This is a genomic window from Janthinobacterium sp. CG_23.3, from assembly GCF_046115965.1.
Classification (GTDB): domain Bacteria; phylum Pseudomonadota; class Gammaproteobacteria; order Burkholderiales; family Burkholderiaceae_D; genus Janthinobacterium.
Genome location: NZ_JBJXIB010000021.1, coordinates 1 through 51651, shown reverse-complemented (window position 1 = coordinate 51651; position 51651 = coordinate 1). Strand labels below are relative to the sequence as shown.

Annotated in this window: 51 protein-coding genes; 32 read left to right on the top strand and 19 right to left on the bottom strand. The window is 65.0% G+C overall.

Annotation, left to right across the window (positions count from 1 at the left end):
• The 18 genes from ACFDR9_RS07965 to ACFDR9_RS07880 form a co-directional block, all read left to right on the top strand.
• Positions 1 to 222: hypothetical protein (locus ACFDR9_RS07965; RefSeq protein WP_409030659.1), on the top strand; the 222-nt coding region annotated here is incomplete at its 5' end.
• A gap of 472 nt (positions 223 to 694) precedes the next feature.
• Positions 695 to 1105, top strand: a complete 411-nt coding sequence (locus ACFDR9_RS07960; protein WP_409030658.1) for a hypothetical protein — start codon at positions 695 to 697, stop codon at positions 1103 to 1105.
• The gene (locus ACFDR9_RS07955) at positions 1102 to 1560 is read left to right on the top strand and encodes a hypothetical protein (RefSeq protein WP_409030657.1); all 459 of its coding nucleotides are present in this window, start codon (positions 1102 to 1104) and stop codon (positions 1558 to 1560) included. The genes ACFDR9_RS07960 and ACFDR9_RS07955 overlap by 4 nt, the downstream gene beginning before the upstream one ends.
• Positions 1557 to 2048: a zinc-finger-containing protein gene (locus tag ACFDR9_RS07950; protein ID WP_409030656.1), complete on the top strand. Its 492-nt coding sequence runs from the start codon at positions 1557 to 1559 to the stop codon at positions 2046 to 2048. Before ACFDR9_RS07955 ends, ACFDR9_RS07950 begins: the two co-directional genes overlap by 4 nt.
• Complete coding sequence (locus tag ACFDR9_RS07945) at positions 2045 to 2218, top strand: hypothetical protein (RefSeq protein WP_409030655.1); 174 nt, start codon at positions 2045 to 2047, stop codon at positions 2216 to 2218. Before ACFDR9_RS07950 ends, ACFDR9_RS07945 begins: the two co-directional genes overlap by 4 nt.
• 121 nt (positions 2219 to 2339) lie before the next feature.
• Positions 2340 to 3311: a recombinase RecT gene (locus ACFDR9_RS07940; RefSeq protein WP_409030654.1), complete on the top strand. Its 972-nt coding sequence runs from the start codon at positions 2340 to 2342 to the stop codon at positions 3309 to 3311.
• Positions 3304 to 4983: a YqaJ viral recombinase family protein gene (locus ACFDR9_RS07935; RefSeq protein ID WP_409030653.1), complete on the top strand. Its 1680-nt coding sequence runs from the start codon at positions 3304 to 3306 to the stop codon at positions 4981 to 4983. Before ACFDR9_RS07940 ends, ACFDR9_RS07935 begins: the two co-directional genes overlap by 8 nt.
• On the top strand, positions 4983 to 5216 hold the full coding sequence (locus ACFDR9_RS07930) for a hypothetical protein (protein ID WP_409030652.1): 234 nt from the start codon (positions 4983 to 4985) through the stop codon (positions 5214 to 5216). Before ACFDR9_RS07935 ends, ACFDR9_RS07930 begins: the two co-directional genes overlap by 1 nt.
• The gene (locus tag ACFDR9_RS07925) at positions 5209 to 5460 is read left to right on the top strand and encodes a hypothetical protein (RefSeq protein ID WP_409030651.1); all 252 of its coding nucleotides are present in this window, start codon (positions 5209 to 5211) and stop codon (positions 5458 to 5460) included. The genes ACFDR9_RS07930 and ACFDR9_RS07925 overlap by 8 nt, the downstream gene beginning before the upstream one ends.
• Before the next feature lie 30 nt (positions 5461 to 5490).
• The gene (locus tag ACFDR9_RS07920) at positions 5491 to 5733 is read left to right on the top strand and encodes a hypothetical protein (protein ID WP_409030650.1); all 243 of its coding nucleotides are present in this window, start codon (positions 5491 to 5493) and stop codon (positions 5731 to 5733) included.
• Positions 5734 to 5736: 3 nt separating this feature from the next.
• On the top strand, positions 5737 to 5931 hold the full coding sequence (locus tag ACFDR9_RS07915) for a hypothetical protein (RefSeq protein ID WP_409030649.1): 195 nt from the start codon (positions 5737 to 5739) through the stop codon (positions 5929 to 5931).
• Positions 5928 to 6929, top strand: a complete 1002-nt coding sequence (locus tag ACFDR9_RS07910) for a hypothetical protein (protein ID WP_409030648.1) — start codon at positions 5928 to 5930, stop codon at positions 6927 to 6929. The genes ACFDR9_RS07915 and ACFDR9_RS07910 overlap by 4 nt, the downstream gene beginning before the upstream one ends.
• Positions 6926 to 7207 (top strand): hypothetical protein, encoded by a 282-nt coding sequence (locus tag ACFDR9_RS07905; protein ID WP_409030647.1) that lies wholly within the window; start codon positions 6926 to 6928, stop codon positions 7205 to 7207. Before ACFDR9_RS07910 ends, ACFDR9_RS07905 begins: the two co-directional genes overlap by 4 nt.
• A complete protein-coding gene (locus tag ACFDR9_RS07900) occupies positions 7204 to 7602 on the top strand; it encodes a hypothetical protein (RefSeq protein ID WP_409030646.1) in 399 nt (132 codons plus the stop codon). Before ACFDR9_RS07905 ends, ACFDR9_RS07900 begins: the two co-directional genes overlap by 4 nt.
• Positions 7603 to 7792: 190 nt before the next feature.
• The gene (locus ACFDR9_RS07895) at positions 7793 to 8458 is read left to right on the top strand and encodes a hypothetical protein (protein WP_409030645.1); all 666 of its coding nucleotides are present in this window, start codon (positions 7793 to 7795) and stop codon (positions 8456 to 8458) included.
• Positions 8459 to 8543: 85 nt separating this feature from the next.
• The gene (locus ACFDR9_RS07890) at positions 8544 to 8810 is read left to right on the top strand and encodes a hypothetical protein (protein ID WP_409030644.1); all 267 of its coding nucleotides are present in this window, start codon (positions 8544 to 8546) and stop codon (positions 8808 to 8810) included.
• A 388-nt stretch (positions 8811 to 9198) separates the two neighbouring features.
• Positions 9199 to 9498: a type II toxin-antitoxin system HigB family toxin gene (locus tag ACFDR9_RS07885; RefSeq protein WP_409030662.1), complete on the top strand. Its 300-nt coding sequence runs from the start codon at positions 9199 to 9201 to the stop codon at positions 9496 to 9498.
• A gap of 10 nt (positions 9499 to 9508) precedes the next feature.
• A complete protein-coding gene (locus ACFDR9_RS07880; protein WP_409030643.1) occupies positions 9509 to 9886 on the top strand; it encodes a type II toxin-antitoxin system HigA family antitoxin in 378 nt (125 codons plus the stop codon).
• A 233-nt stretch (positions 9887 to 10119) separates the two neighbouring features.
• Here ACFDR9_RS07880 and ACFDR9_RS07875 read toward each other — a convergent pair whose 3' ends face one another.
• From ACFDR9_RS07875 to ACFDR9_RS07865, 3 genes are all read right to left on the bottom strand, one after another.
• A complete protein-coding gene (locus ACFDR9_RS07875; RefSeq protein WP_409030661.1) occupies positions 10120 to 11613 on the bottom strand; it encodes a nucleobase:cation symporter-2 family protein in 1494 nt (497 codons plus the stop codon).
• A 320-nt stretch (positions 11614 to 11933) separates the two neighbouring features.
• Positions 11934 to 12269 carry a CzcE family metal-binding protein gene (locus ACFDR9_RS07870; RefSeq protein ID WP_409030642.1) on the bottom strand — a complete coding sequence of 112 codons (336 nt, stop codon included), beginning with the start codon at positions 12267 to 12269 and terminating at the stop codon, positions 11934 to 11936.
• A 125-nt stretch (positions 12270 to 12394) separates the two neighbouring features.
• A complete protein-coding gene (locus ACFDR9_RS07865; RefSeq protein WP_409030641.1) occupies positions 12395 to 13141 on the bottom strand; it encodes a TenA family transcriptional regulator in 747 nt (248 codons plus the stop codon).
• A 223-nt stretch (positions 13142 to 13364) separates the two neighbouring features.
• On the opposite strand from ACFDR9_RS07865, the gene ACFDR9_RS07860 reads away from it, so the two are divergent.
• Positions 13365 to 15758, top strand: coding sequence for an EAL domain-containing protein (locus ACFDR9_RS07860; RefSeq protein ID WP_409030640.1), 2394 nt, complete (start codon positions 13365 to 13367; stop codon positions 15756 to 15758).
• Between the two features lie 205 nt (positions 15759 to 15963).
• On the opposite strand, the gene ACFDR9_RS07855 is transcribed toward ACFDR9_RS07860, so the two are convergent.
• From ACFDR9_RS07855 to prpB, 7 genes are all read right to left on the bottom strand, one after another.
• Complete coding sequence (locus tag ACFDR9_RS07855; protein WP_409030639.1) at positions 15964 to 17628, bottom strand: cation acetate symporter; 1665 nt, start codon at positions 17626 to 17628, stop codon at positions 15964 to 15966.
• Entirely contained in the window at positions 17625 to 17933 is a 309-nt protein-coding gene (locus ACFDR9_RS07850; RefSeq protein ID WP_017875191.1) for a DUF485 domain-containing protein, read from the bottom strand. Before ACFDR9_RS07850 ends, ACFDR9_RS07855 begins: the two co-directional genes overlap by 4 nt.
• A 190-nt stretch (positions 17934 to 18123) precedes the next feature.
• On the bottom strand, positions 18124 to 20013 hold the full coding sequence (locus ACFDR9_RS07845; protein ID WP_409030638.1) for a propionate--CoA ligase: 1890 nt from the start codon (positions 20011 to 20013) through the stop codon (positions 18124 to 18126).
• Between the two features lie 175 nt (positions 20014 to 20188).
• Positions 20189 to 21379, bottom strand: coding sequence for a 2-methylaconitate cis-trans isomerase PrpF (prpF, locus tag ACFDR9_RS07840; RefSeq protein WP_409030637.1), 1191 nt, complete (start codon positions 21377 to 21379; stop codon positions 20189 to 20191).
• Position 21380: 1 nt separating this feature from the next.
• Positions 21381 to 23975: a Fe/S-dependent 2-methylisocitrate dehydratase AcnD gene (gene acnD / locus ACFDR9_RS07835; protein ID WP_409030660.1), complete on the bottom strand. Its 2595-nt coding sequence runs from the start codon at positions 23973 to 23975 to the stop codon at positions 21381 to 21383.
• A complete protein-coding gene (gene prpC, locus ACFDR9_RS07830) occupies positions 23975 to 25132 on the bottom strand; it encodes a 2-methylcitrate synthase (RefSeq protein WP_409030636.1) in 1158 nt (385 codons plus the stop codon). The genes acnD and prpC overlap by 1 nt, the downstream gene beginning before the upstream one ends.
• A 28-nt stretch (positions 25133 to 25160) precedes the next feature.
• On the bottom strand, positions 25161 to 26048 hold the full coding sequence (gene prpB / locus ACFDR9_RS07825) for a methylisocitrate lyase (protein WP_026132513.1): 888 nt from the start codon (positions 26046 to 26048) through the stop codon (positions 25161 to 25163).
• A 327-nt stretch (positions 26049 to 26375) separates the two neighbouring features.
• On the opposite strand from prpB, the gene ACFDR9_RS07820 reads away from it, so the two are divergent.
• The 3 genes from ACFDR9_RS07820 to ACFDR9_RS07810 all read left to right on the top strand — a co-directional run bounded on the left by ACFDR9_RS07820 (position 26376) and on the right by ACFDR9_RS07810 (position 30329).
• Positions 26376 to 27290, top strand: coding sequence for a DUF72 domain-containing protein (locus ACFDR9_RS07820; protein ID WP_409030635.1), 915 nt, complete (start codon positions 26376 to 26378; stop codon positions 27288 to 27290).
• A 152-nt stretch (positions 27291 to 27442) separates the two neighbouring features.
• On the top strand, positions 27443 to 29500 hold the full coding sequence (locus ACFDR9_RS07815; protein WP_409030634.1) for a C1 family peptidase: 2058 nt from the start codon (positions 27443 to 27445) through the stop codon (positions 29498 to 29500).
• Positions 29501 to 29600: 100 nt separating this feature from the next.
• On the top strand, positions 29601 to 30329 hold the full coding sequence (locus tag ACFDR9_RS07810; protein ID WP_409030633.1) for an SOS response-associated peptidase: 729 nt from the start codon (positions 29601 to 29603) through the stop codon (positions 30327 to 30329).
• 163 nt (positions 30330 to 30492) lie between these two features.
• Here the strand turns inward: ACFDR9_RS07810 and ACFDR9_RS07805 are convergent, their stop codons facing one another.
• Together ACFDR9_RS07805 and ACFDR9_RS07800 are read right to left on the bottom strand one after the other, a co-directional pair.
• Positions 30493 to 30741, bottom strand: a complete 249-nt coding sequence (locus tag ACFDR9_RS07805; RefSeq protein WP_017875182.1) for a hypothetical protein — start codon at positions 30739 to 30741, stop codon at positions 30493 to 30495.
• Between the two features lie 82 nt (positions 30742 to 30823).
• Complete coding sequence (locus ACFDR9_RS07800; RefSeq protein WP_409030632.1) at positions 30824 to 31129, bottom strand: hypothetical protein; 306 nt, start codon at positions 31127 to 31129, stop codon at positions 30824 to 30826.
• Positions 31130 to 31279: 150 nt separating this feature from the next.
• Here ACFDR9_RS07800 and ACFDR9_RS07795 point away from each other — a divergent pair, with 150 nt between their 5' ends.
• Entirely contained in the window at positions 31280 to 32137 is an 858-nt protein-coding gene (locus ACFDR9_RS07795) for an MBL fold metallo-hydrolase (RefSeq protein WP_409030631.1), read from the top strand.
• Between the two features lie 66 nt (positions 32138 to 32203).
• Here the strand turns inward: ACFDR9_RS07795 and ACFDR9_RS07790 are convergent, their stop codons facing one another.
• A complete protein-coding gene (locus ACFDR9_RS07790) occupies positions 32204 to 33661 on the bottom strand; it encodes a M20/M25/M40 family metallo-hydrolase (RefSeq protein WP_409030630.1) in 1458 nt (485 codons plus the stop codon).
• Positions 33662 to 33839: 178 nt separating this feature from the next.
• Here ACFDR9_RS07790 and ACFDR9_RS07785 point away from each other — a divergent pair, with 178 nt between their 5' ends.
• The 8 genes from ACFDR9_RS07785 (at position 33840) to ACFDR9_RS07750 (ending at position 43346) form a co-directional block, all read left to right on the top strand.
• The gene (locus tag ACFDR9_RS07785; protein WP_409030629.1) at positions 33840 to 34373 is read left to right on the top strand and encodes a GNAT family N-acetyltransferase; all 534 of its coding nucleotides are present in this window, start codon (positions 33840 to 33842) and stop codon (positions 34371 to 34373) included.
• A 112-nt stretch (positions 34374 to 34485) separates the two neighbouring features.
• Positions 34486 to 34998, top strand: coding sequence for a glycine zipper 2TM domain-containing protein (locus tag ACFDR9_RS07780; protein ID WP_409030628.1), 513 nt, complete (start codon positions 34486 to 34488; stop codon positions 34996 to 34998).
• 191 nt (positions 34999 to 35189) lie between these two features.
• Complete coding sequence (locus tag ACFDR9_RS07775) at positions 35190 to 36173, top strand: serine/threonine-protein kinase (protein ID WP_409030627.1); 984 nt, start codon at positions 35190 to 35192, stop codon at positions 36171 to 36173.
• Entirely contained in the window at positions 36170 to 38536 is a 2367-nt protein-coding gene (locus ACFDR9_RS07770; protein ID WP_409030626.1) for an FtsW/RodA/SpoVE family cell cycle protein, read from the top strand. Before ACFDR9_RS07775 ends, ACFDR9_RS07770 begins: the two co-directional genes overlap by 4 nt.
• Positions 38506 to 40062 carry a hypothetical protein gene (locus tag ACFDR9_RS07765; protein WP_409030625.1) on the top strand — a complete coding sequence of 519 codons (1557 nt, stop codon included), beginning with the start codon at positions 38506 to 38508 and terminating at the stop codon, positions 40060 to 40062. The genes ACFDR9_RS07770 and ACFDR9_RS07765 overlap by 31 nt, the downstream gene beginning before the upstream one ends.
• 20 nt (positions 40063 to 40082) lie before the next feature.
• Positions 40083 to 40538, top strand: coding sequence for an SH3 domain-containing protein (locus ACFDR9_RS07760; RefSeq protein WP_409030624.1), 456 nt, complete (start codon positions 40083 to 40085; stop codon positions 40536 to 40538).
• 122 nt (positions 40539 to 40660) lie between these two features.
• A complete protein-coding gene (locus ACFDR9_RS07755) occupies positions 40661 to 41650 on the top strand; it encodes a PP2C family serine/threonine-protein phosphatase (protein WP_026132511.1) in 990 nt (329 codons plus the stop codon).
• A gap of 199 nt (positions 41651 to 41849) precedes the next feature.
• Entirely contained in the window at positions 41850 to 43346 is a 1497-nt protein-coding gene (locus ACFDR9_RS07750) for an FHA domain-containing protein (protein WP_409030623.1), read from the top strand.
• Between the two features lie 209 nt (positions 43347 to 43555).
• On the opposite strand, the gene ACFDR9_RS07745 is transcribed toward ACFDR9_RS07750, so the two are convergent.
• The 5 genes from ACFDR9_RS07745 to ACFDR9_RS07725 form a co-directional block, all read right to left on the bottom strand.
• Positions 43556 to 44383 carry an ABC transporter permease subunit gene (locus ACFDR9_RS07745; protein WP_409030622.1) on the bottom strand — a complete coding sequence of 276 codons (828 nt, stop codon included), beginning with the start codon at positions 44381 to 44383 and terminating at the stop codon, positions 43556 to 43558.
• Entirely contained in the window at positions 44380 to 45174 is a 795-nt protein-coding gene (locus tag ACFDR9_RS07740; RefSeq protein ID WP_409030621.1) for a taurine ABC transporter ATP-binding protein, read from the bottom strand. The genes ACFDR9_RS07745 and ACFDR9_RS07740 overlap by 4 nt, the downstream gene beginning before the upstream one ends.
• A 10-nt stretch (positions 45175 to 45184) precedes the next feature.
• Positions 45185 to 46186: a taurine ABC transporter substrate-binding protein gene (tauA, locus tag ACFDR9_RS07735; protein WP_409030620.1), complete on the bottom strand. Its 1002-nt coding sequence runs from the start codon at positions 46184 to 46186 to the stop codon at positions 45185 to 45187.
• Between the two features lie 267 nt (positions 46187 to 46453).
• Complete coding sequence (locus ACFDR9_RS07730) at positions 46454 to 46981, bottom strand: GNAT family N-acetyltransferase (protein WP_409030619.1); 528 nt, start codon at positions 46979 to 46981, stop codon at positions 46454 to 46456.
• Positions 46982 to 47014: 33 nt separating this feature from the next.
• Positions 47015 to 47821 (bottom strand): lipid II flippase Amj family protein, encoded by an 807-nt coding sequence (locus ACFDR9_RS07725; RefSeq protein WP_409030618.1) that lies wholly within the window; start codon positions 47819 to 47821, stop codon positions 47015 to 47017.
• Between the two features lie 219 nt (positions 47822 to 48040).
• Between ACFDR9_RS07725 and ACFDR9_RS07720 the strand changes: the two genes are divergently transcribed.
• Entirely contained in the window at positions 48041 to 48790 is a 750-nt protein-coding gene (locus tag ACFDR9_RS07720) for a hypothetical protein (protein ID WP_409030617.1), read from the top strand.
• A 384-nt stretch (positions 48791 to 49174) separates the two neighbouring features.
• Here ACFDR9_RS07720 and ACFDR9_RS07715 read toward each other — a convergent pair whose 3' ends face one another.
• Positions 49175 to 51448, bottom strand: coding sequence for a hypothetical protein (locus tag ACFDR9_RS07715; RefSeq protein WP_409030616.1), 2274 nt, complete (start codon positions 51446 to 51448; stop codon positions 49175 to 49177).
• Positions 51449 to 51651: the final 203 nt, after the last annotated feature.

The following is a 51651-nucleotide window of genomic DNA, read 5'->3' as shown; positions in this document are numbered from 1 at the left end:
TCGCCCTTCCGCAGTTGCGCTTCACTTCGTTCGCTGTGGTCAGCTCACGGCGGGACTTTCACCCACAAGAGTGCGCCCATGCTGGGCGCACAAAATAATCCCGCCCGTGTTGGCGCGGGATCAAGAATCCGGCTGATAACCGGACTGTGGCCGATCAAAGCCGCAGAGGCTTGGAGGACTGAAGAGTGGCTGTTTCCTTCAGAAATCCAATCCGAGCCGTAAAGGTGCCCGGCAACGGATAACGCCAATACGGCCTGCCAAAACACGCTGCAGCGTGCAGAGGCTAGCGCCGGGCAAAGGCGCGATATAAATGCCAACCCTCAACCAGTTGGCAGGCCTGCCAGCGAAAATCAGGGTGTAAGCCATGATAAAGCTGACATACAAAGCAGTAAAGGTCGAGATAAATCTGTGGGCGATTGCAGCACTTTTGCAACTACTCATAGATAAACTCTAGCCCTAAGGAAGCAGGCCGGTTCACGCCGGCCTGCCAACTTGAAGCCCCTCCCTCGGCGTCGTCGCACGCCAGACAGTCAGCCCCGCCAGCCGGGGCTTTTTTTCGCTCGTAGATTCGGATCAAGGCAATTTTACATCGACTTAGTTTAGAACGCTTGACTTCAGTGCGTTTAGTATTCTATACTTCTTCCATGCCGAAACGCCGCGCACCCCGCGCCGGCCGGACACCTGGGAGAGCAAGATGACTGCACTGGACTACGAGGAACGCCGCGAAGAAATGATCGTCGAGCGCCTGAAAAAGCACGCGGACTACACCCGCGCCCAGTGCCAGGCCGGCGACGTCAAGATGTTGCGCGACATCGCCAACAACCTCGGCAGCCTGCTGGTTGAGCCGGGCGTCAGCGAAGAGATCGTCAAAAGCGTCGCCCTGGGCTACGCCGGCCTGGCCGGTAGCCTGATGGCCACGCTAGTCAACAAGGCCATCGACGACGACGCCGAGGTCGAGGCGATCAAGGAAGTCGAGAAGCTGGAAGCCGACGCGAAGCAAGAGGCCGGCCTGAACATCGCCGCGATGCGCCGCCGCGCCGCAGAGACCGGCGTCGAGCTGACCGCCGCCCTGGACGCAGTTCAAGCCGCGCAGGTGGCCAAATGAAAATCACCTTTACCACCAAGGCGTGGCTGAGCGAATTCAGCATTGACACGCCCGAGCAGTTGCGCACGCTGAAAGGCGCCGCCGGCTTGCACTACGCGCCTGAAATGTTTGGCGCCGGCTGGACGCTGGTCGGAACCGCCGAGGTCACGCTTGATCTGCTGGGTGAGCGCGCCTTGGTCGACGCCAAGATCGCCACGCTGCACGAGCAGGCCAAGAGCATCCGCGCCGAAGCCACCGCGAAGTGCACGCAGATCGAGGGCCGGATTCAGCAACTGCTGGCCATCGAGAACTCGGCGCCGGCCGCGAATGAAAACGACCTGGTCCAGATCCAGATGGAGATGGGCGACGACTGGACGAACATCGGCGGGGCAATGCGCCGCGCCGTGGCCGAGTTCAAGATGGCCGAGCTGGCCGAGTGCCATCCGGGCGCGCTGCGCATTGTGGCGGCGTCATGAGCTCCGATATCAGAACCGCATTCGATAAGGCCAGTGGTACCAAGACGCCGCGGAACCCGTCACGCAAGTCGATCGCCCGCGTCAAGAACCCACTGCCAGCACCGACCCGCTGCCGGTACTGCAATGCCGAGGTCGAGTTGGTCGGCAATGAGCAGATTTACCGCCGGGCATACGGCGAGTGGCCCTGGGCCTATCTGTGCACCGACTTGGAATGTGGTGCTTACGTCGGCCTGCACCCGTTCACAGCGATCCCGCTTGGCACGATGGCAGATGCCGAATTGCGCGAGTGGCGCAAGTCCGCAAAGGACGCGTTTAACCCGCTCTGGCAGGACGGCCTGGAGAAGCGATTCAGCCGCAGCGGGGCATACGCCTGGCTGTCCGGGCAACTGGGCATTGATGCCGGCGCCTGCCATGTTGGCTGGTTTGATATCGGGGAGTGCCAGCGCGTCATCTTTGCGTGCGGAAACATCGATCAGGTGTCGCTGTGATCCGCCGCCTCCGCCTCTGGCTGGCCACCCGCAAAATCGCCGCGTCCGATGCCGCGCTGATGCGCCTGCGCCAGTTGCGCGCCGACCTGATCGACCTGGAGCAAAGCGAGCAGCGCCAACAGGTGGCGCTGGCCGCGCGCCGCCGCGACATCGAGCGGGGCCACGCGTGATCCGCTTCCTCTTCACCCAGTACCGCCTTTCGTGCCGCGCCGGCTTCGGCCGCCGCAAGGCCATCAAGCGCGCCATCAGCGCGTACATCACCGGTTTCTAACCCCGAAGGACATTAAAAAAATGAGCAATCAAGTCGCCGTCAGCCCGGCCAAAACGCTGAATGATTTCATGGACAAGTACAAGGGGCAGATCGCGCTAGCCCTGCCGAAGCACATCACGGCCGACAGGATGGTGCGCCTGGCGATGACCGCGTTCAGTCAGAACCCGGGCCTGCAGAAGTGCGACATGCACAGCATCTTCGCCTCGGTCGTGATCGCCGCCCAGTTGGGCCTGGAGATCGGTGTAGGCGGACAGGGCTATCTGGTCCCCTACAAAGGCAAGGCCACCTTCGTGCCCGGCTGGCAAGGTCTGGTCGACCTGGTGTCGCGCGCCGGCCGCGCCACGGTCTGGACCGGCGCCGTGTATCGCGGCGACGAGTTCGAATGGGCGCTGGGCGACAAGCCGTTTGTGACGCACCGCCCCGGCGGCGACGGCGATAGCTGGAAGGACATCAGCCACGTCTACGCCATCGGCCGCGTAAATGGCAGTCAACACCCGGTGATCGAGGTCTGGACCATGGACCGCATCGTGCGCCACCTGAACAAGTTCAACAAAGTCGGCGCCATGCACTACGCAGTAAAGGACAACGGCCAGAACATGGAAATGTACGCCCGCAAAGTGGCACTTCTGCAGGTGCTCAAGTACATGCCGAAGTCAGTCGAGGTGCAGCGCGCCACCGATGTGGCCGCCGTGGCCGACACCGGCCGTAGCTTCACCTTCGACGGTGAGGTTGTCACGGTCAAGGACGTGGACGAGGACGGCGTGGTGATGGATCAGGGCTACGACGACGTCGGCGCCGGCGCAAGCCCGCGCGGCGGCCAGCTTCCGACCTGCAGCGCCGAAAGTTTTGCAGCGAAGTCGCCGAGCTGGCGCCAAGTGATCCTGTCGGAGAAAAAGAGTGTGGATGGGCTGATCGCCACCATCGAAACCAAAGAGCTGCTGACCGACGAGCAGAAAACCGTCATCGACTCCTGGAGCCACGAAAATGACTAAGCAAATCCACAACCTGGTGCAGGGCAGCGCCGACTGGCAGCAATATCGCCTGACCATGCGCGGCGCCAGTGAGGCCGCGCCGATGCTGGGCCTGTCGCCGAACGTCTCGCGCACCGAGCTGCTGCACATGAAGGCCACCGGCACAGCCAAGGAGTTTTCCGACTGGGTGCAGGAAAACATTTTGGACTACGGTCACGAGGTCGAAGCGCTGGCCCGGCCGTTGGCCGAGGACCTCATCGGCACGGAGCTGTATCCGGTCACATGCTCCATCGGCAATCTGTCGGCGTCCTGCGACGGCCTGACGATGCTCGAGGATATCGCCTTCGAGCACAAGCAATGGAACGAGGCGCTGGCCGCATCGGTGGCTGAGGACGTGCTGCCGGACGAGCACCAACCGCAATGCCAGCAGATCATGATGATCACCGGCGCGGAAAAGGTGCTGTTCGTCGTGTCCGACGGCACGTCGCAGCGCTTCGTGTCGATGGTGGTTGAGCCGTCGACGGAATGGCAGGAGCGAATCCGCGCCGGCTGGGCCCAGTTCGACAAGGACATGACCACCTACGAGCCGATGGAATACACGGCGGCGCCGGCCGCCGATCCGATCATGGCGCTGCCGGCCCTGTCGATCCAGATCCGCGGCGAAGTCACCGTCAGCAACATGCCGATGTTCAAGGCCAAGGCCGATCGCTTCATCGCCAGCATCAAGACCGAGCTGCTGACCGACGACGACTTCGCCAACGCAGAGGAGGCCATCAAGTTCTGCGACAAGACGGAAAAGAGCCTGGAGCTGGCGAAGGCCGCCGCGATCGCGCAGACCGCAAGCATCGATGAGCTGATGCGCACGGTCGACCACATCAGCGCCCAGTTGCGCGAGAAGCGCCTGCTGCTGACGCGCACGGTGAAGGACAAGAAGGAGTTGCTCAAGGCCGGCATCCTGAACAAGGTCAAGCTGGACTTCGCCGAGCACGTGGCCGCGCTCGAGCTTGAGATCGCGCCGATCCGCCTGGTGTTCCAAGCGCGCGACTTCGCCGGCGCCATGAAGAACAAGCGCACGCTCGCCACGCTGCAGGATGCCGTCGACACCGAGCTGGCGAACGGCAAGATCAGCGTCGACGCGCTGGCCAAGTCCGTGCGCGATCGCCTTACCTGGTACAAGGAGGCGGTGATCGACAGCGACTTCGCCGCGACCAACTTCTCGTTCCTGTTCGCCGATCTGCAAACGCTAATCCAGAAGCCTGACGACGACTTCAAGTTGGCCGTGACTGCGCGCATCGACGCACACAAGGCCAGCGAAGCCGCGAAGGCCAAGGCTGCGCTAGAAGCTGCTGAGGCGACGGCGCGTGCGAAGGCGGAGCTGAAAGCGGCGCAAGCAGCGCCAGGTGGCGCCGATCTTTCGCCCGCCGCCCAGGCTATCAATGAGCAGGAAGGCGCGAGCCTCTTCGCTGTTCACTATCCAAGCGTGCCAAGTTTCGGCACAGCACCGACCCTTCGCCTCGGCCAGATCGGCGCGCGCCTGGGCTTCAACCTGACCGCCGACTTCCTGCGCGAGCTGGGCTTCGAGCCGGCGGCGCGCGACAAGTCGGCGTTGCTGTTCCACGAAGGCTCGTTCGGCTATATCTGCCAGGCGCTGGTGCACCACATCCAGAAGGCGCAAGCCATGCAGGCCGCGTAATGACCAGCCAGCGCATCAGCACCTGGCTTGCGCTGCGCTGCAAGGAGCCGCTGTTCTGGCGGTTCCTGCAGGTGGCGAACGAGTCCGACGCAATCGTCGCGGTGCGCAAGCTGTGCGATGTGACCAGCCGTCGCGAGTTCGACCGCGACCAGGAGGCGGCCAAGCGCTTCCACGAAATTATCCGCCACCCGTTTATCGATTTTACCCACGACCCGAAAGCCGACCATGCTTAATATCAAAGCACAGCAAGTAAAAATCAACTCCGTCAACGCCCGTGCCGAAATGCACGGCGACCAGCCGAAGCCGGCGTTCGACCTCAAGTGCGAGGTGGCCGTGGGCAGCGAAGCGCTGATCCACTTCCACCCAGAGTTGCGCGCCTTTCTCTACAAGAAGAACGACGAGCCGGACTTGATCGACCAAGCCGACCCCGACGCCCTGACCGCGCTGAGCTTCCCGAAGATGGGCGCCTTGAAGTAGGGATGGGAAGGCGCCGGCTACTCGGCGCGCGTGGCTTACGGCATCGGCGGACCGAGCGATATCCGGCTCGGCGACGTAAAGGTCGACGGCCTGCGCCTGACGCCGCAGCCAGGCGGCACGGTGCTGATCCAATTCCGCGTGATCGCGCACCCGGCCACGGACGACGTCGGCCGCCTGTGCGAAATGATCCAGCAGACCGTCGAAATGGACGTCGTGGCGCCCGAGCCGGCGACGCTGGGCGAGTTGTTCGGCGACGAGCAGAAAGCGGCCTAAGCCATGTGCTGCTGCGCCCACCTCATCGACCCGGCCAGCAGCAGTCATTGCGCGCGCGGCGTCAACTACCGCTCGCTGGCCGGCGGCGGCGTCCACTACATGGTGTTCCGCCTGCCCTGCATCCCTATCACCAACCGCCGCGGCGAGGACGTGCGCATCTGCGCGCAGTTCGCGGCGGCTACTGAAAGCGAAAAATGAGCGATACCAAAGCAGTAAATTTGCACGACACGTTCGACGTCAGCGTCTGGGCTACCGAGTTCTGCCGGCTGAATTCGGCCAGCGATCACGGCACGATGCTGGGATGGTTTGCGAATGCGATCATGGCCGGGCATGACCATGCGGTACGCAAGGCACTGGGCCGTCCAGCATCGTTCGGCACAGAAGTATCCAACGGCCTGAAGCGCATCGCCGAGCTTGAGCAGCAACTCGCCGCCCGCCCTGCTGCGCTCGATTTGAGCGGGCTGACACGGTACGAAGAAGACAGAAGTGGCGGCGTCCGCTTGAACTATGCCGGCGAATTCGTCGTACTCGCAGACGTTCAGGCGCTGCAAGCATCGGCGCAGCCGGTCGAAGAACCGAAGGCTGACGCCGACGCCCAGCCAACAACCGCGCCGGAATTCCTTGCGCAGGCCGCCGCGATCATGGCCCAGCGCGCGGCGCAATACGACCAGCCCGGTGGCGAGCGCAGCATGGGCCGTACGGTGGAGGCGTTCAACGCGATCGCCAATCACACCCTGAGCGAGGCTGACGGCTGGCTGTTGCTCCAGGTGCTCAAGGACGTTCGCCAGTGGCAGGCGCCGGCGTTCCACCGCGACAGCGCGGAGGATGGCGTCGCTTACTCGGCCCTGAAGGCTGAAGCGCTTGCTCGTGCCGTGCAGCCGGTCGACGCGACGATGGCTGATCTGATTTGCTGGTCGAGCAAGAAAAACTTCACCTTAGCGCAGCGCTCAGATGCTGACGGAAATTGCCCACATTGCGGCGCGGAATACGAAATCGAAGACCCCGCAGCCACAATCGGCAGCGCGCCAGTGGACGAGCTGGCGGCTATTGAGATTGCCGCAGAGGCGATCTACCGAAAATTTGACGAACTCTTTGTCCGCTACCTTCCTTGGGTAAATGGTGGGAACAGCAAAATGCAGGACATAGCGCGGGACTACGCCCGCGCGGCGCTCGCAGCGAAAGGCGGCGCCAAGTGAGCGCCGACATCAAAACGTGGGAGAAACGCCTCCCCGACCGCGAAATGATCATGTCGTGCGAGATCGAAATGGCGATGCTAGGCGAAATTACGGACTTGCGCGCAGCGCTGGCGGCGAGGCCGGTAATCCTGCCCGGCTATGCGCTGGTGCCGCTGGAGCCGACCCCGAAAATGGTTGACGCGACCTTCACCGACGATCTGCGCAGCCACTCCCATAACAAGAGGAACAAGCATATTTACCGCGCCATGCTTGCCGCCGCCCCGAAAGTCGCGCCATGACCAAGCCCCGCAAGAAATACCGGCCGCGCACCCCACGCGTGCCGATGATGCCCGAGACGCGCGCCGATATCGCGCTGGCCCTGCACGCGGCCGTCGAGACGCTGATTGCCGCACCTGGCGTCGAAAGCTACAACGCGCTGAGCCTGCAATTCGTGACGCTCGGTCGCGTGCTGGGCAAGCAGGACTTCATGGAGCGGGCCAAGCGCGCGATGCTGGACGTGTTCGCCCGCTTCGAGCGCGTCGACAAGATCGGCGTCAGCCCGGACGAGGCGCAAGCCCTGCGCGCCACCTGCGTGGCAATGGATAGCGCCATCGGGCTGGTCAGCGTCGGCGCCATGCTGGCGGCCGAGATCAAAACCGTGAAGTGGTGCCGGGAAAATGGGGTGGCAAATTGACCGCAATGAATCCAGCCCTCACCGAGCGCCTGCACCGCGCCATCGGAAACGAAACAAACGTCGGCGGCTACTCGCCGATGCGTCACTGCCGCGGCGAGTGCAAGCGGCGCCGCAGTATTACCCAGTTCGTCGGCATCAGCGACGTTTGTATCCGGTGCGCACGTCGCGCGCCGAAATCAGGAGATCCAGCATGAAAGAACGTCCGATACTTTTCAACGGCGCCATGGTGCGCGCCATCCTCGACGACAGCAAGACGCAGACGCGGCGGATCGTGAAGCCACACCGGAGCGATGACGCGTTCTGCTTGGTCGATTACGGCGATGGCTGGTGGCCATATCGCAGCGAAGACGGTGAAAGTCCGAACGTTGACAACATGGAATACCCGCTCAATTGCCCCTACGGTCAACCCGGCGACCGCCTTTGGGTGCGCGAGACGTTCGGCGAAGTCTATGACTGGTGCGACCATCCAGAAATGCCGGGCGCCGGCACCGAGAGCTGGCATATCGAATGGAAATACCGCGCTGACGGTGAGCCGGATTGCGTGGATATGGATGGCGCATTCACTGGCTGGAAGCCGAGCATCCACATGCCGCGCGCGACCAGCCGCATCCTGCTGGAAATCGTCAGCGTGCGCGTGGAGCGGCTGAACGACATCAGCGAGGCGGACGCCATCGCCGAGGGAATCGAGCAACTGCCCGGCCATCCTGGTCGGTGGTGGCTTGGGTTCGACGTGTCAAGCCTGAATTACCCATCGGCTCGGAACGCCTATACAGATCTTTGGGAATCCATCAACGACGCCGGCTCGTGGGCCGCCAACCCCTGGGTGTGGGTTGGCGAGTTCCGGCGGTTGCCATGAGCTACACCCCCCCCACCTGCACCCGCTGCGGCGGCGCGCACGCGCTGAGCCGCTGCCCTTGGCCAACAATTGAAAGGAAGTACCCATGAACGAAGAAACCTTGATCGACCGCCTCGCCGTTGCGCTGGCCGCCCGCGTCGCGTCGGCGCTGCCGGTGGCCATCGACTTGTGGGACATTGCCACCATCGCGCTGTACCTAAAACGCGAGCCTGGGACCGTCCGGGAGCAAATGGCCTGCCTGCCGGGGTTCCCGAAAGCGATCCGCCTGCCGACCTCGAAAGGCCGCGCCCAGCCCCTGTATAATGCCAAAGAGGTCATCGCGTGGGCGCAATCGTACCGGGACAAAAATTAATCCAGGCTACGCCAAATTTACGCCAACCGCCCGGAAACCCGCATGTAATCAGGGGGCTAGCTTCCGGTCCCGGGCACCACGGACATTGCAAACTTTAGCTAAAGTTGCCCAGAAGCCCCCTAAGAAATCAAACGCTTAGGGGCTTTTTTACGCCCATACCGCCAAAGTTTGCCAATTGACAGCAAGCTTTGCTGGCCCGGCTCTACGAGGTCTCGCGCGCCAATATCCTCGGGCGTCGCGAAGCCAGCGCAGGGAGCGATTTGCGCACCACATGAAATATCTGGACCGGCTCGGTAATGCTGGAGAATCCCGTTATACTGAAACGATTCGGTCTTACAAAGTCACGGTGAAACTTGCGCTAGTCCCATATTGGGACTATAGTTGTGCCATGCGCCTGTTATCCCTCTCCACGCTTCGCGACTTCTATGAACAACCAGTCTATGGCGATTCGAAAGGTCCGATTCTCTCGTGGCATGGACATGTTCTGAAAGCAAATTGGACCATGCCGGCCGAGGTGAAGGCGGATTTCGGGACGGCAAGTATCTTGAAGGACGGTCGCACTGTTTTCAATATTCATGGCAACAAGTACCGAATTGTCACTTGGATCAACTACGACTTCGGTATTGTGTACGTCAAGTTCGTGGGAACGCATGCGCAATACGACGCTATCGATGCGCAAACCGTTTAAGGAATAAATTATGGACATCAAACCAATCCGGTCGGCGGAAGACCACCGCGCGACTTTGAAAGAAGTTGAAGTCCTCATGATGGCAAAAATGGGGACGCCTGAAGGTGATCGCCTGGATGTTCTGGCGACGCTGGTCGAGGCCTATGAGGCTAAACACTTCCCTAGGGAGATAGCGGACCCAATCGACGCCATTAAGTTCGCCATGGACCAGAAAGGTCTGACCGTGCGCGACCTGCAGCCCATGATCGGCGGATTGAACCGAGTTTACGAGATTCTAAACGGCACGCGTCCACTCACCTTGCCGATGATTCGGCGCTTGCATGCTCGGCTGGGTATCCCTGCCGAGGCGCTGATTAAGCCGCGCAACTTGATTGGCCAAACCGCATAGCTCCTAGCGTTCTGACATTGGGATGGAAAGTTTTTTAGGGGCAGATTTAGGGGCATGAAATAGATTTGGCACCCACCATACTAGTAAAAATACAGCATGCAATGTGACTTGTGATTCCGGTCCCGGCACCACGAACACGTAAATAGAAGTCCAAGTAAGTTCGAAAAACGCGCTGCCCTTCAGGGAATGCGCGTTTTTTTCGTCCGTGCGGTACGCCGCGGGCTCGCGGCGCCCTACTCGCTGCCATGGCTGTTGGCCGCCGCGGCGGCCTTGGCGTCGCCCGCCGAGCCGGCGCCGTTGAAGTACAGGTTGAGCAGGACGGCGGCGAGCGCGGCCAGCAGGATACCGCTGTGCAGCAGCGGCGACAGCACCTTTGGCATGTGCTGGGCATAGTTTTCGGCAACCAGCGGCACCATGCCGAAGCCGATCGACAGCGCGACGATGAACAGGTTGTTGCGCTTGCCCTGGTAGTCGACGCCGGCCAGGATGCGGATGCCGGTCGCGGCAACCATGCCGAACATCACCAGCCCGGCGCCGCCCAGCACGAACGAGGGGATCGCCTCAGCCGTTTGGGCAATTTTCGGCAGCACGCCCATCACCACCAGGATCGCCCCGGCGGCCACGCAGACCCAGCGGCTGCGCACGCCGGTGACGCCGACCAGGCCGACGTTTTGCGAGAACGAGGTATAGGGGAAGGTGTTGAAGACGCCGCCGAGCAGCGTGCCCAGGCCGTCGGCGCGCAGGCCGCGGCTAATGTCGTCGCGTCCCACCGGCTTGCCGGTCATCTCGCCGAGCGCGAGGAACATGCCGAGCGATTCGATCATGACCACCACCATCACCAGGCTCATGGTAAGAACCGCGACCAGATCAAAAGTCGGCCAGCCGAACTGGAACGGCGGGACGATGGCGAAGGTTTTGGCGCCCGCCACTTTGGCAAAGTCGACCTTGCCCAGCGCGAAGGCCAGCGCGGTGCCGGCGGCGATGCCCACCAGCACAGAGATGTTGGACAGGAAGCCGCGGCCATATTTGGCCACCAGCAGGATCACCGCCAGCACGAACAGCGCGATGCCCAGGTGGTCGAGCGCGCCGTAGGCCGGGTTCGCCACCATCGGCGCCGCGCCAGCCGGCACGGGCGTGCCGGCCGCGTTGGCCGCCGCCACCATGGCGAGGTGGGCCGGATCGACGATTTTGGCCATGGCCGGCGGGCCGCCCATCGCCCAGTTGACGCCAACGCGCATCAGCGACACGCCGATGACGGTGATGATGGTGCCCGTCACCACCGGCGGAAACAGGCCGAGGATACGGCCGATCAAGGGGGCGATCAGCATCGAAACGACGCCGGCGCCGATCACCGCGCCGAAGATGCCACTCAGGCCCAGTTCCGGGTTGCCGGCCATTGCCAGCATCGGGCTGACCGAGGCGAACGTCACCCCCATCATCACCGGCAGGCGGATGCCGAACAGCTTGCCCAGGCCGAGCGACTGGATCAGCGTGACCAGGCCGCAGCAGAACAGGTCGGCGCTGATCAGCGCGGCCACTTGCTCCGGCGCCAGTTTGAGCGCGCGCCCGACGATCAGCGGCACGGCGATGGCGCCGGCGTACATCACCAGCACGTGCTGCAGGCCGAGGGTCAGCAGTTTTCCCGGCGGCAGCATTTCATCGACCGGCGACGGGACGGGCGCGGCACCGTCCGGCGCGGCGGAGGGTGTGGCCAAGTGCAGTTTCATCACGGCAGGCTCCTTGAGTTAACGATCAACGTTGATACGTGGTTCACAAGCATGATTCGCGCCAGCACCCGCCCGCCCCCGGCGTCGCGGCAAATGCGCGTGGCGCGCGGCTGCGCGCACCATTGACGGACGGCAGGCGCCAGGCCTGCCCCGCGCCTGCCACTCTTTGGTGCTCGCCCTGCCGACATCGGCCAACCCCGGCGCTGGGCGGAAAGGCGTCACTGAGTCTTTCCTAGTGTAACGTCATCCGTCCGCCCCCACTGATGTGATTTATCCACACCGGCGGCCTGCCGCCGTACCCGGCGATGTTGCCGCCGCCGTCAATCCGCATACAGGGGGTTTGGCGCCACGTAGGCTTTCACCGAGTGCGTCAGCGCCCCGCGCGGCGCGATTTGGTTGAGGTCGATCGCGCCGGCCACGTCGATGCCGTTGAAATTCCAGGCGAACTCGCGATCGCCGGAGACGAATCGGACGACCTCGCCGCCGGTCACGTTGACCCAGCGGGTGTCCTGGCCGACCCGGACGGTGCGGGTGGCGGCCGACAGCGGCGCCGGCTCCCCGAGCAAATCGGTACGCACGGCCGCCTGGGCCGCGCCGGCGCCGGCGCTCGACAGCAGCAACGCCACGACGGATGAAAGTAGTAATCTAGGTTTCATACAACCCCCTTGGTAACACACTATGGATTGCCGGCGCGCTGGCGCGGGCCGGCGCCGAACTACAGCTTTTAGACGCGGCCGCGCTTTCGTTGGTTCCGGCGCCGGGCCACCCCTGCGCGCCCGGCTCAGCCGCTCGGCGCCATCGAGCGGTCCAGCGACAGCGCCATGTACTGGTAGCTGTTGGACAGGCCCTGTACCAGAATATCGACGTATTTCGGCTCGGCCCGCCTGCCGATCAGCAAGCAAATGATCTCCAGCGCCTCCCACGGGTGGGTGTCGTCGTACTGGGCGTGCAGCCGCAGCCAGCGCGTAGCCGGCCGCCGCAGTTCCGGCGCGAACGAATTTTCATAGGCGTCGGACGAGCAGATCAGGTTGGCCCACTCGCCGGTCGCGCCCTCGATGGCCAGGTTGGTGACCGCCATGCTGGTCGCCAGCGAAGCGCGCTCGCAGCTGTGCCAGCACCAGTGGTTCAGCGCCTGGCTTTCCACCGGCGCCTGGCTGTCGAACAGGTCGCGCATGCTGATGCCGCAGGCCTTGGCCCACTCGACCCAGTGGTCGGCGTGGTTTTGCTCGACCCGTATATTGCGCATCAGGTAGCGGCGTGCCATGTTTTCCCCGGCCGAGCGGCCATACTGGATCTTGCACAGGTTGACCGCCATGTATTGCGGGAACTGCTCGATGACCGGCCAGCCGCCGACCAGGAAATTGTAGGTGGCCTGGGCCGGCAGGCTGGCCTCGCGCATCCGCGCGAACAACTCGTGCGCCACCACCTTGCTCTTCGCCGGCGCCGTGGCCAGCACCATGTCCTGCGCCCATGCAGGATAACTGTTCAAGTCCATCAGCGGACCACTGCGTTGAAACTGTTCATACATAGCGACGCTCCTGTGATTCCACCCGGCAATTGCCCGGCGACGAATAAATATTGGACCAGCCCGCGCGCCGCAGGTTCCACCACGGTGGCGCGGCGTCCATGGATGATTTGGCTCAGCAATAGCGACACTGCCCGGCGCCAGGGGGAACGTCTGCGCCGCATCGGCGGTCTACCGTTGGCGCACCTACGTCGCGTCGACCGTCGTGCAGCCCCGTGAGGAACACATGATCAGCCCAAGAGATTTTCCATCCGTTGCCTTTTCGCTCAACGCGGCCGGCCGCATCACCAGCTGGAACAGCGCCTGCCAACGCCTGCTGGGCTATACCGACGCCGACATTTTGCTGCGGCCGCTGGCCAGTATCCTGCCCGACGTCGACCCGCGCGCCTGCGGCGGCTATCTGGCGGCGGCGCGCAGCCACAGCAAGAGCGTGGAAACGAGCATCGTCGTCGCCGACGGCCAGCGCTGCCCGTTCAACCTGACGCTGGCGCCGCAGTCCGGCAAGGGCGGCAAGTTCCACAGTTTCTGCGTCATCGTCACGCCGGCCGCGCCCTGCGGCGAGGAGTCGGAACACGACCTGATCGGCCGCACCCCGCTCAAGGAGATGGTCGATTTCCTGGCCGGCACCTTCCATGTGGTCAACCAGAGCGGCCGCCTCGTCATGTGGAACAAGCGCGTCGAGCAGGCCAGCCAGCGCAGCGCCGAGGAGCTGCTGACCTTCGACGTGCTCAAGCTGTTCAGCGACGCCGACCGCGGCGCCGTCGCCGAAAAGCTCCAGGCCGTCTTCGAGCACGACGGCGACGAGGCGGTCGAGGCCAGCCTGGTGGCCAGGGACGGCAGCAGCCGGCCGTATCTGTTCTCCGGCTCGCGCTTCAAGGTCGGCGAGCGCCACTACCTGTGCGGCATGGGCCTGGACATTTCCGAACTGCGCCGGCAGCAGGAACAGTTGCGACTGCGCGAGCGCGCGCTGCACGCCAGCGGCAACGGCATCGTCATCACGCGCTGCGCCGGGCGCGACAATCCGATCGAGTACGTCAACCTGGCGTTCGAGCGCATCACCGGCTACGCCGCCGCCGAGGTGATCGGGCGCGACCCGCGCTTCATGACCGCGCCCGGCCTGGACGAGGCCGAACGCAACACGCTGCGCCTGGCCGTCGCCGCGCGCGAGGAAAGCCATGTGATCTTCCGCAACCAGCGCAAGGACGGCGAGCTGTTCTGGAACGACCTGACCATCACGCCGGTGCTCGACGAGCAAGGCAGGGCCACCCATTTCATCGGCGTCGTCAACGACGTCACCGCCAATATACACCGCACCTCGCACCTGGAGCACGCGCTGAACCACGACCTGCTGACCGGCCTGGCCACCCGCAGCCTGCTGTGGGACCGGCTCGACAAGGCCCTGCACCTAGCGCAGCGCAACAAGACCCTGGTGGCGACGGTGCTGGTCGACCTGGACAACTTCAAGGACATCAACGACACCCTCGGCCACGACGCCGGCGACGAGGTGCTGCGGGTGGTGGCGCGGCGCCTGCAGTCGTCGGTGCGCGACACCGACACGGTGGCGCGCCTGGGCGGCGACGAGTTCGTGCTGGTGCTCGACAACCAGCCGTCGCTGCGCTTCACGCTGCGCATGATCGAACGGCTGCGCCACGACATGGCCAAGGCCGCGCTGGTGTGCGGCAAGCAAATCGAGATCGGCACCAGCATGGGCGTGAGCATCTTCCCGCACGACGGTTCCACCGTGCTGGAGCTGATCCAGGCAGCCGACGTGGCGATGTACCACGCCAAGGCGGCCGGGCGCAACGACGTGCATTTTTTTTCGGCCGACATGAAGCTCACCAGCGAGGCCAAGAACAAGCTGGAGGCGAGCATGCGCATCGCCATCGACAGGGACGAGATGTTCCTGGTGTTGCAGCCGCGCATCTGCCTAAAAACCGGCGCGATCCTCGGCGCGGAGGCGCTGCTGCGCTGGCGCCACCCGGAACAGGGCGTCCTGCTGCCGGAGGCCTTCCTGACCGAGGCGGAGGAAAACGGCCTCATCGTTCCGCTCGGCGAATGGGTGTTCGACTCCATTTGCACGATCCTGCAGCGCCTGAACGCGCTGGGCTACCAGCAACTGGTGCTGTCGATGAACGTGTCGTTCCGCGAGCTGAGCCAGAAAAACTTCGCCGCCCTGATCGGCAAGAAGCTGCACGACTCGCACCTGCCGCCGGGCATGTTCGAACTGGAAATCAAGGAAGCCTATTTGCTGCGCAATCCGCAACTGGCCAAGGAAGTGTTCGAGGAAATCAGAAAGATGGGCATCAAGCTGACCATCGACGACTTCGGCGCCGGCGTGTCGAGCCTGAGCAACCTGCAGAAGCTGACCATCAACCACCTGAAGATACCGAAATCGTTCATCGCCAGTATCACCGAGCACGGCCTCGACGGCGTGATGGCGAAAACCATGATCGGCATCGGCCACAACATGAGCATCGACGTCATTGCCGAAGGCGTTGAAACGAGCAGCCAGCTAAATTTCTTGAAAGCCAACAATTGCGACGAAATGCAGGGAAACTACTTTAGCGAGCCGGTCAGCCTGGCCTCGTTCGAGCAAATGCTGGGCAACGCCGCCAAGTGAAGGATCGCCGTAGGGTTCTGGCCCGCTCGCCCCGATCGGCAGCGCCTTCTATGCGATTCGTGCTCTTCGGCTCATGATTGACGACCCGCGTTTCCTTCACACGAGGAGTGCGCCCATGCTGGGCGCACCAAAAAAGCGCCCCGGGCTGGCGGCCCGGGGCTGTCCGATCGCGCCGTTTGCCGCGCTCTCCCAGCGCGGCGAAGGTTTAATGCGCGGCGGCGGTGGCCGCGCCGATCCCGGTTTCCGAGCGCATTTCCTGCGCCTCGTAGCCGGCCCGGTCCAGGCGCGCGCGCGGGCTCTTGTCGAGGATCGAGAACAGCCAGATGCCGACGAAGCCGGCGCTCATCGAAAACAGCGCCGGCGAGGCGTACGGGAACAAGGCCTCGGCGTTGCCGAACACGTCGACCCACACCGACTTCGACACCACCGTCAGAGCGACCGCCGTGCCCAGCCCCAGGAAGCCGCCGACGGTGGCGCCGCGGGTGGTGCAGTCCTTCCACAATACCGACATGAACAGTACCGGGAAGTTGGCCGAGGCGGCGATGGCGAAGGCCAGCGAGACCATGAAGGCGATGTTCTGCTTCTCGAACAGGATGCCCAAGGCGACGGCGATGACGCCCAGCGCGATGGTGGTCAGGCGCGAGACCCGCAATTCGTTGGCGCTGGTGGCCTTGCCCTTCTTGAAGACGGTCGCGTACAGGTCGTGCGACACGGCCGAGGCGCCGGACAGCGTCAAGCCCGCCACCACCGCCAGGATCGTCGCGAACGCCACCGCCGAAATGAAGCCGAGGAAGACGTCGCCGCCAACCGCCTTGGCCAGGTGGATCGCCGCCATGTTGTTACCGCCCAGCAGTTTGCCGGCGGCGTCCTTGAACTCGGGATTGGTGCTCACCAGGACGATGGCGCCGAAGCCGATGATGAAGGTCAGTATGTAGAAATAGGCGATCCAGGTGGTGGCCCAGAACACCGACTTACGCGCCTCTTTCGCGCTCGGGACGGTGAAGAAGCGCATCAGGATGTGCGGCAGGCCGGCGGTGCCGAACATCAGCGCCATGCCGAAGGAAATCGCCGAAACCGGGTCCTTGATGAAGGTCCCCGGCCCCATGATGGCCTCGCCCTTGGCGTGGATCTCGACCGACTTGGCGAACAGCGCCTCGGGACTGAAATTGAACTGCGACAGCACCACGAAGGCCATGAAAGAGGCGCCGGCCAACAGCATCACGGCTTTGATGATTTGCACCCAGGTGGTGGCGGTCATACCGCCGAACAGCACGTAGACCATCATCAGCGAACCCACCAACACCACCGCGATCCAGTATTCCAGGCCAAACAGCAGCTTGATCAACTGGCCGGCGCCGACCATCTGGGCGATCAGGTAAAACGCCACCACCACCAGCGTACCGGAGGCCGAGAAGATGCGGATCGGCGCCTGTTTGAAGCGGTAGGCGGCGACGTCGGCGAAGGTGAAGCGGCCCAGGTTGCGCAGGCGTTCGGCCATCAGGAAAGTGATCACCGGCCAGCCGACCAGGAAGCCGATCGCGTAGATCAGGCCGTCGTAGCCGTTTAGGAAAACGGCGGCGGAAATACCCAGGAAGGACGCCGCCGACATATAGTCGCCGGCGATCGCCAGGCCGTTCTGGAAACCGGTGATGCCACCGCCGGCGGTATAGAAGTCGGAGGCCGACTTGGTCTTGCCGGCGGCCCATTTGGTGACGAATAGGGTGAACACGACGAAGGCGCCGAACATCAGGATGGCGGTCCAGTTGGTGGCCTGCTTCTCGGCCTGGCCGAGGTCGGCGCCGGCCGCGACGGCGGCGCCGGCCGCGCAGGACAAGGCCAGCGCGACGAGTGGGGTGTTCAGATGCTTCATGCCGCGGCCCGCAGGCGGATGGCGGCGGTCAGCTCGTCGTAGGCGCCGTTGGCGCGACGCACGTAGACGCCGGTGACGACGACCGTGAAGACGATCACGAACAAGCCGATCGGCATGCCCCAGGTCATCACGCCGGCGCCTGTTTTTGCGCTCAACAATTCCTTGTTGAAGGCGATCAGCAGGATAAAACCGTAGTACACCGCCATCATCGCCCACGTCAGCGTCCAGCCGAAAGTGGACCGCGCCGACACCAGCTTGCGGTAATTCGGATCGGCCTTGATTTTTTGAACCATATCGTCCTGCATACTTGTCTCCTTGATTTTTTATGTGGCCCCGTGAGGTTGAAACCAGCGTAACGCCGCTGGCTTACCCGCCCCTTACGCGGCGCAAAAAAATCAAGGAGCCGCGCAATCGATGGCGCGTAAAAAAACCAACGGCATACAGTCCTTGCCGTTGGTTTTTTTGACGTTCGCGGCGCCCGGACGCCAACTGCCACTAGGCGCTCAGCGCCCCCTTAATCTGCTGCAGCGACAGCGGGTCGTCAATCACGCTCAGGTCGCCCGGATCGCGCCCTTCGCAGATCGCCTGGATCGAACGGCGCAGCAATTTACCCGAGCGCGTCTTCGGCAACTGGGCAACGAAGTACACCCGCGCCGGCCGCGCCAGCGCGCCCAATTGCCGGTCCACCACGGCCATGATGTCGCGCTCCAGCGCCAGCCGCCCCTGCGGCGTGGCGGCCTGCTCGGCGTGCTTCAAAATCGCGAAGGCGACCGCCACCTGGCCCTTGAGTTTGTCCTCGACGCCGACCACCGCCACCTCCGACACGTTGGCGTGGCTGGACAGCGACTCCTCGATTTCACGCGTGCCGAGGCGGTGCCCGGCGACGTTGATGACGTCGTCGGTGCGGCCCAGGATGAAGTAGTAACCGTCGGCGTCGCGCACGCCCCAGTCGAAGGTCGAATACACCTGCCGGCCCTCGAAGGTCGACCAGTAGGTATCGACGAAGCGCGCGTCGTCGCCGTACACGGTCTGCATGCAGCCGGGCGGCAGCGGCCCGTCGATCACCACCACGCCCTTCTCGTTGGCGCCGCACTCCGCGCCGGTGGACTCGTTGAGCAGTTTCACCTTGTAGCCGTACATCGCCACGCCCGGACTACCCAGGCGGGTCGGCTTGTCCTCCACGCCCTTGGCGATCGACAGGATCGGCCAGCCGGTTTCGGTCTGCCAGTAGTTGTCGATGATGGGCACGCCCAGCTCGTCCGAAATCCACTGCGAAGTGGTTTCGTCGAGCGGCTCGCCGGCCAGGTACAGCGCCTTCAGCGACGACAGGTCGTGCTTGCGCATGAACTCGACCGGCTGCTTGCGCAGCACCCGGATCGCGGTCGGCGCCGAGAACATGCGCGCCACCCGGTATTTCTCGACGATGCCCCACCAGACGCCGGCGTCCGGGCTCAGCGGCGTGCCCTCGTACATAATGGTGGCCATGCCGGCGATCAGCGGACCGTAGACGATGTAGGAGTGCCCCACCACCCAGCCGATGTCGGAGGTGGCGAAGAAGGTGTCGCCCGGCTTGCCGCAGAAGTTGTACTTCATCGACGACGCCAGCGCCACCGCGTAGCCGCCGACGTCGCGCTGCACGCCCTTCGGCTTGCCGGTGGTGCCGGAGGTATACAGAATGTAGGACGGCTCGTTCGACTCCAGCCAGGTCACCGGCACGCGCGCGTCGATGTGCCGCGCGCGCAGCGCGGCGTAGTCGACGTCGCGTCCCGCCACCAGCGCCATCGGCGCCAGGCCGCGGTCGACCAGCAGCACCTTGGCCGGCTTGGACGCGGACAGGCCGATGGCTTCATCCAGCAGGTGCTTGTACGGAATCGCCTTGCCGCCGCGCGAGCCGGCGTCGGCCGAGACGATCAGCACCGGCTTGGCGTCGTCGATGCGGCTGGCCAGGCTGTTGGCGGCGAAGCCGCCGAACACCACCGAGTGGACCGCGCCGATGCGGGCGCAGGCCAGCATGGCGAAGGCCGCCTCGGCGATCATCGGCAGATAGATCAGCACGCGGTCGCCGCGGCCCACGCCCAGCGCCAGCATGACGGCGGCGCAGCGCTCCACCTCGGCCTGCAGCTGGGTAAATGAATAGGTTTTTTCGCAGTTGGTTTCGCTCGAAATGGCGATCAGCGCGGCCTTGTCGCCCTGCGTGGCGGCCCAGCGGTCGACCGCGTTGTGGCACAGGTTGGTGTGGCCGCCGACGAACCATTTGGCGAATGGCGGGCGCGAATGGTCGAGCACTTGCGAAAACGGGGTGTTCCAGTCGACCAGCTTCGATTCTTCTTGCCAGAACAGCTCAGGCGCATTGATCGATTGCTGATAGAAGTCGGCGAAATTCATATCTCCTCCGTTGGTCATACGAATATGGGGGGGGCGCTGCACAAGTGCCGCGAACGCCCACTCAAACCAAGGGCATACCCCGGGGGGCAGACCTTCCCGCCTTGGCGCGAGGGGTCTGACCCCAGCTCGATGCCTTTGGTTTTTGAGGTTCGCGGCAGCTAGAAGCCGCAGCGCCTTAGAACGAATCGCCGGGCACGCGCACCCAGCCTTCCATCAGCACGCGGGCGCTGCGGCTCATGATGGCCTTGGTCACGCTCCATTGGCCGTCGACCTGGCTCGCCTCCGCCCCCACCCGCAAGGTGCCGGACGGGTGGCCGAAGCACACTTCGTTGCGCGCGCCGCCGCCGGCGGCCAGGTTGACCAGCGTGCCGGGAATGGCCGCGGCGGCGCCGATGGCGACGGCGGCCGTGCCCATCATGGCGTGGTGCAGCTTACCCATCGACAGCGCGCGCACCAGCAGGTCGGCGTCGCCGGCGCCGACCCGCTTGCCGCTGGAGGACACGTAATCGGCCGGCGCGGCGACGAAGGCGACCTTCGGCGTATGCTGGCGCGTGGCCGCGTCGTCGACGTGCTGGATCAGGCCCATGCGCACGGCGCCATGGGCGCGGATCGTCTCGAACAGGGCCAGCGCCTTGGCGTCGCCGTTGATGGCGTCCTGCAGTTCGGTGCCGGTGTAGCCGAGCGCCGCCGCGTTGACGAAAATGGTCGGGATGCCGGCGTTGATCATGGTGACCATGAACGCGCCCACGCCCGGCACCTCAAGGTGGTCGACCAGATTACCGGTCGGGAACATCGCGCCGCCCCCGCCCTCCTCCTCGGCCGCCGGGTCGAGGAATTCCAGCTTCACTTCGGCGGCCGGAAAGGTCACGCCGTCGAGTTCAAAGTCGCCGGTTTCCTGCACCTCGCCGCCGCTGACCGGCACGTGCGCGATGATGGTCTTGCCGATATTGGCCTGCCAGATCCGCACCGTCGCGATACCGTCGCGGGGAATCCGCGCGGCGTCGACCAGACCGCCGCTGATGGCGAAGGCGCCGACGGCGGCCGACAGGTTGCCGCAGTTGCCGCTCCAGTCGACGCAGGCCTTGTCGATGGCGACCTGGCCGAACAGGTAGTCGACGTCGTGCCCTTCCCTGGCGCTGCTCGACAGGATCACCGTCTTGCTGGTGCTCGACGTCGCCGCGCCCATGCCGTCGATCTGCTTGCCGTACGGGTCGGGGCTGCCGATCACCCGCAGCAGCAGCGCGTCGCGCGCCGCGCCCGCCACCTGCGCGGCCGCGGGCAGGTCCTGCAGGCGGAAGAAGACGCCCTTGCTGGTGCCGCCACGCATATAGGTGGCGGGGATTTTGATTTGCGCTTGGTAGCTCATCTTAGGCCGCCTTGGTGGAGTCGAGGAAGTCCTGGGCGAAGCGTTGCAGCACGCCGCCGGCCTCGTAGATCGACACCTCCTCGGCGGTGTCGAGGCGGCAGATCACCGGCACCTCCACCCGTTCGCCGCCCTTGCGGTTGATGACCAGCGTCAGCGTGGAACGCGGCGTGCGTTCGCCGACCACGTCGAAGGTCTCGCTGCCGTCGATGCGCAGGGTGTTGCGGTTGACGCCGGGCAGGAACTCCAGCGGCAGCACGCCCATGCCGACCAGGTTGGTGCGGTGGATGCGCTCGAAGCCTTCGGCCGCGATGGCTTCCACGCCGGCCAGGCGCACGCCCTTGGCGGCCCAGTCGCGCGAGGAACCCTGGCCGTAGTCGGCGCCGGCGATGACGATCAGCGGCTGCTTGCGCTCCATGTAGGTTTCAATGGCTTCCCACATGCGCGTGACGGTGCCTTCCGGCTCGATGCGCGCCAGCGAACCGGCTTTCACCTTGCCGCCCTCCAGCACCATTTCGTTCTTCAGCGTCGGATTGGCGAAGGTGGCGCGCTGGGCCGTCAGGTGGTCGCCGCGGTGCGTCGCGTAGGAATTGAAGTCCTCCTCCGGCAGGCCCATTTTCGCCAGGTACTCGCCGGCGGCGCTGTCGAGCATGATGGCGTTCGACGGCGACAGGTGGTCGGTGGTGATGTTGTCGCCCAACAACGCCAGCGGACGCATACCCTTGAGCGGACGGGCGCCGGCCAGCGCGCCCTCCCAGTACGGCGGACGGCGGATGTAGGTGGTCTGCGCGCGCCAGTCGTACAGCGGGCTAACCGCCTCGCCGTCGTCGGCCTGCTTGGCGAACATCGGAATGTAGACCTTGCGGAACTGCTCCGGCTTGACGCTGGCGGCGACGATGGCGTCGATTTCCTCGTCGCTCGGCCAGATGTCCTTCAAGGTCACCGCGTGGCCGTCGGCGTCGATGCCCAGCACGTCCTTCTCGATGTCGAAGCGGATCGTGCCGGCGATGGCGTAGGCCACCACCAGCGGCGGCGACGCCAGGAAGGCTTGCTTGGCGTAGGGATGGATGCGGCCGTCGAAGTTGCGGTTGCCGGACAGGACGGCGGTGGCGTACAGGTCGCGCTCCACCACCTCCTTCTGGATCAGCGGGTCGAGCGCGCCGGACATGCCGTTGCACGAGGTGCAGGCGAAGCCGACCACGCCGAAGCCGAGCCGCTCCAGCTCCGGCAGCAGGTTCGCTTCCCGCAGATACAATTCCACGGTTTTCGAGCCGGGCGCCAGCGAGCTTTTCACCCAAGGCTTGCGGCTCAGGCCGCGGCGGTTGGCGTTGCGGGCGATCAGGCCGGCGGCGATCATGTTGCGCGGGTTGTTGGTGTTGGTGCAACTGGTGATGGCGGCGATGATGACGGCGCCGTCGGGCATCTTGCCCGGCTCGTTCTCGACCACGCCGCTGATGCCGCGCGCGGCCAGCTCGGAGGTCGGCACGCGGCTGTGCGGGTTCGACGGGCCGGCGATATTGCGCACCACCGAGGACAGGTCGAACGCCAGCACGCGCTCGTACTCGGCGCCCTTCAGCGTGTCGGCCCACAAGCCCGTTTCGCGGGCGTACAGCTCGACCAGCTTAACCAGTTCGTCGTCGCGGCCGGTCAGCTTCAGGTACTTGATGGTCTGCTCGTCGATATAGAACATCGCCGCGGTCGAACCGAACTCCGGCGCCATGTTGGAAATGGTGGCGCGGTCGCCCAAAGTCAGGTGGGCGGCGCCCTCGCCGAAGAATTCAAGGTAGGACGAGACCACCTTTTGCTTGCGCAGGAACTCGGTCAGCGCCAGCACGGTGTCGGTGGCGGTAATGCCCGGCTGCGGTTTGCCGCTCAACTCCACGCCGATGATGTCGGGCAGGCGCATCCAGGAGGCGCGCCCCAGCATCACGCTTTCGGCCTCCAGGCCGCCGACGCCGATGGCCAGCACGCCCAGCGCGTCGACCATCGGCGTGTGCGAGTCGGTGCCAACGAGCGTGTCCGGGAAGGCCACGCCGTCTTGCACCTGCACCACCGGCGACATGCGCTCCAGGTTGATCTGGTGCAGGATGCCGTTACCCGGCGGGATCACGTCGACGTTCTTGAACGCCTTCTTGGTCCAGTTGATGAAGTCGAAGCGGTCCTCGTTGCGCCGGTCTTCGATGGCGCGGTTCTTGTCGAAGGCGGCCGGGTCGAAGCCGCCGCACTCCACCGCCAGCGAGTGGTCCACCACCAGCTGGGTCGGCACCACCGGGTTGACCAGCGCCGGGTCGCCGCCCTGCAGGGCGATGGCGTCGCGCAGGCCGGCCAGGTCGACCAGCGCGGTCTGGCCGAGGATGTCGTGGCAGACCACGCGGGCCGGGAACCACGGGAAGTCGAGGTCGCGGCGGCGTTCGATGAACTGCGACAGCGACGCGTTCAGCGTCTCCGGCGAGCAGCGCCGCACCAGGTTTTCGGCCAGCACGCGCGAGGTGTAGGGCAGCTTGTCGTAGGCGCCGGGCGCGATCGCGTCGACGGCGGCGCGCGTGTCGAAGTAATCGAGCTTGGTGCCGGGCAGGGCTTTGCGGTGCAGGGTGTTCATCATGGACGCTCCTGGATCGGTACGAACGCCAGCTCTTCCGGGCCGACGTAGTTGGCGCTCGGGCGGATGATCTTGTTGTCGATGCGCTGCTCGACGATGTGGGCGGCCCAGCCGGAGGTGCGCGAGATCACGAACAGCGGCGTGAACATCGCCGTCGGCACGCCCATCATGTGGTAGGACACGGCCGAGAACCAGTCCAGGTTCGGGAACATCTTCTTGACGTCCCACATGACGGTTTCGAGACGCTCGGCGATGTCGAACATCTTCGTCGAACCGGCTTCCCGCGACAGCTCGCGCGCCACTTCCTTGATAACCACGTTGCGCGGGTCGGAGATCGTGTAGACCGGGTGGCCGAAGCCGATCACCACTTCCTTGTTGGCGACGCGCTCGCGGATGTCGGCTTCGGCCTCGTCGGCGTTCTCGTAGCGCTTCTGGATTTCAAACGCCGCCTCGTTGGCGCCGCCGTGCTTCGGTCCGCGCAGCGCGCCGATGGCGCCGGTGATGGCCGAGTGGATGTCCGAACCCGTGCCGGCGATGACGCGGCCGGTGAAGGTGGAGGCGTTGAACTCGTGCTCGGCGTACAGGATCAGCGAGGTGTGCATCGCCTTTTCCCAGGATTTGGACGGTTTGACGCCGTGCAGCAGGTGCAGGAAATGGCCGCCGATCGACTCGTCGTCGGTCTCGACGTCGATGCGCTTGCCGTTGTGGCTGAAGTGGTACCAGTACAGCAGCATCGAGCCGAACGAAGCCATCAGACGGTCGGCGATGTCGCGCGCGCCCGGCGCGTTGTGGTCGTCCTTTTCCGGCAGCGCGCAGCCCAGAACCGACACGCCGGTGCGCATCACGTCCATCGGGTGCGAGGCGGCGGGCAGCGCCTCCAGCGCCGCCTTGACCGACAGCGGCAAGCCGCGCAGCGACTTCAGCTTGGCCTTGTAGCCGGCCAGTTCGGCGACGCCGGGCAGCTTGCCGTGCACCAGCAGGTAGGCGACTTCCTCGAACTCGCAGGTGGTGGCGACGTCCAGGATGTCGTAGCCGCGGTAGTGCAAATCGTTGCCGGTCTTGCCGACCGAGCACAGCGCGGTGTTACCGGCGGTCACGCCCGACAGCGCGACGGATTTTTTTGGCTTGAAGGGTGCTGCTGCTTGTTGTCCACTCATGATGCTCTCCAGATGTTTATCGTGTTGATTACTTCTTCTGCGCGGCGAACAGCGCGTCGAGCTTTTGCTCGAAGGTGTGATAGTCGATGCGTTCGTACAGTTCCATGCGCGTCTGCATGGTGTCGACCACGTTCTGCTGGGTGCCGTCGCGGCGGATCGCCGTATAGACGTTCTCGGCCGCCTTGTTCATCGCGCGGAAGGCCGACAGCGGGTACAACACCAAGCCGACGTCGGCCCCCTTCAGCTCATCGGTGGTAAACAGCGGGGTCGCGCCGAACTCGGTGATATTGGCCAGCACCGGCACCTTGACGGCTTTGGCGAACTGCGAATACATGGCCAGGTCGGTGATCGCCTCGGGGAAGATCATGTCGGCGCCGGCTTCGACGCAGGCGATGGCGCGCTCCAGCGCCGCTTCCAGGCCCTCGACGGCCAGCGCGTCGGTGCGCGCCATGATGACGAAGTTCTCGTCGGTGCGGGCGTCGACGGCGGCCTTGATGCGGTCGACCATTTCCTGCTTGCTGACGATCTCCTTGCCCGGACGGTGGCCGCAGCGCTTGGCGCCGACCTGGTCTTCGATGTGCATGGCGGCGGCGCCGAACTTGATCATCGACTTGACGGTGCGGGCGACGTTGAAGGCCGACGAGCCGAAGCCGGTGTCGGCGTCGACCAGCAGCGGCAGGTCGCACACGTCGGTAATGCGGCGCACGTCGGTGAGCACGTCGTCCAGGCTGGAAATGCCCAGGTCCGGCAGGCCGAGCGAGCCGGCGGCGACGCCGCCGCCCGACAAATAGATGGCCTTGAAGCCGGCGCGCTTGGCCAGCAAAGCGTGGTTGGCGTTGATTGCGCCGACCACCTGCAATGGGGATTCCTCTTGTACTGCCTTGCGAAAGGCGGCGCCTGCGGAGTATTGGCTCATGTGTTCATCCTTTGCTTGCATGGTTGCGTTGATAGGTATTGAGTATGGTATTGCAAGCACCGTGCCAAGGAGGCCGCGCGGCCCGTACCGCGCGCCGTTTCTGAACAAATCGGCCGCATAATCAACGGGTTAACATTGGAAGAGGAAAAATGGCCGAATTCTGACCGGGCATCCTATTTTACTGTAACGTTCCATATTTTGTTTCACCTTGAAACGACGCAACGCCGTATGCACCACGAATGGAACGCGGCCCACACAGTAAACAGCGGCGCCACCCCAGCTCTTGCCCTTGGTTATATGCTCTCCCACCCTCAAAACGGAGTCGACATGGCAAACATCTACATCGGCATCTCCGGCTGGCGCTACCCGCCGTGGCGCGGCGCGTTCTACCCTGCCGGGCTGGCCCAGGCGCGCGAACTGGAATACGCGTCGCGCGCGCTGCCCAGTATCGAACTGAACGGCTCGTTCTACGCGCTGCAGCGGCCGCAGAGCTACGCCGCCTGGTACGCGGCGACGCCGCCGGGTTTCGTCTTCAGCCACAAGGGCAACCGTTTTATCACGCACGTCAAGCGCCTGCGCGACATCGACAGCCCTCTGGCCAACGTGTTCGCCTCCGGCGTATTCAATCTGCGCGGCAAGCTGGGACCCTTCCTGTGGCAGTTCCCGCCCAGCTTTCGCTACGACGCGGCACTGGTCGAAGAGTTTTTCAGCCTGCTGCCGCACGACAGCGAACAGGCGCTGGAACTGGCGCGGCGTTGCGAGCCGCGCATGCGCGAACGCAGCGAGCTGAGCATCGACCAGAAACGCCCGCTGCGCCACGCCATGGAAATTCGCCACGCCAGCTTTGAAGACGCCTCCTTCATCGCTCTGCTGCGCAAATACCGCGTGGCGCTGGTGGTCGCCGACACGGCCGGCAAGTGGCCCTACTGCGAAGACGTTACGGCGGACTTCATGTATCTGCGCCTGCACGGCGACAAGGAACTGTACGCCAGCGGCTACACGGACGAGGCCTTGGAGCGCTGGGCCGCCCGTATCGCCGCCTGGAGCAAAGGCGCCGAGCCGGCGGACGCGCGCAAGATCGCCGACGCCAAGCCGCCCAAGCGCGCCAGCCGCGACATCTACTGTTACTTCGACAATGACGTCAAGGTCAAGGCACCGTTCGACGCCGCGCGCTTGATAGAGAAATTGATTCAACTTGATGTGATGCCAGCAACAGCGGCGCGATCACTGGACGATTTCTAGAAGCTGACTTGTGCAAGAAAAAAGATGTGGAACGCGCGATAAATTGCTTTCAAGTAGCGGCCAGCCAACACTCGGCCCGCGCCCCGGCGAAGTGTTGCTAAAATACCTTTTCAAATTACTATTTGCAGCACCCCACCGATTAAAGGATGCCAATGCCAACAGCCGCTCCGAAAAAAACCGCCGCCGAGGCCGACGCGCCGCGCATCCACGCCGCCGGCAAGCCGCGCAAGCTGGTCACGCGCGCCGACTCGATCGATTTCCGCGACATCATGTACGTCGCCACGCTGGTCGAGGTACCGTTGCGGCGCGAACTGGAGCAGTACCAGCGCGCGCTGGTACCCATCCTCGACCAAGGCAGCGAAGGCGCCTGCACCGGCTTCGGCCTGGCGACGGTGGCGCACTACCTGCTGTGCACGCGGCGCGACAGCGCCGACCTCGGCGCGGTCAGCCCGCAGATGTTCTACGACATGGCGCGCCGCTACGACGAGTGGGCCGGCGTCGACTACGAGGGTTCGAGCTGCCGCGGAGCGATCAAGGGCTGGTACAAGCACGGCGTCTGCGCCGAACCCTTGTGGAGCCGCGCCCCCGGCAAGCAAATCGGCGTGCTCAGCGACGCCGTCGTGCGCGACGCCGCCGCGCGCCCGCTCGGCGCCTACCGGCGCGTGAACCATAAAAACCTGGTCGACATGCACGCCGCCATCACCGAGGTGGGCGTGCTGTACGCCAGCGCCAGCGTGCACAAGGGCTGGCAGCAGGTCCAGGCCGACGGCCTCATCGAGCACGACCCGGTGATGATCGGCGGCCACGCCTTCGCCATCGTCGCCTACGACGAGCACGGCTTCTGGATCCAAAATTCCTGGGGGCCGGACTGGGGCCGGCAAGGCTTCGGGCGCATCTCCTACGCCGACTGGCTGCAAAACGGCAGCGACGTCTGGGTGGCCCGGCTGGGCGTGCCGGTGCTGCTGCCGAGCGGCCTGCCGCGGGACGGCCTGGCGGCGGTCGGCGCGGTGCGCGCCAAGTCCTTCCTGTACAGCGAAATCCGGCCGCACGTGGTCGCCATCAAGAACGACGGCCAGCTCAACGAGCACGGCGAGATCGCCACCTCGGCCGCGATGATGCGCCAGATTCTGCAGCAGGATTTCCCGCGCATCACCGCCGGCTGGAAAAAGAAACGCCTGGTGCTGTACGCCCACGGCGGCCTGACCGGCCAGGACGCGGCGCTGCAGCACCTCGCCGAATACCGCAAGGCCATGCTCGACGCCGAATGCTACCCGCTGGCCTTTATCTGGCGCACCGACTACTGGACCACGCTGGCCAATATGCTGAGCGACGCGCTGCGCCGGCGCCGCCCCGACGGCGCGCTCGACAGCGCCAAGGACTTCATGCTCGATCGCCTCGACGACCTGCTCGAACCGGTCGGGCGGGTCTTCACCGGCAAGGCCCAGTGGAGCGAAATCAAGGAAAACGCGCTGTTGGCGACCAGTTCGCCGACCGGCGGCGCGCGCATCGTCGCCGACGAGATCGCCCGCCTGGTCGGCGCCGACGCCGACGTTGAAATCCACCTGGTCGGCCACAGCGCCGGCGGCATCTTCCACGCGGCGCTGCTGCAATACCTGTGCACCAGGGGCGCCTTCAAGGGCGGGCCGCTGGCCAGGAGCCGCAGCGCCGGCCTGGGCTTGAGCGTGGCCAGTTGCACGCTGTGGGCGCCGGCCTGCACCATGGAGCTGTTCCACCAGACCTATCTGCCGGCGATCAAGGACAAGAGCGTGAAAAAATTCGCCCTGTTCACGCTGACCGACCGCGCCGAGCAGGACGACAACTGCGCCCGGATCTACAACAAGTCGCTGCTGTACCTGGTGTCGAACGCGTTTGAAACCATTTACCGCAAACCGCTGTCGCACCCGGACGGCGAACCGCTGCTGGGCATGGAAAAGTTCATCCGCCAGGACGCCGCGCTGGCCAAGCTGTTCGCCGCCGGCGCGGCCGACTGGGTGCGCTCGCCGAACACGCACACGCCCGGCCACGCCGACGCCGCCCAAGCCGCCCGCCACGGCGACTTCGACGACGACGTGGCGTCGCTGAAGGCGACCATCGCGCGCATCACCGGCAGCAGCCAGCGCGAGGCGCCGGCGGCGCTGGCCGAACCGACGGCCACCGCGCGGGCGCGCCTGCGCCACCAGATCGACCTGGCGACCAAGGCGCCAAGTTAAGGATTTTCGTCGGATTACGCGTACCGCCAATCCGACCCGTGGGTTTTCTGCGTTCGCGGCATAGGCACTAAGCGACATTAGACAAAAGAGGACAGAGCATATGTGCGGACGATTCGACCAGAACCAGACCGCCGCCAGCCACGTGAGCGCCTTCGGTTGGACCGACGCGCTGTTCGACAGCGCGGCCGCGCCCAGCTACAACGTCGCGCCCAGCTACAACGTCGCGCCCGGCAGCTACCGCCCGGTGCTGCACATCGCCGACGGCCGGCGCCGCGTCGACGACCTGCACTGGGGTTACCGCTCGCCGTGGGGCGGCGCCAAGGGGCTGGGCATCGCCTCGTGCGCGCGGCAGGAAAAAATCCGCAACGGCTACTGGGGCGCGCTGCTGAAAAACGGCCGCGGCATCGTCGCCGTCGACGGCTGGTACGAGTGGACCGGGCCGAAATCGCAGCGCCAGCCGTGGCATATCCACCGCCACGACGGCGGCCCGGTGTTCCTGGCGGTGCTGGCCAACTTCGGCCCCTACCACGAGCACAAGGCCGAAGCCGGTTTCGCGCTGGTGACGGCCGACGCCGAGGGCGGCATGGTCGACGTGCACGACCGCCGCCCGGTCGCGTTGGACCCGGCCGACGCGGCGCGCTGGCTCGACCCGGCGCTGGCGCCCGAGCAGGCCGAGCACCTGCTGCGCACGGCGGCGTTGGGACCGGACGCGTTCGCCTGGTTTCCGGTCGGCGCGGCCGTCAACCGGGCCGCCAGCGAGGGGCCGCAACTGGCCCGCGAGCAGCCCGCAGTGGCGCCGGAGCAGCCGGCGCAGGGCCAGTTGTGCTAACTAAACGAGGCCGCTGCGCAGGTCCGCAGACGCTACCGGTCAGGCGGCCAAGATCTGCAACAACATGCTGCTCGGCGCCCCGGGCGCAACTGGGCGCTGGAATTGTACAAGCCGTGGCCCGGCGTGCTGGATGCTTCGCCGGCACCTCTCGGTCCGCGCCGCGTCAGGCCAAGCGCACCAAGGGGTTGGCGATGATGTTGTCGATCTGGCGGATGGCCTCGTCGCAGGCGGCGGCGATGGCATCGTCCTCGCTCTCGCGCACGAATTGCATGGTCGCGCCCTCGAACACCTCGACGCCGTCGGCGCCGGCGCGCTCGATGTCGCAGCTAGCGCTCCACTGCCGCTCGCCGGCCGGCAGCGCCAGCGGCACGATTTCCCATCCCTTGTAATGAATCTTCGAACCGCCATCCATGGTCGCCTCCTTGTGAATAACGGAAATCCTAGCACGAAGCCCGCCGCGGCGTGCTTCGTTATCGCCGAAAGGGCTAAACGGTTTATTTTTGCTCAAGCGCGAGCAGGTTGTCGACCTCGATCTTGGCCACCTCCCAGCCCGCCAGGCGCGCCACCTCGGGCGCCGGATAGCCGCCCAGCGTCTGGCTGCGCGTGATGTCGCCGGCCGCCCGCGCCGCCGCGTCCAGGCCATCCCGTACAATGCGGTATTCGAAGTCCCACAGATCGTCGCGGTCTTTGACCGGCGTGACGGAAATCGTGAAGCCGCGGTATTCATTCTGTTCCACGGCCCGTTGTGCGGCGTTGTCCTGCCGGTTGTCCTGCGCGTTGTCCGGTTGTGCTGCGTTCATGGGCATCTCCTTGGTGAGCTCGCAGCCTAACACCGGGCGCCGCTAGCGGGCGCACAGCAGGGACGCCATATGCGCTTTCCGCATAACGGCGCGCGGCATGCGTGTATTTACAACTATAATGCTGACAACATTTCAGATCGACCATCCGCCATGAAGCCACAAATACAAGCGTTTTTCGACCCCGCCACCTCCACCGTCAGCTATGTCGTCTACGAGGCCGACGGCCTCGATTGCGCGGTCATCGATTCGGTGCTCGACTACGAGCCGAAGTCGGGCCGCACCGCCACCGTCTCGGCCGACAAGGTGGTCGCCTTCGTGCGCGAGCACGGCCTGGTTTGCCGCTGGCTGCTGGAAACCCACGCCCACGCCGACCATTTGTCGGCCGCGCCCTATCTGCGGCAACAGCTGGGCGGGCGCATCGGCATCGGCGCGGCGATCCGCACCGTGCAGCGGGCCTTCGCGGCGGTCTTCAACCAACGGCCGGCGCTGCTGGACGGCTCCCAGTTCGACCACCTGTTCGAGGCCGGCGAGGTGTTCCAGATCGGCCGCCTGGAGGCGCGCGCGCTGCACGTTCCCGGCCACACCCCGGCCGACATGGCCTACCAGATCGGCGACGCCGTCTTCATCGGCGACACCCTGTTCATGCCCGACGTCGGCACGGCGCGCTGCGACTTCCCCGGCGGCAGCGCCAGCGCGCTGTACCAGTCGGTGCAGACCCTGCTGGCGATGGCGCCGGAGACGCGCCTGTTCATGTGCCACGACTATCCGCCGGCCGGGCGCGCGCCGCGCTGGGAGGTGACGGTGGCCGAGCAGCGCGCCGGCAACATCCACATCCGCGACGGCGTCAGCGAACAACAGTTCGTCGACATGCGCAGCCGCCGCGACGCCACGCTGGAGATGCCGACGCTGATCCTGCCGGCGATCCAGGTCAACATCAACGCCGGCCAGTTGCCGGCGGCCGAAGAAAACGGCGTGCGCTACCTGAAGATCCCGCTGAACGCGATCTGACGCCGAGCCGCCGCCGACGCCAGTCGGGTTACGCCGCTCCGGCTAACCCGACCTACCAAACCTCCCCTACTCCACCTGCGCCGGCGCGCGCCCGATCGGCTGCTCCATATTCGCCAGGAACCAGGTCAGCGAACTTATCACCGCGACGTGGCGGCGCACATTCTCCGGCGCCACCTTGTCGAGCGTGTCGGCGGCCGTGTGGTGGTAATGGAAATAGTCGTGGGTATCGACCAGCGGCTCGAAACTCGGCACCCCGCCGCTCTCCAGCATGTGCAGGTCGCCCGTCTCGAGCGCGTCGCGGCGCGTGAAGGCGTGCGCGCCGATCGGCGTCAGCGCCGCGCGCAGCGGCGCGAACAGCTTCTCGGCCCGCGGCCCGACGCTGGCCAAAATCCCGAACGGGCGGCCGCCGCCGGAATCGCTCTCGATGGCGGCCACATGGCGCTCCAGCTGCGCCTTGTTGGCATCGAAATAGGCGCGTCCGCCGCGCCCGCCGTTCTCCTCGTTCATCCAGGCGATCATACGGATGGTGCGGCGCGGCTGCAGCTTGAGCCGGTGCAGCGTTTCCAGCACCGCCATCGCGCCGGCCACGCCGACGGCGTCGTCGTGGGCGCCGGTGGCCAGGTCCCAGGAGTCGAGATGGCCGGAGACGATCACCACCTCGTCGGCCTTGTCGCTGCCCGGCAGGTCGGCGATGACGTTGAAGCTGTCGGCGTCCGGCAGGATCTGCGGCGTCAGCGTCAGGTGCATGCTCAGCGGGCCGCGCGCGGCCAGGCGGCCCATCAGCAGCGCGTCCTCCACCGTGACGGCGGCGGCCGGAATGCGCAAGCCGTCGTCCAACATGGTCGCGCCGGCGTGGGCGATGCGATAGTCGGCGCCGCCGACCGAGCGCACCAGCGCCGCCACCGCGCCCAACTCCGCGGCCGCCTTCGGCCCGGCGAAGCGCACCCGCGCGCCCTGGCCGTAGGCCGGGCCGGCCAGGCCGCGGTCGGCCATCTGCTGGTCGAACGGCACGTCGAGCAGCACGATGCGCCCCTTCACCTCGGCCGCGCGCGCCTTTAGCTCGTCCATGCTACGCACGATCAGCAGCGGCGCGGTCAGGCCCGCGGCCGGCGTGGCACCCGAGCCGCCCAGCGCCGTCAGCACCACCCGCTGGCTGACGCCGGCCGGACGGCCCGCGTACTCGACCAGTTCGGCGCTCTCGGCGCCGCGCACCCAGTGCGGCACCTTGACCGGCTGCAGCGTCACCTTCGCGCCCAGCTTGCGCATGGCCGCGGCAACCTGCTCGACGGCCGCGGCGGCGCCGGCCGAACCGCTCAGGCGCGGCCCGATCAGGTCGGTCATGTCGGCCAAACGCTGGTAGGCCCAGTCGCTCTGCATCGCGCTGTCGCGGATCTGCGCCAGCGTGGCGGCGTCGTTGCCAGGCATGGGTGTGGGCGTGGCCGCGGCGGCGCCGGCGCTGAACAGACAGGCGACGAGGACGCTCAACAGGTGGCGGCGCGGGATGAAATGGAAAACGGCTGGCATGCGGGTCCTCGGGAAGTGGCATTGACGGAAATGACTGGCACCCTGGCGCTGGGCGAGGGATCGCAAACAATAGCGCATTTAGCAAGTTTGCGCAGCAGTTTTTGGCGCCGCGCCACGGCGTTTGCATTGCTATTTTTATTCGACTAACATGAGGGCCGAACCGCGTTTGAAAGCCCCCATGCTAAAAGGCCCCCGTTGCACCGTGCGCCACGTGTTGAGCGCCGACCTGAACGTCTTCATCGCCCTGACCAACGACCTTGCCTCGCGCGGCGAGTACTTTTCGTCGCAGTTCAAGTCGCCCGAGGCGATGCGCCGCGACTTCATGCTGAACGGCTTCGTCACTGAGGAAAGGGAGATGTTCGTCATCGAGGACAATCTGCACCACATCGTCGGCGCCATCCTGCATTTCGAGGGACGCACCCCGCAGTGCCGCGAAATCGGCTACCGCCTGTTCACGCCTAGCCTGGCTGGGCACGGTTACACCACCGAGGCCACCCGGCTGCTGGTCGACCACCTGTTCAAGGCCTACCAGTACCACCGCCTGGAGCTGATGATGGACCCGCTCAACCTGGCCTCGGAACGGGTCGCGCAAAAGTGCGGCTTCATCGAGGAGGGCACGCTGCGGCAGACGTTTTTCGTCAACGGCACGATGCGCGACGCCAAGCTGTACAGCCTGCTGCGTCCGGAGTGGCGCGGCGGCGCCGCCTTGTAAGCGCGGCATGCCACTTGTAAGGAGTTGTATAAGGCGTGGTTTTTTCGGGGCGGCACGTTATAGTGAACCCATACGGAGATCATTCAGGTCACACCGAAGTGAAGGAAACGCCATGTTGAACAAAATTATTCTGAGCGCGGTCGTGCTGGTCGCGGCCACCGTCTCTTCGGCGGCCGTCGCTGGCGACCGTCAATTTAACACCGTGGCGGGTGCTGCCGTTGGCGCGGCCATCGGCCATAACACCGGCGGACGCGACGGCGCCATCGTCGGCGGCGTGCTCGGCGCGGTCGTCGGCAACAGCATTGGCGGCGGCCACCGTTCGTCGAACTACAACGGCGGCTACTACGAGACCCGCGCCTACCAGCCGGCGCCGGTGTACTACGAGCGCCCTGCCCCGGTGTACTACGAGCCCCCCGCCGCGGTGTACTACGAGCGTCCGGCCCCGGTATATTACGAGCGTCCGGCAGCGGTCTACTACGAGCCGGCGCCACGTTATTACAGCCCGCCCGCCGTGGTCTACGTTGAACAGCGCGGCTACGACCGCGGCTACTACCGTGGTCATGGCCACGGCCACGGCCGCGACTGGGACGACCGCGGTGACCGCCACTACGGCCACAACCGCTGACCCCGCGAGAGCGCGCCCGCAATTCCGCTGCAACCTTGATATATTCAAAACCAACGGCGTAACCCTGGGGTCAGGCCTTAAAATCTGACCCCGGCTTTTTGTCTTTGCTTTTTTGACCACGCTGTCTCTTTCCCCCTCCCCCGACTAATTCCGCATGACGGCGACCGCCGTCGTCGCGACACGGGGGAAGCATGTTGGCAGCGGGCGCAATCATAACACTGGAACGCGGGCATTACCGCCTGCGCGAACAGATCGCCAGCTCCGCCTATGGCGTCGTCTGGCGCGCCAGCGGTCCGCATGGCCTGCGCGAGGTCGCCCTCAAACTGGTCAACCAGCCGCAGATGGCGCTGGCCCAGCCGCGCCAGCGCGTCCGCTGGGTCGCCAGCGCCGCCAATGAAATCGCCTTTCTGCAGTCGCTGCAAGCATGGGACCAGCGCCACATCGTACGCCTGCTCGACAGCGGCAGCCACCAGGGCTTGCCGGTGCTGGCGCTGGAACTGCTCGACGGCGACCTCGGCCAGCACGTCGCCGGCCTGAAAAGCGCCGGCCACGCCGTTCCCTTCGCGCGCCTGCTCGACTGGACCGGCCAGCTCAACCAGGCGCTGGCCAAGGTGCACCAGTACGGCTGGCGCTACCTCGACCTGAAACCGGCCAACGTGCTGCTCGACGCCCGTCAACACAGCGTCAAGCTGGCCGACTTCGGCACCAACCGCGCGGCAGCCGAGGCGGCGCCGCAGACCTACGCCGGCACCGCCAGCTGGCAGGCGCCGGAGCAGTTCTTCCCGCAGGCCGGCGGCGGCTACGCCAGCGACGCCCGCAGCGACTACTTCGCGCTGGGCGCGCTGTTCTACTTCCTCGCCACCGGCGGCACCCCTCTGCGCTTTTGCGACGCCTGCGGCCAGGCCTACCGCGACCACCAGGCCGGTGGCGCCGCGCTATTGCTGCGCCACGGCGGCGGCGCCATGCCGGCCACGCTGGAGCCGGTTGAGGAGGCGCTGTTCAGCCGCCGCGTGGCACTGGCGGCTGGCGCCGCCTGCGCCCGCGCCGCACTGGCCATGCTGCGGGCGCTGCTCGACGCGGCCCCCGCCGGGAGGCCGGACAACGCGCTGCAAATCAGCCGCATGCTGGCGGCCGTGCGCGCCGGCCTGCCCACGGCCACGTCGGGGCCGGCATGATCGCGTTGCGGCCAACGCCGCGCGCCGCCACCGCCTGCGCGCTAGCCTTGCTGTTGCTGCTGCAGGCCTGGAGCCTGTGGCGCGCGCCCGACGCCTGGTTCCCGGCGCGCATCACGGTCAGCCTGGACGCCGGCGGCAGCGTCGCGCTGGGCCGCCACGAGCTGGCGGCGGCGCAGGCCGACCATAACCATATCGCGCTGCGGCGCGACGGCGCCGGCGCCTGGTGGTTGCGCAACCTGAGCGCCGCCAAACAGGTGGTGCTGCACAGCGCGGCCGGCGAGCGGCGCATGGGCAGCGCCAGCCTGGCGGCGCGCCAGGCCTTCCAGATCGGCGCCGCCCGCTTCGAGGTTGAGGACGCCGACGCCGCCAGCGTCGGCTTCGCCCGCGACGGCCACCACTGGCGCTACGACGGCGCGGTGCTGTACCGCGACGGCCAGGCGCAGGCGCCCTGCGCCGACGCCCGCCTCGGCGCGCGCGCGCTGGCGCTGTGGAACCGCGCCCTGCCGGCGATACTGACGATAGGCCGGCCGCTGACCTTCGGCGGCAACGTCCACTGCGCCAACCGGCTCGGCCTGGCCGACGTCACGCCCGGCGCGGCCTGGCTGGCGCGCATCGACGGCCGCCTGCAACTGGCGGCCGGCAACCCGGACGGCGAACGCGCCGCGCTGACCCTGTCGGCGCACGGCCTCGACACCGACCTGCGCCGCCAGGAACTGCCGCTGGACGGCGTGCAGGCCATCGTCGTCGGCCACACCCGCTTCCAGCTCGGCGCCGCCGACGGGCAATTGCAGTTGCTGCCAAGCCGGCGCGTGACCCTGTTCAGCGCACCGGGCCTGCAGCTGCCGCCATCGCTGACCTGGCAATGGCAGCGGCGCGCGCTGTGGAGCGGCGCCGCCGCGACGCCGCTGTGGTGCGCCCTGGCGCTGGCGCTGGCGGCGCTGCTGGCGGCCACGTTGCGGCCGCAGCCGCCGGCGCGGTCATGGCGCGCCGACGCGCTGGCGTGCGCCGCGGTACTGCTCGGCGGCGTCGCCGCGCTGGCGCTACAGCGCGCCGGCCACGCCCCCGCCGCGGCCCAGTCGATGGCGCTGGCCGGCGCCGCGCTGTGGCTATGGCTGGCCCTGCCGGGACGCCTCACGCTGGCGGGCGCCGCCGCCGTGCTGCTGCTGGCGGCCGGCCTGCTGGCGCAACTCGAACTCGGCCTGGGCGGCATGGAAACCTCGTGGCTGCGCTATTACCAGAAAAGCGCCGCCCTGCTGGCCATCGGCGCCGGCCTGGGCGGCGCCTGGCGCTTGTGCGGCCCGCGCCGCACGGGCGTACCCAGCCAGCGCGGCGTCGAAGCGGTACTGGCCGCGCTGGCGGCGCTGGCCTTGCTCGCGCTGGCCATGCAGGTGCTGTGGGGCGACGAAACCGGCGTCTTCGACCTGCAACCGGTGGAACTGGCCAAGCTGGCCCTGACCGCCCTGAGCGCGCACTGCCTGGCGCTGCGCCTGGGCTGGCATGGCGACGACCACCACCGGGACAGCCGCGCCGCGCGCTGGCTGCGCCTGATCGCGCCGGCGCTGCTGTTCCTGGCCCTGCTGGGCGTGGCGCTGGTCCAGGTCGACGACTACTCGCCGCTGATCCTGCTGCTGGTCTGGGGCACCGCGATGGCGTTCGCCTACGCGCTGGCGGCGCGCAACCGCGCCCTGGCGGCGGCGTTGGCCCTGCTGGTGCTGCTGGCGGCCGGCGCCATCGCCGGCATGCACGGCGGCGCCGACCCGGGCGAGGCGGCGCCGGCCGGCGACTTCTACGCCGACCGCTTCCAGGCCTGGCTGGCGCCGGCGCTGCATCCCCACACCGGCCAGCAACTGCTGCTGGGCGCGCGCGCCATCGGCGACGGCGGCTGGTGGGGCGCCGACGCCAAGCTGGGCCTGGCCGGCCTGGGCCAGGGCGCCGGCGCCGCGCTGCTGATCCCGGCGGTGCAGGACGACTTCGCGCCGGCCTTTTTCCTGAACCGCCACGGCCTGGTCGGCGCCCTGCTGCTATGGGCGTTGCAAGCGGCCTTCATCGTCGGCCTGCTGCGCACGGCGCTGCGCGGCCACGCCGCCGGCGCCGCCGCGCGCGACCACCGCCACGCCTGGCTGGGCCGCTTCCGCTACTTCACCCTGTGCGGCGGCGCCGCCTTCGTGCTGGGCCACCTGCTGCTGTCCTGGGGCACCAACCTGGCGATCCTGCCGATCATGGGGCAGCCGATGAGCTTCCTGTCCGCCGGCGGCAGCCACCTGCTGTTTTTCCTGTGCCCCCTGCTAGCGTTCAGCGCGGCCAGCGCATTATCTTTAGAGGAGAATCCATCATGCCGATCTACGTCCAGCACGAAGTCATAGGCAAAGTCCCCGACGTGTTCAACGGCGAGGCGATCTGGCAGGCGCCCGGCCTGGCGTTGTTCGCCCGCCGTCCGCTGCTGCGCGACCTGCTCGAACGCAGCCCGCGCGAACACAAGGGCCGCGCCGCCACGCGCTGCTTCTCGCACGTGACGCTGATGCTGCCGCAGGAGGAGGTCGAGGACGACTACCACCTGACCCGCGGCGCCAAGACGCGCGAACTGGCGCAGACCCTGACGGCGCTGCACCAGAAGGATTTCGGCGACCTGCTCGGCGCCGACCAGGTACGCTACGACGTCGTCGGCGCCGAGGCCCTGCGCGCCGGCCAGGTCGAAGTGCGCTTCGGCCACGCCGTCTACCTGCCGGCGGCCGACGAAAAAATCCTGTACAACGTCAGCGTCTCGCGCGACAGCGCGGTGTGGCAGCCGGTTTGCCCGATCTACCCGAACCAGCGCCTGGCGCTGATCGGCGGCGACGGCGGCCACGCCAGCTTCGCCGCCGCCGGCTGGCCGTTCGGCGAGGACGGCGCCGTGCTGCTCATCAACGACGGCCCGGACGCGCCGCTGGAGGTGCAAATGCGCCCGAAGGACGCCTTCGAGTGCCGCTTCGACGCCGCCCGCGGCCACTACACCATCAGCTCGAAACGCGAGGCCGGCGCGCGCCTGCTGCTGAAAATCGCCCGGGTCGGCGCGCCGCGGGTGATGCCACACTCGGCGGTCGTCGCGCCCGTGCCGCTGGCGCCCAAGGCCGTCAAGCCCGCCGTGTGGCAGCCGCGCCCGTCGGCGCACCCGGCCGCGCCGGGGCTGGAACCGACCGCGCTGCCGCTGAGCCACCGCCCGCAGGCGCGCGCCGCCGAGAGCGACGCCACCTATGCGCCGCTGGCGCAGCAACGCGTCAGCGTGGTGGCGCTGGCGCTGCCGCGCCTGAGCCGCTACCGCGACAGCGGTGCCAGCGCGCTGGAAATCCCGTTTGACGGCGCGCTGGCGCTCACCGGCGGCGCCGAGCCGGCCATCTGCTTCAGCGTCAACGCAGCCGACGAACTGTACGCCAGCACCGCAGCCGGCCGTCAGCGCATCAGCGCGCCGGCCAGCTTCACCCCGGTCGACGCCCGCGCGATCAACCTGCTGGCGGTCGGCCCGGAACTGGCCGACCGCTACTGCGCCACGCTCAGCCTGGCCCAGCCGGTGGGCCTGGCGGTGGCCGGCGGCGCCCGCTTCGTGTTCGGCCGCAACGCGCCGGCGCTGGCGGCGCTGCGCCTGCTCGACGGGCCGCGCTTCCTGCAATGCGGCGACGGCGCCGACGGCGCCAGCGCCGACCGCATCGGCCTGTCGCGCAACGCCTTCAGCTTCGAGGCTACGCCGCAGGGCTTCCACATCGGCCGCATCGCGCCGGCGCAGGCGCTTTACCACCTCGACGAGGAGCTGCGCTTCGTCGCCAGGATAGGCGACGCCGGCGCCGACGCGCCCTACCTGCTGCCGCCCGGCCACCACCTGGTGGCCGGCCACTACGTGCTGCGCTTTGACGTTTAGACGGCGCGCCGGGAGCTTGCATGCAACCAGATACCCTGTATCGCCTCGCCGCCTATGCCGCGGGGCTGTGCCTGACACTGATCCTGGCGGCGTGGCTGACGCCGCGGCGCTGGTGGCGCCGCCCGACCGCGCGCGCGTTGCTGCTGCTGGCCGGCGGCACCTGGGGTCTGGGCAGCCTGATGTTGCCGCTGTTTCCGGTTACGGTTACGGCGCCGGGCGGATCGCCGTCGGTTAATCCGGCCGCGGCGCCGGTCGCCAGCCAGGCCTACCGCGCCCACCAGGACTTGAACCTGCGCGCCGGCGCCGGCGTGAACTCAGCGCGCATCGCCACCATTCCGGCTGGCGCCGCGCTGACGCCGACCGGCGTGCGCGACGGCGACTGGTGGCAGGTCAGCGTCAATGTCGACGGCCACGCCAGCGTCGGTTGGGCCAGCAGCCTGTGGCTGCGCCGCGCCGCCGAGGCGCCGGCTCCGTAATTCATTCAAACCAACGGCGCGCGTTGACCAGGGCGCTGCGACGACAATATTTCCGCGGCCGCAAGCCATTTTTCGGCTAAGCTATATCAGATGATTAACGCGACAATATTTCGCCCCCCAACATGCCTTTGACAGACACGCTCGACTTCGGACCCGGCCTGGACGTGGCGGCGCGCAGCTGCGCCGGCGCCGGCCCGCCGCCGCTGCCGGAAAACCAAGACAATTTGCTGCTGATCGACGGCAACGGCCGCGCCGCGTTCCTGCTCGACCAGCGCCAGCAGAACCGGCAAGTGTCCGGCTGGCCGGCCGGACAGGTGCGCATCGCCGTGCTCGACGGCATGGGCGGCCACGGCCACGGGCGCCAGGCCGCCGAAGCGGTGGTGCAAGGCCTGTTGCTGGTGCCGGCTTGCGCCACGCTGGAACAACTGGCCGAGCGGCTCGACGCGCTGCACCAGACGCTGCAGGCGCGCTTCGCCGCGATGGACGGCGCCCAGGCCAAGCGCCCCGGCACCACGCTGACGCTGCTGGAACTGCGGCCCGGCCAGGCGCCGCTGCTGTACCACGTGGGCGACTCGCGCCTGTATGAAATCACCGCGCGCCAGGCCACGCCGCTGACGATCGACCATGTGCCGGCCACCACCTTCGCGCTGCACGGCCTGCTCGGCGAGGCCGAATGGTGGCAGCAGGTGCATGGCGAGCACCGCCCGCAAATCTCGCAGGCTTTCATCCTCGGCAACGCCATCAGCGACCCGCAGGTGCTGGCCGGCCCGCTGTACGCGCTGGCGGACGCCAACCTGCCGCCGTTCCTGCGGCAACTGGGCGACCGCCGCGCCCTGACTGTGCGCGCGGACGCGCTCTACCTGCTCGCCAGCGACGGTTTTTGGGCCTGCGCCCGGCCCGACCGCTGGGTCGCGCGCTGGCCGGCGCTGCTGGCCGGACTGGACGCCGCCGGCGCGCTCGACGCGCTGTTCGACAGTTTCCTCGACAACCCGCCGGCCGGCCTGCACGTCGATAACCTGAGCGCGCTGGCGCTGCGCTTCCGCCCGCAGCGGCCCGCGCGCAATCTTGATGAAACGGCACTACCGGGAGAGGCCCGCCCGCGCGCCACCTAGCACGACAGTTGCGCAACTGTTGCGTTGCTGGCGCGGCCACGATCTGGCGCAAAAATATCCGTTTCTATTGTCGAGAAAGTTGCCACGGGCCACCAAAAGCGCGTAAGCTCTGGTTTACCTTGTCCAGCCAAGCGCCTCCGTCACCCCCGCCATGAAAAAATGTTGTAACCCGGATCACCCGCACTGTACGCTATGGGTAATGCCTGGGGAAAACACTTGCGCCAGCGGCCACGCGCAAACCGCGCCGCCGCCGTCGAGCTACGAGCTGCTGCGCACGCTGCGCGGCGCACGCGGCGGCGTTCCCGCGCCCGCGCCGAGCGGCCCGGCGGCAGCGACGCCCCCCGCCCTCGCCGCCGGCCGCGCGCCGGCGCCGTTCAAGGAACTCAACCACGCCCATCTGCACATCAGCGGCTTCGACCCGCGCGCCGCGGGCGGCCGCCAGACCCTGAAAATGGAATTGCGCGGCATGCCGGCGAACTGCCCGCCGCAGATCACCATGCAATTGCAGTCGGACCTGATCACCCACGGCGCGGCGCGCCAGCAGTTCGTGCGCACCACGCGCGGCGACTGGCGCCCGGTGTTCGTCGAATTCTCGTCGCGCAACAAGGAGCACGGCCAGTACCAGATCGAGGTCGAAGTGCTCAGTCCGCCCTCCGACGCCGCCGCGCAGGCGCAGAAATGGGTGTGCACCTTCGTCATCCTGGTGCCGCGGCGCGACGCCACGCTGACCGAAATCCACCAGATTTTCCTGAGTACGCATAAAAACGTGCGCGTGATGGCCGACGACGCCTCGATCGCCAGGGTCAGCGCGCCGGCCGGCGGCGGCTACGACCTCGACGTCACGGCGCGCAACGCCGGTATCGCCCACGTCGACCTGAGCGCGCCGCAGGGCAAGATCGACATGGGCTTCACCACCATCGCGTGGGACGAGGAACTGATTGAAATCGATATGCCGGGCGCCAGCCGGGCGCACCCGCACCCGAGCCGCGCCGCCTGCCTGGTCAACGCCGCGCCGGAAGCCGGCGCGCAGCGGCAGATCCGCCTGTTCGCGCTGGACGAATGCGTGCTGGGCCGCTTCGAACTGGTCGACCCGGAGTCCGACGTCTTGTTGAGCCATTTCGGCGACGACGGCCAGGACAACAGCGGCCTGACGCGGCGCCTGTCCGGTCGCCACGCGGCCATCCGGCGTTGCAACAACGGGTTTGAAATCGAGGACGTGTCGCGCTACGGCATCCTGCTCGACGGCGTATGGCCGGGCAAGCACAAGCCGACGCCGCTACGCCTGGGCATGCGCATCGAACTAAGCGCCAGCATCAAGGGCATCGTCGTGCTGTCGGTCAGCGCCATCATGCCGCACGGCGTCATCCTGCACCGCATCGACCAGGGCGCGCAGGCCGAATGCTTCTACCTGCTGGCGCCGGACCGCCATCCTGGCTATCCGCTGCCGGCCTTCGCCGCCGCGCCGAACGCGGCCGCGCTGCCGCTGCTGTTCCACCACGACGGCGGCTTCTGGCACCTCGACCAACTGACCGGCAAGGAAACCGCGCTCGGACCCAACACCACGCTCGACAAACTGAGCCGCGTCGCCAAGCACAACCGCTTCGCCAGCGAACCATATCCGGAATGCTGGATCATCCGCACCGGCGCCAGCGACCTGCACAGCACCATCACCGCGCAAGCGCTATCCACCGCCTGAGCCGGTATGGGTGGGGTTGTCGCGGCGCCCTACGAGATTACCTGCCTAACGCGGCACCAGCACGAAGAAAATCAATGACAAGCCCGCCAGCATGATGGCCTCCAGCGTAAACACGATTGCCGGAATCCTCAGATTCTTGGGAATTTTCATGGCCGCCTCCCGCGACGATTGCTCTATCTGTTAGTGCGCGCCGGGGCGGAAAAGTTCGCTCAGGCCAGCCCGGCCCACGGCACGCAGGCGCGTTGCAGGCGCCGCAACAACCAGTCGAAACTGAAAGCGATGACGGCGATGACCAGAATGCCCATCACCACCACGTCCGTGACCAGGAATTGCGCCGCCGACTGGATCATGAAGCCGAGGCCGCGGGTGGCGGCGATCAGCTCGGCCGCGACCAGGGTCGACCAGCCGACCCCGACGCCGATGCGCACGCCGGTCAGAATGTCCGGCGCGGCCGACGGCAGCACCACGAAACGCACCAGTTGCCAGCGCGTCGCGCCCAGCGCCATGGCGGCGCGCAGACGGCTCTGCTCGACGCGGCGCACACCCTCTACGGTGGCGATCGCCAGCGGCGCGAAAATCGCCAGGTAAATCAACAGCACCTTGGACAGCTCGCCAATGCCGCACCAGATGACGATCAGCGGCAGGTAGGCCAGCGGCGGAATTGGCCGGTAAAACTCGATCAAGGGGTCGAACACCGCGCCGACCCGCGCGCTGGAACCGATCAGCACGCCCAGCGGCACCGCCGTCGCCACCGCCAGCAGCAAAGCGGCGGTTACGCGCGCCAGGCTGGTCAGCGTGTGCTGCCACAACGTGGCGTCGACAAAACCGTCGCTGGCGACCGCGCGCAGCGCCGCCACCACGTCGGCCGGCCCCGGCAGGAACAAGGCCGGCACCGCGCCAAAGGCCGTCACGGCCCACCACAGCGCGAACAGGGCCAGCACGGTCAGCGCGGTGATGCCGCGCTCGGACAGGCGCCACGAACGCCGCGGCGGCGCGGCCTCGTCCGCGTGGCCAAAAATAGAATTTAACTCGCTCATGCCGCCAACTCCTCGTGGTAAGCGTCCTCGTTACCCAACAGCTCGTGCAAAATCGCCTCGCGCAGCTCGACGAAACGGCGGTCCGACTTGATGCTGCGCGCCGGTTCGCCCGCCACGAAGCGGGCGCCGAAATCGAGCCGACGAATACTCTCCACCCGCCCCGGCCTGGCCCGCAACAGCACCAGGTCGGTGGCCAGGAACAGCGCCTCCTCGACGCTGTGCGTAATCATGAACAGCCCCTTGCCGGAAGCCTGCCAGACCCGCAACAGGTGTTCCTGCATCCGCTCGCGGGTAAGCGCGTCGAGCGCGCCGAGCGGCTCGTCGAGCAGCAAAAAGCGCGGATCGACCGCCAAGGCGCGCGCCAGGCCGACGCGCTGGCGCATGCCGCCCGAGATCTTCCAGATCGGATAGTCGGCGTAGCGCTCCAAACCGGTCAGCAGCAGATACTCGCGCGCCTTCGCTTCGCGCTGCGGCTTCGGCACGCCCGCCAGGCGCAGGCCGAAGGCGACGTTCTCCAGCACGCTCTGCCAAGGCAGCAGGGCGTCGTCCTGGAACACTACGCCACGGTCGGCGCCCGGCCCGGCGATGGCGCGGCCGTCGATGGCGACGCTGCCGGCGGACGGCGCGACGAAGCCGGCGATCAGGTTCAGCAGCGTGGTCTTGCCGCAGCCGGAGGCGCCGATGACGACGTTGAAACTGCCGTCCTGCAAATCGAGTGAAATATCGCGCAGTACCTCGACGGCGCAACCGGCGGCCTCGAACGTGACGCCAACCTTGTGCAAGCGGATCATCGCGCCGCCCTTAGCGTGCCGAGGCCAGCTTGGCGAAACGCGGCGTGACGAAGGCCTGGTAGCTGGCCAGCATCTTGTCGGCCCTCTTCTGCTCCTTCAAGAACAGCGACGTGTCCGACAGCGTGCGCACCGTGCCGCCGCCCAGCAGCCTGGCCGAAGCCTGCTCGTCGAGCGTGGGGAACTGGCTGCCGGCCAGCAGCAGCGGAATGTCGGCCTTGCTGGCGCCGGTCAGGCGCGCGATCTTCTCGGCCTGGGCTGAATCGGCGCCCCAGCTCTTGCCGTTCTTGCGGTACTCGGCGTAAGCCTTGCCGGTGACGCGCACGAAGGCCGTGACGAAATCAGGATGCTCGGCGGCGAAGTCCTTGCGCACGATCCAGGCGTCGAAGGTCGGCGCGCCCCACTTCGCCACCTCGGCCGAGTCGGTCAGCACCTTACCGCTCTCCTTGGCCTTGCCCAGCGCCGGGTCCCAGACATAGGCGGCGTCGATATCGCCGCGCTGCCAGGCGGCGGCGATCTCGGTAGGCCGCAGGTTCAGAATCTGCACCGACTTCGGATCGATCTTCCAGTGCTTGAGCGCCGCCAGCAGGCTGGAATGGGTGGTCGAGACGAACGGCACCGCGATCTTCTTGCCGACCAGGTCCTGGGCCTTGGTGATGCCGCTGCCGTCGCGCACCACCAGCGCCTCGGCGTCGCCGATTTCGGCGGCGATGAAAATGGTCTCGATCGGCAAACCCTTGGTGGCCGCGGCCGCCAGCGGGCTGCTACCGACATAGCCGATGTGGATATCGCCGGAGGCCACGGCGGTGATCACATCGCCGCCGCTGGCGAACTTCTTCCAGTTGATCTTCCAGCCGCTGGCCTTCTCATACTCGCCGTCGGCCTGCGCCACCTTGGCCGGCTCGACCACCGTTTGAAACGCGATGTTAACCTCGCGGTCGGCGGCGAACACCGGTCCGGCCAGCGCGGCGGCGGCCGCCAGCGCCAATACGCTCTTCAAAAAAATTCTCTTCATGGTGCGCCCTCACAGTGCGTTACAGTCTTTGGCGGCGCGTCCGACTGGACCGCGCAACCCCGAACTCAAACTGTAATCACCGCGCGGCACAAACCAAACGACTCATTTCGACCAACGATATCTGATTTGCGCATTCAGACGGTAATGCCGCCAAATCAAGGATTTCGTAGGTCGAGTTAGCCGGAACGGCGTAACCCGACTGGCGTCGCCAGCGGCCAGGCGTCGGCTTACGCTAAGCGAATCCAACCTCCGGCAGCGGCACTACGTTCAACCGCCCATGCTCTTTTCTAGCACCTCGATCGTCAAACCGTCGCGCAAAGGCACGCCGACGCCGGCGGCCAGCGGAAAGGCCGACACGTCGCCGGTTTTCCGGTAGCCGCGGCGCAGATAAAACGCCAACAGCTCCTCCCTGGCCGAGACCACCACCATGCGCGTCGAGACGGCGCCGAACGCGCTGCGGGCGAACTCCTCCGCGCGCGCCAGCATGCACTTGCCGGCACCGGCCGTCTGCAACGCCGGGTCCACCGCCAGCATGCCGATGTAACTGCTGTCGCCCTCCTTTTCCACATGGACGCAAGCCACCAGGCGCCCGTCGGCAAACCCCAGCAGCAGCGCCGACTGCTGCTGGTCGAGCATCGCGGCGACCCTGGCCGCGTCGATGCGCTCCCCCGCCACCAGATCGGACTCGTGGGTCCAGCCTGCCGCGCCGGCGGGCGGACGGTAGGCCAGGTTGACCAGGCGGGCAACGTCGGCCACATCGGCGGCGGCGGCGTGGCGGAAAGTATCAATTTTCATCTGTGTCCTATCGTTTGTATTGAGTGGCGGCGCTCACAGCGCCCGTGCGACATAGACGATCAAAAACGCGGACGGAACCAGCAAGACCTGCGCCAGAAGCGTGCCTGCGAGGCGGCTGCCGACCAGCCAAACCACCGCCTTGCGGAACTGCGACTCGCTGACCCTGCCCTCCACCACATCGTCGGTCATGCCGGACATGTGCGGATCGATGAAGATGGCCATCGCGATGGTGGCGCCGCCGTTGATGATCGACGACAGCGTGCTCGAAGTCACGCGCACGTCCGGGTCGAGCACGCCGGCATACAGCGCGGCAAACAAGCCAACCGTCCACAGCGCGACGGCGCCGATGTTGAGCAGGCTAATACGCAGCGACACGCCGTAACCCTTGTGCAGCGTGGTGACGTTGGCGGCGGCCGGCAGGCTGGCCGAGTCCTTCACATACGACAGCCCGCCCTTGAAGAAACCATGCAGTATCAACTTGGGCACCGAGCGGTGCACTTGGAAGTGCAGCACGGCGCGGCAAAACACGCGTTGGAACGTCGGAATCAGCAGCGCGCCAACCACGGTGGCGACACTGGCCGACAGCAGCAGCCAGCGGAAGTCCGACAACAGCGCGCCGGCGGCGTCGAGGCCCGGCAGGTTCGACTCCACCCGCTTCGCCAGCAAAGGGCTGAGAAAGGAATTCGAGGTGCGCGACACCAGCACCAAGATGCTGAACAGCGCGAACGACACCGCGATGCGCCGGGTGCGTACGCCGGCAATACGCACCGAATAGGCAAGCGTGCCGATGATATGGATGACAAAGGTGAGGAAGCAAACAAAAAGCAACTGCTTATCCATCGGTAGACGCTTTCAAGACAGGTACGGATGGCGAATGCGCCACATGATACAACAAATCAATTGCAATATAGTTAGCATCAGTTCTCCCGTGCGAAAACACGATTACAATTGACCCTGCCCCATCTTGTTCTAGAACAATAAAACAGAAAGTTAATTTTAATACATTCACTTTAATTTCCCGTAAAATTAATTCTTTAAGTTAATTTACGGACAATAAAAATGAAATATGCAAATGCAACATTGGCCACTTCCTTGCTATCGATCTTACTGGCCGGTTGCGGCGGCGACGGCGGCGACTCTGTGGCAAGCGCAGAAGGCGTGTATGAAGGAACCATCGACAACGCCGCCGTTCACTATACGGTCGTGTTGGAAAACCAGGAATTTTACACGCTGTTCGGCGCACCACTCGTTGGTGGCGGCCTGGCGGTCGGCGGCTTCATTCAAGGCAGCGGCAAGGTCGACAACGGCAACCTGACCTCGACCAATCTAAAAGAGTTCGTTGCGGACGGCACCGTCCTCTCAGGCATCCTCAACACCAAATATGTGTCGAAGACCAGTTTGAACGGCACCGTAACGGAAGGCCCGATCGAATACAAATTTGTCGGCAGCACCACTTTATCGAATTCGAGCTATTCGTACGATACCGAGGCCAAGCTCGCCAATATCGCCGGGGCTTGGAGTCTGACCGACCTGCTGGGCAAGCCGGTTACGTTGACTGTCGCTGCGAACGGCGCCTTCACCGGCTCGTCCAACGGCTGCGCGTTTAGCGGCGCCATGAAGCCGCGCGCATCGGGAAAGAATATATTTGATTTCTCGCTGGCGTTTGGTGCCGCGCCCTGCAGCACGGCTGGACAGAGCGTTAGCGGCATTGCGGTGGAATATCCGCTTGCCAATGGCCGGCGCCAGTTGCTGGTCGCCGGCACGGACGCGTCGCGCAGCCACGGAACCGCTTTCCTCGGCATTCGCTAAGTAGAGTTTAAAAGGTAACTCTGTGGCAATTTAATTAATTGCGTTGCTGGTAGCAACAGGGTAAACGTTATCGTCCGAGAAATCGACGTTGTTACCTAAACGCTGCTTGCAACGATTGTGAGGCAATGCTGACTGTCTGCAAACGCCCCGTTGCAGACTTTTTACGGCAACACGTCGTCTCACGAACAATTTTTCAAAAGAGAAACGCGAAAACTACTCCCCTTGTGTGCGTTCAGTGCGATTGCAACTGCGTCCGCCTCGTCGCTCAAGAAAGCTTCCATAGCGCATCAAGGGCGCGTATCTTACTTTTTCAATCGCATCCGTTATAAAAATCTCACGACGCGAAAATGAGGGCAGGAGCTGTTTCTTGCAGTCAGTCAATGATTAGGGTATCGAACACGACTTTATGAAAGTGTCGAACGATCCGCGCGAAGTGGCCATTGCTGAATTTAGTTTCTCCAACGAAAGAGAAAGTCTGAATCGTCGTTGCGTGCCGCCCCCTCTATTTTCAATTTCAGATAATGCGCCGGCTTCAATTAAAAATGGCAATGTCCTATCAATGAAAGCTTGCCCTCGGTCGCCAAGTTTCATTTTTATTACCGATTCACTTATGTGTGTGCTCCTCATAAAATATCTGAGTAATTTGTCAACACTACCCAACTGATCGTCGAGCTCAGTTTCAACAATTTTTGTATCGAATAGATCATTTCCATTATTAAAAACAACTCCTAATGTCCGTAATTTTGAGATGATTGCAACAGGCTCCCAAATTTCAATCCCAGAATCGTCAAGCCGGAGAGAATCAATCTGACATTCATCAAATGTGACTTCAAAAAAAGAAGTAGATGGAAATACACGAAGCTGCCCGAAAATACAATGATTGAATGTGCAATTAGTAAATGAAGAATTTTCCAAATTATTTTGAGATATATAACAGTTAGCGAACACGATACCATTCAGCTTAAGATCGCGAAATACATCGATTGGCAACGCAATATTTTCTATATTTACACCACTGGCATCTGTGTCACTGAGAAGCCGCAAGATAAGAGCTCCACAATTCTCTTGGGTATATGATGCTTGGTTATCCAATCCGCCTATTTCAATTAATATTTTCGCAACAGCAATTTTATTGATATTGGCGTCTCGTTTAATTGCGCGCAACAACGATAGCAACGAATTCTCTGGAAGCACACCTTTTCGTAATGCGCTTAAGACTTCAATTTTCGCACGCTCGGACGGTGTTTTCAGAATATCGGCGAGTGCTTCACCAAGGAAAAATAATCTAAACTCATCATGATCAAATTCAACGGCATTCTGTGCATTCGGCGACCCAACAAGCAGGGCGTGCCCGCGCAGTCGTTCCCTGATCTGTTGCGATTGCTGGGCAGACTTTCGTTTTGTTTCGCAAAATAAATCAGACGAAAATTCGAGTAAATCTCGTTTTAGATAGTCAACACGTGCGTCCCACATTGCCAGCGCCACCTGGGCTAACAATTCAACATGCTCATCAACAGTTAATAACACTGTCCCCATCTCACCGGAACGATCAACCCACTTTTCGGTGGCTTCGCGCTCAATAATCCCACGCACAAAAACAGAAAAGAAATCAGCACCAGACACTTGAATCTGATCCAAAAACGTCTCTAGCGACTGACTTTTTACAGCTATATCCACAAGACGCTTCACAAGCACAGGCCGCGTTAGGAGTGAGTGGCCAGCTCCTAAGCGAACACGTACGCTATCATAAATCGACTCCGAAGATGCAATATTTCGCTTGCCGCAATACTCCAAGAATTCCTTCTTACCCCATCGACGCAATTCTAATTTCCCAAAGCCAACTGAATATCCATTGATTGTGTCATACAGTCGCTCTTGCGATTTTAAATTTTCGAACTCAAAGTAGGCTTTTCGCGCAGCAATCATAACTGCACCAGTGGAGTTAAGAGCTCCAACTAAAATTCCCATCGCAGAAAGGGCTTCTCCTGAGCTATTTTCGACAAACATTTCCTCAAATCCGTCGAACGCTGGAACGATTACGCCCATTCGCACTAATGCCAGAAACGAGTCATAGTAGAGAAAAGGGAAACGATATTTATTTTGAAGTACTCCCACAGTGATATCATCAAAGCGTAAAAAATGTCGCCCTCCCAAGGGAATAGGAACGAGAAGCCAATCAGCCTTATTCGCTAAGAAACGGGACGCCTGCTCTAACGCAAGTTCATTTATCAATGATGTTTTCCCTTCACCCGCGTCGCTCGTAACATATAATACTGTTGTTTCAAGTGGGCTTCGCTGATTGAGGACTTGAATAGTGGACGATAATGCATCGTCGGTTTCGAACGGGACCTCGTCCGGACGCGTCTCCAAGGATTGAAGTATATATGCAGCAGGTGATACAAAATGTTTAGTAGGTGATACGAGCTCCTTCATCCGTGACGCGAGCATCGTTAAGTTGGCGAGTCTTTTGACGATCCAAATTGATGCCGAGATTGGACCGCTACCGTCATCAACTTGCACGTCACCGAAGGATATCGTGACTGCAGCCTCAACTATTTGTCCGTTGACAGAAAACAGAACCTTCGGACCATCGACAAGCATTTCGGTGCCTGGATCAGCAAACGTCGCAATGATTTCTTTGAAAGTATCAATATGCATTTCGTTATAACTCCAATTCGACTAAACGGTTTGCCCCAATCGCTATTTTTTGCCGTTGATTGCTAAATTTAGGGTGGACGCGAGTTATTGCGGTCCCACGGAGTAAAATTGGTGACTGTTCAGCCGCTATGCGGCAAGCGGGATAGGATTACCGTTGAAGGCCCGGAGCAGAACCTCAAGCATGCCATGGCCTTGCTTGCGTA

What these genes read in the sequence shown, in the direction of transcription:
- ACFDR9_RS07765 (WP_409030625.1), top strand. Translation starts at nt 38,506, where the DNA reads ATGCCGATCTACGTCCAGCACGAAGTCATAGGCAAAGTCCCCGACGTG.
- ACFDR9_RS07940 (WP_409030654.1), top strand. Translation starts at nt 2,340, where the DNA reads ATGAGCAATCAAGTCGCCGTCAGCCCGGCCAAAACGCTGAATGATTTC.
- prpB (WP_026132513.1), bottom strand. Translation starts at nt 26,048, where the DNA reads ATGAGCCAATACTCCGCAGGCGCCGCCTTTCGCAAGGCAGTACAAGAG.
- ACFDR9_RS07860 (WP_409030640.1), top strand. Translation starts at nt 13,365, where the DNA reads ATGATCAGCCCAAGAGATTTTCCATCCGTTGCCTTTTCGCTCAACGCG.
- ACFDR9_RS07775 (WP_409030627.1), top strand. Translation starts at nt 35,190, where the DNA reads ATGTTGGCAGCGGGCGCAATCATAACACTGGAACGCGGGCATTACCGC.
- ACFDR9_RS07725 (WP_409030618.1), bottom strand. Translation starts at nt 47,821, where the DNA reads ATGGATAAGCAGTTGCTTTTTGTTTGCTTCCTCACCTTTGTCATCCAT.
- prpF (WP_409030637.1), bottom strand. Translation starts at nt 21,379, where the DNA reads ATGAGCTACCAAGCGCAAATCAAAATCCCCGCCACCTATATGCGTGGC.
- prpC (WP_409030636.1), bottom strand. Translation starts at nt 25,132, where the DNA reads ATGAGTGGACAACAAGCAGCAGCACCCTTCAAGCCAAAAAAATCCGTC.
- ACFDR9_RS07915 (WP_409030649.1), top strand. Translation starts at nt 5,737, where the DNA reads ATGTGCTGCTGCGCCCACCTCATCGACCCGGCCAGCAGCAGTCATTGC.
- ACFDR9_RS07790 (WP_409030630.1), bottom strand. Translation starts at nt 33,661, where the DNA reads ATGCCAGCCGTTTTCCATTTCATCCCGCGCCGCCACCTGTTGAGCGTC.
- ACFDR9_RS07820 (WP_409030635.1), top strand. Translation starts at nt 26,376, where the DNA reads ATGGCAAACATCTACATCGGCATCTCCGGCTGGCGCTACCCGCCGTGG.
- ACFDR9_RS07805 (WP_017875182.1), bottom strand. Translation starts at nt 30,741, where the DNA reads ATGGATGGCGGTTCGAAGATTCATTACAAGGGATGGGAAATCGTGCCG.
- ACFDR9_RS07930 (WP_409030652.1), top strand. Translation starts at nt 4,983, where the DNA reads ATGACCAGCCAGCGCATCAGCACCTGGCTTGCGCTGCGCTGCAAGGAG.
- ACFDR9_RS07955 (WP_409030657.1), top strand. Translation starts at nt 1,102, where the DNA reads ATGAAAATCACCTTTACCACCAAGGCGTGGCTGAGCGAATTCAGCATT.
- ACFDR9_RS07895 (WP_409030645.1), top strand. Translation starts at nt 7,793, where the DNA reads ATGAAAGAACGTCCGATACTTTTCAACGGCGCCATGGTGCGCGCCATC.
- ACFDR9_RS07850 (WP_017875191.1), bottom strand. Translation starts at nt 17,933, where the DNA reads ATGCAGGACGATATGGTTCAAAAAATCAAGGCCGATCCGAATTACCGC.
- ACFDR9_RS07865 (WP_409030641.1), bottom strand. Translation starts at nt 13,141, where the DNA reads ATGTATGAACAGTTTCAACGCAGTGGTCCGCTGATGGACTTGAACAGT.
- acnD (WP_409030660.1), bottom strand. Translation starts at nt 23,975, where the DNA reads ATGAACACCCTGCACCGCAAAGCCCTGCCCGGCACCAAGCTCGATTAC.
- ACFDR9_RS07935 (WP_409030653.1), top strand. Translation starts at nt 3,304, where the DNA reads ATGACTAAGCAAATCCACAACCTGGTGCAGGGCAGCGCCGACTGGCAG.
- ACFDR9_RS07730 (WP_409030619.1), bottom strand. Translation starts at nt 46,981, where the DNA reads ATGAAAATTGATACTTTCCGCCACGCCGCCGCCGCCGATGTGGCCGAC.
- ACFDR9_RS07960 (WP_409030658.1), top strand. Translation starts at nt 695, where the DNA reads ATGACTGCACTGGACTACGAGGAACGCCGCGAAGAAATGATCGTCGAG.
- ACFDR9_RS07880 (WP_409030643.1), top strand. Translation starts at nt 9,509, where the DNA reads ATGGACATCAAACCAATCCGGTCGGCGGAAGACCACCGCGCGACTTTG.
- ACFDR9_RS07900 (WP_409030646.1), top strand. Translation starts at nt 7,204, where the DNA reads ATGACCAAGCCCCGCAAGAAATACCGGCCGCGCACCCCACGCGTGCCG.
- ACFDR9_RS07770 (WP_409030626.1), top strand. Translation starts at nt 36,170, where the DNA reads ATGATCGCGTTGCGGCCAACGCCGCGCGCCGCCACCGCCTGCGCGCTA.
- ACFDR9_RS07845 (WP_409030638.1), bottom strand. Translation starts at nt 20,013, where the DNA reads ATGAATTTCGCCGACTTCTATCAGCAATCGATCAATGCGCCTGAGCTG.
- ACFDR9_RS07760 (WP_409030624.1), top strand. Translation starts at nt 40,083, where the DNA reads ATGCAACCAGATACCCTGTATCGCCTCGCCGCCTATGCCGCGGGGCTG.
- ACFDR9_RS07875 (WP_409030661.1), bottom strand. Translation starts at nt 11,613, where the DNA reads ATGAAACTGCACTTGGCCACACCCTCCGCCGCGCCGGACGGTGCCGCG.
- ACFDR9_RS07910 (WP_409030648.1), top strand. Translation starts at nt 5,928, where the DNA reads ATGAGCGATACCAAAGCAGTAAATTTGCACGACACGTTCGACGTCAGC.
- ACFDR9_RS07815 (WP_409030634.1), top strand. Translation starts at nt 27,443, where the DNA reads ATGCCAACAGCCGCTCCGAAAAAAACCGCCGCCGAGGCCGACGCGCCG.
- ACFDR9_RS07925 (WP_409030651.1), top strand. Translation starts at nt 5,209, where the DNA reads ATGCTTAATATCAAAGCACAGCAAGTAAAAATCAACTCCGTCAACGCC.
- ACFDR9_RS07885 (WP_409030662.1), top strand. Translation starts at nt 9,199, where the DNA reads ATGCGCCTGTTATCCCTCTCCACGCTTCGCGACTTCTATGAACAACCA.
- ACFDR9_RS07800 (WP_409030632.1), bottom strand. Translation starts at nt 31,129, where the DNA reads ATGAACGCAGCACAACCGGACAACGCGCAGGACAACCGGCAGGACAAC.
- ACFDR9_RS07720 (WP_409030617.1), top strand. Translation starts at nt 48,041, where the DNA reads ATGAAATATGCAAATGCAACATTGGCCACTTCCTTGCTATCGATCTTA.
- ACFDR9_RS07750 (WP_409030623.1), top strand. Translation starts at nt 41,850, where the DNA reads ATGCCTGGGGAAAACACTTGCGCCAGCGGCCACGCGCAAACCGCGCCG.
- ACFDR9_RS07950 (WP_409030656.1), top strand. Translation starts at nt 1,557, where the DNA reads ATGAGCTCCGATATCAGAACCGCATTCGATAAGGCCAGTGGTACCAAG.
- ACFDR9_RS07795 (WP_409030631.1), top strand. Translation starts at nt 31,280, where the DNA reads ATGAAGCCACAAATACAAGCGTTTTTCGACCCCGCCACCTCCACCGTC.
- ACFDR9_RS07740 (WP_409030621.1), bottom strand. Translation starts at nt 45,174, where the DNA reads ATGATCCGCTTGCACAAGGTTGGCGTCACGTTCGAGGCCGCCGGTTGC.
- ACFDR9_RS07715 (WP_409030616.1), bottom strand. Translation starts at nt 51,448, where the DNA reads ATGCATATTGATACTTTCAAAGAAATCATTGCGACGTTTGCTGATCCA.
- tauA (WP_409030620.1), bottom strand. Translation starts at nt 46,186, where the DNA reads ATGAAGAGAATTTTTTTGAAGAGCGTATTGGCGCTGGCGGCCGCCGCC.
- ACFDR9_RS07890 (WP_409030644.1), top strand. Translation starts at nt 8,544, where the DNA reads ATGAACGAAGAAACCTTGATCGACCGCCTCGCCGTTGCGCTGGCCGCC.
- ACFDR9_RS07855 (WP_409030639.1), bottom strand. Translation starts at nt 17,628, where the DNA reads ATGAAGCATCTGAACACCCCACTCGTCGCGCTGGCCTTGTCCTGCGCG.
- ACFDR9_RS07870 (WP_409030642.1), bottom strand. Translation starts at nt 12,269, where the DNA reads ATGAAACCTAGATTACTACTTTCATCCGTCGTGGCGTTGCTGCTGTCG.
- ACFDR9_RS07810 (WP_409030633.1), top strand. Translation starts at nt 29,601, where the DNA reads ATGTGCGGACGATTCGACCAGAACCAGACCGCCGCCAGCCACGTGAGC.
- ACFDR9_RS07780 (WP_409030628.1), top strand. Translation starts at nt 34,486, where the DNA reads ATGTTGAACAAAATTATTCTGAGCGCGGTCGTGCTGGTCGCGGCCACC.
- ACFDR9_RS07745 (WP_409030622.1), bottom strand. Translation starts at nt 44,383, where the DNA reads ATGAGCGAGTTAAATTCTATTTTTGGCCACGCGGACGAGGCCGCGCCG.
- ACFDR9_RS07785 (WP_409030629.1), top strand. Translation starts at nt 33,840, where the DNA reads ATGCTAAAAGGCCCCCGTTGCACCGTGCGCCACGTGTTGAGCGCCGAC.
- ACFDR9_RS07755 (WP_026132511.1), top strand. Translation starts at nt 40,661, where the DNA reads ATGCCTTTGACAGACACGCTCGACTTCGGACCCGGCCTGGACGTGGCG.